Source organism: Bradyrhizobium sp. 930_D9_N1_4 (assembly GCF_052076015.1).
In the GTDB taxonomy this organism is placed as follows: Bacteria; Pseudomonadota; Alphaproteobacteria; order Rhizobiales; family Xanthobacteraceae; genus Bradyrhizobium.
The window spans coordinates 1,334,508-1,390,590 of the sequence record NZ_CP197236.1; the positions used below are offsets into that span (position 1 = coordinate 1,334,508).

Consider the following 56,083-nt stretch of genomic DNA (forward strand, 5'->3'; position numbering starts at 1 on the left):
CGGCTCGCCGGCCGGGATCCCGGCCTGATCAAAAGCGTCAAGCGGCTCAGAAGCATCGGCGATCACAATCTGCCGGTGCTGCTGCATGGCGAGACCGGCGTCGGCAAGGACGTGTTCGCCCGCGCGATTCACGCGGGGAGCAACCGCGCGCGCAACAATTACGTCGCGCTGAATTGTGCGGCGATGCCGGAGAGCCTGATCGACGCCGAGCTGTTCGGCTACGAGGCCGGCGCCTTCACCGGCGCGCGGCGCGACGGCTCGAAGGGCCTGATCGTGCAGGCGGACGGCGGCACGCTGTTCCTCGACGAGATCGGCGACATGCCGATCGCGCTCCAGACCCGTCTGCTGCGCGTGCTGGAAAACCGCGAGGTCTGGCCGCTCGGCGCGCTCAAGCCGGTGCCCGTCGACATCCGCCTGATCAGCGCCACCCATCGCGATCTCGGCCGCATGGCGGAGGAGGGCGCCTTCCGAGCCGACCTCTATTTCCGCCTGCGCGGCATGGAGGTGCGGTTGCCGGCGCTGCGCGAGCGTGCAGACCGGGACGATGTCATTCGCCAGATCGCGCGCGAGGAAGCACCGAACTGCCGCCTGTCGGATGATGCGTGGGCCCAGCTCACGGTTTATTCGTATCCCGGCAACATGCGCCAGCTTCGGCATATGTTGCGGCTCGCCGGCTGCACGGCGGAGGATGGGGTCATCACGGATGCCGATCTCGATCTGCCGCCGTTTGGGGCAAGGGCGGAGCCCGATCTCGAAGCGGCTGAGCGCGCGACCATCGTCGAGGCGTTGCGCAAGCATGGCGGCCGCGTCACCGAGGCTGCGCGTGCGCTGAAGCTGAGCCGTGCGACGCTATATCGGAAGATCAAGCAGCTGAAGATCGAGACGGCGCAGTAGCAACTTAAGAAAAATCAGTCCAGCTCAGGTGCCGCGAATCGAGGTCGCCGACTGAAACGGTCTCGCGGATTTCGTGCGGTGTGTGAAAGCTGCTGCGCAGATAGACCAGCGGCTTGGCGGTCGCCAAATGCGAAGCTCCGCGCACTTCGCCGACGAAGATCGAATGCGTCCTGGTCTCGAATTCCTGGGCCAGCACACAGTCGAACGCAGCGACCGCGTCGGTCAGCACCGGCGCGCCTGTCACCCCGCGCGTCCACTGGCCGAAGGCAAAGCGATCATCGCCGTTGACGCCCTTCTGGCCGCTGAAGGTCAGCGCCAGCAGCGCGTGATCCTCATGCAGGAAGTTGATCGCGAAGGCGCCTTCCTCGCGGATGCGCGCATGGGCGCTGGCGTTGCGATTGACGCAGACGATCAGGGACGGCGGATTGTCCGACAGCGAGCAGGCCGAGGTCACCGTCAGTCCGGTGCGCTTGCCGTGCTCGGCACCGACAGTCACCAGTGCGACCGCGCCGGCACATTGGCGCATCGCCTGCTTGAAATCCTTCGCGTCAAGAGGTTTGGCGTCGACCGTCACGCGGAAATCTCCGGGAAAAATGCGGGTGCAGCAGGTTCGCGCCGCACCCGCATCGGGTCAAGCCGCCTTCTGCGCGGAGCCGAGATGCTTCAGGCGCGGCATCACCTCGTTCTTGAGCAGCGAGAGCGAATGGTGCCAGGCTTCCGGCTTGTGCTTGTAGTCGAAGCCGAACACGCAGAGCACGCCGAAGCCGCCGACCTCGTCGTAGATCTTCTCGATCTTCTCGGCGACCGTCGCGGGCGAGCCGACGATCCAGTTCCGTTTCGCGCAATATTCGACAGTGACGTCGCTGTCGGGCACATCAGGGGCGTGCTTCAGATAGTCCTTGAAGCCGAAATGGCCGAGCAGCGGCAGGAAGTATTCGCCCATCATCCGGCCCATCATGTCGCCGGTCGAAAGCTTCCAGGCCTCCTCGTCGGTATCGGCGACGAAGACCTCGCGCACCAGCCGCCAGTCCGCGCGGTTCGGCTTGCGGCCGGTCTTGGCGGCGCCGATCTCGACCGAGTCCCAATGGCTGCCGACATAGGCCGGGTTGAGATTGAGGCTCATCGGGATGAAGCCGCGCTCGCCCGCGAGCTTCAGCGTGTCCGAGTTCTTCGACAGTCCCGCAACGCCGATCGGCGGATGCGGTGCCTGCAGCGGCTTGATGTGCGGCTTGAGGAAATCGAACATCGTGTCCGGCTTGGTCACCGTCCAGAACTTGCCCTTGTAGGTGAAGGGTGCTGGATCGGACCACAGCTTCAGGATGATCTCGAGCGCCTCACGGGTCATGTCGCGGTTCTGTCCGCTCATGCCGTCGACGTTGAACATCGCCCAGTCGCTCGGCAGGCCGCTCGCCGCAACGCCGAAATTGAGCCGGCCCTCGGAAAGATGGTCCAGCATCGCGACGCGGTTGGCGAGCTCGGCCGGGTGGTGATAGGGCAGCAGGAAGCCGCCCGGTCCGATGCGAAGCTTCTTGGTCTGCATCAGCGCCTGCGCGATCAGGAGGTCCGGCGTGGGATTGGGTTCCCAGGGCGCGGTGTGGTGCTCGCCGATCCAGGCCTCCTGATAGCCTAACTCGTCGAGCCAGCGCAGGACCTGCAGGTCCCAGTCGTGTCCTTCCTTCAAGCCGCACTCCGGCGGATGCGAAGGCATCGTGAAATAGCCGATCTCCATGGTGTGTTCCTCTGTCGTTGTTGTTCGTTTGCTGCGGCGACGCGTCTTGGTGCACGTGTTTCCGACACTTCAGCAGCAGGCTTTCAGCAATCGCCATGCCAGAGCTTTTCGGCCGGCTTTTCCAGGATAGAGGCGTTGCCGCGCGCGCATTTTGCTGAAATCGCGGGTGCAGGCCGGGGCCGTGTCTCACTTTCGCGAGACGCAATCTCATTGGTGCAACGCAATCCGCGCCGGACGGCACGCGGGATCGCCGGTGTGCTCACGTCCTGGTTGTGCAATTGCAGGGGCCGCTATTCACGCCACGGCGCAGAATTGAGCCTTTAAAGCAACACCATCGCGGCCGGTTGCGCTTTGCGACCGCACGCGCACAGGGCGCGTCTTGCCAAAGTAGAAATCGTCTGCTCTTCTATCCTTCTAATTGACGCTGCCTTTGGGGGGCGGCCTTATGTTTAGAGTTTTAGTTCTCACCCTCGCATTGTGGGTGGGCGGTTGTGGTATTGTTCGTCAGGAGTTGGATAATCGCGGCGGTTACGTCGATTATCTGGCCGATAAATATTGGTGGAAGGCTGACTCCAAGAAGACGCGCGCGCTGCGCGCTTACGCGTTGCACGCGGCGATCGCGCGCATCGCGATGATCAGCCCCAAGGGCGCGTCCGAGCGAAATCAACTCGCCTACCAGATTGGAAGCGCGGGCGCTTATGCGCAGCAGCTCGTGAAGTGCGCCTATGACAACCCGGGCGAGCCCTGCTTCTACTTCGACAGCATCATGGTCGACTATGTCAACGCGCTCTACACCGCAGCCGTTGCCGCCTTGCCGATCGAGGACGCCCAGAAGCTCATTAGCAGTATTACCGGCGGCATCGTGGGAGCGGCCGGGGCCGTCGATATCCTTCACGCGCTGATCCAGCTCGGCGCCGACGCGGTGCGCTATGGCACCGTCTCGGCGGCACTGTACCGCGATTCCCTTGAGCTCGAGGTCCAGGTCTGGATCAACTCGCCGAACGAACCCGGCAGCATGGTGAGTCCGCAGGACGTCGCGGAACTCGCGGCGATCTATGCGACCGGGCGAGATAACATCCCGGCCTGGAAGGCCCAGATCGAGGCGCTGCTGGCCAAGGGACTGGAGCCGACGCCGAACCGCCGCTATCTGGGGCGGCTGTTCCAGCTGGTGTCCTACGCCTGCATGCAAATCACGACGGACGAAACGTTCCGTAGCAAATGTATCGTCAATCCGGGCGTCAGTGCGGCGCAGTTGGCAGACCTGGGTCCGGCGCCGTCGTCGCCAGGTGGCGGCGTTGTAAGACGGAGTGGCGGCAACACGACATCGGGCGGCGGCGGGAACCAGGTTGATTCCACCAATCCAAATGCAGCGGAAATTGTTCAGACCAAGCAGACCATCCAGTCCAGGCTGAAGGAAATCATTGAGAACGAACAAAAGAAGCAAAAGATCAAGCAGACCATGGAGGTCAGCCCGGATCTGAAGGACCAACTGACCGAACAGCTTTCGGTATTCGACAACAAGATCGTCGCGCTGAAGGAAGACGTGAAGACTCTGCAGGCCAAGCTCGCGACGTTACAGAAAAAATAGTTACTCAAGATTCTTTCGACACCATTCAAGACCGTTCGGGTCTCTTGGGGCAGCATGCCCATTGATAATTAGTTGGGAGAAGCACCGTGAGCGATGCACAGAACTCGGCTAACCCGCCCCAGGACGAAGACAAGTCCACCATCAACAGGGTCGGCAAGGACAGCCCGTTCAGCGCCATCAGCCCGGCCGCGGCGGGCTGGTTCGGCGCGGGACTCGTGGCTCTTGCTCTGATCTGCTTTCTGATCGTCAACGTGAAGGCGCCGGTGAACTCGCTCGGCTCGGCGGCGCTCGCAGGGACGGCCATCCTGGCGGTCGGGCTTGTTGCGCTGATCGTGCTCTCGCGTGCCGTCGGTATCGTCGAGCCGGCGTCGGCGCTCGGCCTGCCGCCGGGATCGATCCGCGCGCTGCTGGCGCTCGGGCTCGCGATCGTGTTCGTCTCGGTCTCATCCTGGGTTCTCGGCGGACTGTTCGATCCGATGGGCCGGGTCATTACGGAAGTCCAGGTCGCCAAGTCGGCCGTCGATACCTATCGCAAGAATTATCCTGACACCGACTATATCATAGGTGAAACCTCCGTTCCCGGCGCGCCTGCCGGCTCAACCGACGTGATCGTGAAGGTCTATCTGAAGAAGGGACCACAGGACCCCGGCCTGCTCGATATGGCCAAGCAGATCCTGACCATCTCGGCGACGGTGCTGGTGACGGTGGTGGGCTTCTACTTCGGCAGCAACTCGTCGTCGGAGGCGGTGAAGACGCTGAGATCAACGCTCGCCGATCTTCAGAGCGGAGGGCCGGCGACGCCGGATGCCGTCCTGGGGATCGCGCGCGAGGTCGCAGGGGTCGCGGCCGATGTCGAAAGGAAGATCACCGGGCTCGGGCCTGATCCCATGGGACAGCTCGCGACGGCAGTAAAGGCCGCCAGCTCGGATGTTCAGGCAAAATTGGCGAGACCCCTGGTCGATGCGCAACAGAGCTACGACGGACTGAAAGCCGCGCAGACCGACCTGCTTGCCAAGGCCGACCGCGCCAAGGAGGTGTCGGCGACGGTGAAGCCGGATTCCCAGGGCGCCGATCTCTTGTCGATCCGCGATCAGATCGTCGTCTTGCGCACCGGTGTCAACGAAGCGAGCCGGAAGTTCGAGCAGAGCCTGGCGGCCTTCACGGCGGCAAGGGACGCGATCCTGCAAGGCGCGGCCAAAGGATAGGTCAAAGGAAGTCAGCGCACCCCTTCGGTTACCTCGATCAGGCATGGACGAAGCGAGATGACAACCGGCATCGTGACGACCGACAACCTCACGCTACGAAAGACACCCGATCCGAACGGTCTTCCTCTGGGCATCCTGCAAAAGGGCGCCGTGTTCGAGGCCATCGTCGACGACACCGAGAACAAGGTGCGATGGTGGCTGGTCGCGGCCAAATTCGACGCCGAGACCCGCGTCGGCTGGCTGCAGGCCGACTTCGTCCAGTTTGACGAGCCGGTCGTCGGCCGGCTCGACTGGAGCAAGACGCCGCAGCTTGGCTCATCCGGCTTTCACAGTTTCAAGGGTGGCCAGGACTGGAAGTTCGACAGTGACGGCGTCTATCTCGAGGACGATCCCGACAAGCCTTGCAGATCCAATGGAGAGCCGAAGACGTGCTCCGCCATTCTCGACATCTACGAGCAAGAGATCTTTGATGCCTCGATGAAGCACGGCATTCCGCCGGAACTGATCGTGATGACGATCGCGACCGAGAGCGGAGCCGACCGCAAGACGAAGTTCACGGGAGCTCCCACTTTCCGATGGGAAGCGGCGCATACGACCTACAGCGCCGGTCCGATGCAGACTCTCGCGACGACGGCGCAAGAGGTGATCAAGCTCCTTCAGCTCGATTACGACAGGAATGCCGTCGCGCCAGCATTCACCAGCAAGCCGATTCCGACGCCCACAGATCTCAAATTGTACGAAGGCGCCGTCAACATCGACATCGGTACCGGTGAGATCAAGCTCAACAACAAGCGCCACAGCACCGGCTTCGACCCGATCCTGGTCGCGGCCTGTTACAACGCCGGCAGTCTTCGCGAGACCAGTGCAAATCCGTGGAACCTGTTCACGTTCGGCGATCATCTCAATCGATGTGCGGAATGGATCGGCGACGCCTGCTTTCTGCTGAAGAAGCTGCGCAGCGGCGGCCGGCTCGATCCCGAGGTCGCCAGGTCCAATCCGCAAAACGTCGTCAATGACAGCGACCCGGACAAGTTCGAGGTCACCGGGCTGCTCAGTGATGATGCTGACGTCGAAGTCGCCTATTTCCGCGATGCCGGCGCACAGGCGCAGAAGCTCAAGACGCCCGACGGTTTCTTCAGCGTCCTCGTCAGTTTTCCCAAGGACCTGACCGAGCAGCCTGCGCAGCCGGAAGCCCTGCCTGCAGTCACCTTTGCGGATCCGACCGATACCAAGGGCTACGTGCTCTGCATCGACCGGATCAGGACTGAACAAAGGAAGGGCATGGGCTATGCCAGGACGGTCGGCATCTATCAGGCCTATTTCGACGGCAAGAAGATTCCGGAAATTTCGGGCATGGTCTGCGAGCGCCAGGGCCCCGGCGACAACACCAAGGTTGGTCAAAACGAGCATCAGCGTCTCAAGGCGGGTACCTACCGGCTGTTCACGCATGCCGGCGCGAGCCAGAAATACAGCACGCATAATTACACCAAATCGACCGTACCCGGCGCCACGGCGCGGCCGTGCTTGCGCGTCGCCGACACCGGCGTCCGTGAAGGGGTCCTGATCCACCCGGCCCAGGGCTATCTGTGGAGCATCGGCTGCCTCAATCTGACAGCGCCGGTGAGCAACGCCCAGGACAACATCAACTATGCCGAAAGCCGGCGACGGGTGATTGCCCTGATCGACAATATGGCGGTAACGCAGCCGGATTTTCCGAGTTCCGACAACCGTGACACCAAGGCGATACTTCTGATCCGCGACCACGATAGCTGATCGCGGCGCGGAACGCCTGGTCCTGCGTGAGCGGGCCGTTCCAGAGGGTGGTCCCATCGCCGATCGGGTGCTAATGAGCGCGCGACCGGAGCGATGTCAGGGACACCGATGGATCAGAGTGAGGCCGCCTATGTGGCGGTGGATTGGGGCACCAGCAGCTTTCGGCTTTGGCTGGTCGACCGCGCCGGTCAGGTGCTGGCCGAGCGCCGCAGCGATGAGGGCATGCTGGCTGCGGCCAAGGCCGGCTTCGCGTCCGTGCTGCAATCGCATCTTGCCGCGGTCGAGGCGCCCGCTCACCTGCCCGTTCTCGTCTGCGGCATGGCCGGTGCCAAGACTGGCTGGGTCGAGGCCGGCTATGTCGACACGCCGGCACAGCTCTCGGCCGTGCTGAAACATGCTGCGCGCGTGCCGGCCGAAGCGCGTGACATCCGCATTCTGCCGGGCATCGCGCAGCGCAACGCCAAAGCACCGGACGTGATGCGCGGCGAGGAAACGCAATTGCTCGGCGCGCTCGGTCTCGATGCCGCGGGCGAGGCGCTGGTCTGCATGCCCGGCACGCATTCGAAATGGGTGCGCGTGCAGGACGGCACGGTCCAACACTTCTCGACTTTCATGACCGGCGAACTCTTCAGCGTGATCTCGCGCGAGTCGATCTTGTCGCTGGCAGTCGCCGGGGCCGATGAGGCCGAGGATGTCGCCAGCTTCAAGGCGGCGGTGAAAGCTGCGCACGAGGCGCCGGCTTTCGCGGCCAATCTTCTATTCGGCGCGCGGTCGCGCCAATTGCTGTTCGGCGGCACGCCGGCCGCGGCCCGCGAGACGCTGTCGGGAACGTTGATCGGTGCCGAACTCGCGGCGGGCCTTTCCGGCAGCGTGCCGAAGGCCGGCATCAAGCTGATTGCGTCAGGGCGACTGGCCGCGCTGTACCGGCTCGCTTTCGAGGCACTGTCGGTCACCGTGCAGCCGATCGATGCCGATGACGCGGTCCGCCGCGGCCTGTCGATGGCCGCTGCGGCGATCTGGACGAAATAGAAGGATTTTGAGATGACCGTTCCCTTTCCGCCGATGAAGCGGCCGCTGGTGGCGATCCTGCGCGGCATCAAGCCCGAGGAGACCGAGGCTATCGTCGGCGTGCTGATCGAGGCCGGCATGACCGCGATCGAGATTCCCCTGAACTCGCCCGATCCGTTCCGCTCGATCGGCATTGCCGCGAAGCAGGCGCCGGCCGATGTGCTGATCGGCGCCGGCACGGTGCTGGCCACTGCAGATGTCGATCGCCTCAATGATGTCGGCGGCAAGCTGATGGTCTCGCCGAATGTGGATACGCAGGTGCTCACGCGTGCACATCAGTATGCGATGGTCACGTTGCCCGGCGTGTTTTCGCCGACGGAAGCGCTGCTGGCGGCGCGCTCGGGCGCATCGGGCCTGAAATTCTTTCCGGCGAGCGTGCTCGGTGCCTCCGGCATTGCCGCGATCCGCGCCGTGCTGCCGGCGGGCGTGATGATCGCCGCGGTCGGCGGCGTTTCCGACCAGAATTTTGCCGAGTACATCAAGGGCGGTGTCACTGCGTTCGGACTCGGTTCCAGCCTCTACAAGCCCGGCATGAGTGCCGCCGATGTGGCGGCGCGCGCGAAAGCGACGATTGTGGCCTACGATCGGGCGATTGCGAAAGACTGATCCGCCAATAAACAAGCCGTGATGGCGTCACGGTCGCGCGTTATCCTATCTTGCTGCACCAGCGAGATCAGGAGACCGACATGGCGATCAACAACGTGGCCGATCTGTTCGTGGCAACGCTCGAACAGGCCGGCGTCAAGCGCATCTACGGCATCGTCGGCGACAGCCTGAACGCGATCACCGAGGCGCTGCGCCGCCGCGGCACCATCGAATGGATTCATGTCCGGCACGAAGAGGTCGCGGCCTTCGCGGCCGCGGGCGAAGCCGAGATGACCGGGAGCCTTGCCGTCTGCGCAGGCTCTTGCGGGCCCGGCAATCTGCATCTGATCAACGGCCTGTTCGACGCGCATCGCAGCCGCGTTCCGGTGCTGGCGATCGCGGCGCAGATCCCGTCGGCCGAGATCGGCGGCGGCTATTTCCAGGAAACCCACCCGCAGAACCTTTTCCGCGAGTGCAGCCATTATTGCGAGATGGTCTCGGATCCGAGCCAGCTTCCCTTCGTGCTGGAGAATGCGATCCGTGCAGCGGTCGGATTGCGCGGCGTCGCTGTCGTCGCCATGCCCGGCGACGTCGCCTTCCGTAGTCCCCCAAAGCGCGAGCTGTCGACGACGCGCGGGCTTTCACTTTCGGCGCCGAAAATCGTGCCGCAGGCCGACGAGCTGAAGGCCCTTGCTGATCTCCTCAACGACGCCGAACGCATTACCCTGTTCTGCGGCCGCGGCTGCGCCGGTGCCCATGCGCCGCTGATGCAACTGGCTGAAGCGCTCAAGAGCCCGATCGTGCATGCGCTCGGCGGCAAGGAGCACGTCGAATACGACAATCCCTACGACGTCGGCATGACCGGCTTCATCGGCTTCTCCTCGGGCTATGCTGCCATGCACGCCTGCGACGTCCTGGTGATGCTCGGCACTGACTTCCCCTACAAGCAGTTCTTCCCTGTTGATGCGAAGGTCGCGCAGATCGACATCCGCCCGGAAAATCTGGGGCGGCGGTGCAGGATCGATCTCGGCCTCGTCGGCGACGTCAAACTGACCATCGAGGCGCTGCTGCCGTTGCTCAAGTCCAAGACGCAGCGCAAGCATCTCGACGACGCCATCACGCACTACAAGAAGGCGCGGGAAGGCCTGGACTCGCTCGCCAAGGGCACACCCGGCAGCAAGCCGATCCATCCGCAATATCTCGCAAAGGTCATCAGCGACCATGCGTCCGCCGATGCGGTCTTCACCGCCGATGTCGGCACGCCCACGGTGTGGGCCGCGCGCTATCTCGACATGAACGGCCGCCGCCGGTTGATCGGCTCGTTCGTGCACGGCTCGATGGCGAACGCCATGCCGCAAGCGATCGGCGCGCAGGCCTCGCAGCCCGGCCGTCAGGTGATCTCGCTGTCGGGTGACGGCGGCTTCACCATGCTGATGGGCGATCTGATCACGCTGACGCAAATGAAGCTGCCGGTGAAGGTGGTGGTCTTCAACAACGGCGTGCTCGGCTTCGTCGCGCTGGAGATGAAGGCCGCGGGCTTCGTCGACACCAATGTCGACCTGGAAAACCCCGACTTCGCGGCGATGGCACGCGCCATGGGCATCTTCGCCAAGCGCGTCGAGGACCCTGGCGAGCTCCCGGGTGCGATGAAGGAGATGCTGGCCCACAACGGCCCGGCGCTGCTCGACGTCGTCACCGCCAAGCAGGAGCTCTCGATGCCGCCGACCATCACGGCCGAACAAGTGAAGGGCTTCAGCCTGTGGGTGTTGCGCGCTGTGATGAGCGGTCGTGGCGACGAAGTCATCGATCTCGCGAAGACCAACCTGCTATCGCGCTAAAGCGCGATCAGCTCCGCTTCACCGAGGGCGCGGGCAGCCGTTCGTGGCGGCTCTGGAAGCGCTGCCAGTGCAGCACGATGCCGATCAGCAGCGCCGGCAGGAAGCCGAGGGCGATCAGGAAATGCGGCAGCTGAGTCTGCGAGATGAACGCCATCGCGATGTCGGAGATCAGCCAGAGCGCGGCGAACATCACCGCGAAGTCCAGGCGCGGGCAGCGCAGATAATAGAACACGGCGGTGATGACGATGGCGGGCCCGATCGCGATGCCGATCATCACCGCCGTCAGCGCCGGCGGCGTCAGCGCGTCGAGCACCATCGACGCCAGCAGCCAGAGCGCGGCGAACATGGCGACGATGTCGAACGGATGCCGCAACCCAATACCTCTCATGAGGGACGGGCTATCGTTGTGGCCCGGCCCCCTGTCGTCAAGGGAAAATACGCCTATTCCTCGTCACTTCCGGGCGTCGGCCGCAGCATGAAATGGCCGAAGGCGGTGGCGATCGGCTTGTCGGCATCGTCCTGCCAGGCCCGCGCCTCGAAGGCCACGATGCGCCGTCCTTGCTTCACGATCGAGACATTGGCGACGGTGTCGAGGGCACGGCCGGAGCGCAAATAGTTAACGGTGAGTCCGATCGGCTTGGGCAGCGCGGCGATGCCGAGCTCGCGCCTGACGCCGAAGATCGCGGTGGTCTCGAGGAAGGCGCCGGTCATGCCGCCATGGATCGCGGGCAGGATCGGATTGCCGATGATTTGCGGCGAGAACGGCATCGTCAGCGTGCCGTCGTCGTTGACGCGGATGCCGAGAGCGCGTGCGAACGGACTGTTGGCGAACGGGCCATCCGGATCGTCAGGTGCCTCCAGCGTCGGGATGTTGCGCGAATCCATCCTGCGGTCGGCGAGCATGTTGGTGCGGTTGGCGCCGATCATGAAGCAGGCGGTCGCGGTCGCGACCGGATCGTCCTCGGACTCCTGATACGCGGTGGAGCGCACGAAGGCGATCGAGCGCGTGGTGCGATAGCAGACCGAATGCGCTTTGATGTCGAGGCCCGGCGTCGCCGGCTTCTGGTAGTCGATACGCAGGTCGAGGGTTGCGATGGCGCTCGTGCCGTCGAGCGCAAGTTGCACCGCCATGCCGCAGCTCTCGTCCAGCATTGCGGTGACGACGCCGCCATGCAAAACGCCGGTCTCGGTGTCGCCGACGAAGACGGGACGGTAGGGCAGGCTGGACCAGGCTTCGCAAGGTGCGAAGCGGTCGAGCTGCAGCCCGCTGATATGGCCGTAATCGGAACGGCGGCCCTTGATCGCCTCGGCGAGTTCCTCGAACGGGAGCGTGGTCGGAGAGTTGGACATGGCAACGTTCTAGACCAGTGTCGAGCGTCGCGCAAAACCTCGAATACGGCCTGTTTGGCCTCGACAGGGCGAGCCGAAGCAACGATGGTGGGCGCTTCGTCTGTCGACTAGCCGTAAGGAGTGCCCATGGCCGACCCCGAAACGCCCGCCACAAATCAGGGGCCCGTCACCATTTCGAGCTCGAGCTCGGAGAGGGCGCCGATCATCTATTTCGACGGCGCATCCTGCTTCGGCCATCACAACGGCGCGATCCAGATCGAGCTCGCCGCGAACCTGCTGATGCCGGTCGGCGCCGCCGTCAGGGTCGACGTGGTCCAGACCGCGCATTTGCGTTGCAGCGTGGCCGCAGCGCTGGCCTTGCGCGAAGCGCTCGACAAGGCGCTGGCGATGTTCAGGCAGGGCCAGCAGCAGCCCGCGGAGGAAATTCCGGCGGTGAAGAACTGAGACCGACGTATTAGCGGCATCTCGGCCTCGTGGTTCGAGACGCGCCGCAGTGCGGCGCTCCTCACCATGAGGGTCTAATATCTTGCCGAGAAACAAGACCTCATCCCGAGGAGCCCGCCAACGGCGGGCGTCTCGAAGGATGGCCGCAAGCGCACCATCCTCCGAAACGAATAACTCCGCCTCAGCCCACATGCACCTTCGGCTTCCGGCCGTCGTTCCACTTGCCGTCGAGCGCGCGCTCGATCTGTGCGGCGAGTTGCAGCAGCAGGCCGTCACTGGTCTGCTTGCCGATCGCCTGGATGCCGAGCGGCAGGCCATGGTCCTGGGTTGCCATCGGCATCGAGATCGCCGGCATGCCGCAGAGATTGGCGAGCGGCGTGAAGGCGAAGAAGCGCCAGAGATTGCCGAACCAGTCGAGCACATCAGGGTTGTCGGAGATGGTGAGATACTCCTTCGTGCCGACCTTCGGTGTCGGCAGCGCCGTGATCGGCGTCAGGATCACGTCCCACTGCTCGAAGAACGCGCCGAAGCCGCGCGAGGTGGAGTTGAACACGCCCTGCATTTTCGCGCGTTCGGCGAAGCTGGTGTGGCGGCCGGCTTCCCAGATCCGGATGTTCATCGGCTCGATCAGATCTTCCGGCGGCGTTTCCAGCCCGCGCGCAGTCAGCATGTTGGAGATCACCACCGCGAAATTCGAGATGTAGCACATCGTCTGCGCTTCGAACGCGGCGCGGAAGTCGAGCTCGGGCAGCGCGTAATCGACGTGATGGCCAAGGCCTTCGAGAAAGCGGCCGGTCTTCTCCAGTTCGGCGGCGATCTCCGGCGTCGCTTTGTAGTCGCCCCATGTATGCGACAGCGCGATGCGCAGCTTTGACGGGTCGCGCTTGATCATCTCGGAATAGGGCTGCGCCGTGGTCCAGAACGGCATGAACTCGCCGGGCGCAGGTCCGCGGGCATGATCGACGAAAGCTGCCGTGTCGCGCACGCTGCGCGACTGGCAGCCCTGGATCGAGACGAGGCCGGTGAGGTCGGACATGTGCGGGGCGAGCGAGAACACGCCGCGCGAGACCTTCAGGCCGATATTGCCGTTGACGCCGGCGGGAATGCGGATCGAGCCGCCGCCGTCGGTCGCATGCGCGATCGGCACCACGCCGGCCGCGACCATCGCCGCGCTGCCTGCCGAGGAGCCGCAGGTGGTGTAGTCGGTATTCCAGGGATTGCGCGTGACATAGACGGCGGGATTGTCGGCCGAGCTGCACACGCCGAATTCGGGCGTCGTGGTGCGGCCGATCAAATTGAGGCCGGCCTGGCGGAATTTACCGGTCAGGAACGTGTCGGCTGCCGCGCGATTGTCGCGCATCAGCAGCGAGCCCATCTCCTGCAGCCGGCCCTTCATGGTCGGTCCCAGATCCTTCATCAGGAAGGGCAGCCCGGCGAACGGGCCGGCAAGATTGGCGCCGTCCTTGGCCGGATCGGCGATCACGTCCTCGAACAGTTCGACGACGCCCGACAGGGTGGGATTGACCTTGGCGACGCCCGCGGCCGCCTGGCGCGCCAGTTCCTTCGCCGTCAGCTCGCCCTTGCGGACGCGTGCCGCGAGGCCAACGCCATCGTGCTGCGCCCATTCGTTCCAGCTCATCGGCAAAGTCATGAAGTCAAATCCCCGTGGGTAGCAGCGTCACCTTTTTCGCAAGGGACCGCGTTTATCAACTGAGCCGGCGCGAAGGGCAGGGTTGCGCCGGACGGTGAGGTCGCGGCGTGCTTAGGACAGCCGCGCGATCACCGCAACCGGGCCGCCGCCGGCGGGGCCCTGGTGCTCGGCGCCGCCGGAGACGTAGACCGCACCGGTGCCGGCAAGGCCCGCGATCAGGCCGCCGACCGCGGCGCGAGCGTGGCGCGTCGAGCTGATGTCGGTGTCCTCCAGCATGGTGTGGCGGAAGCCGCGCACATTGCCATCCGGTGAGGCCTCGGCCTTGGCGAAGATGTTGACGAGCTCACGGCCTGGCTGTGACGTCGGGCCAAGCCCAACGCTGTTCAATGCCGATGTCACTGCCGCAGCATCGATGGCGTCATCCATCACGGCATGCCCGATCTCGAACGCGCTCGCAGACGACGCGGAGTTGCCGAGCACGATGACGACGTTGTGCATCAACTCGATCCCCGACGAGGTCGAGGCCACCTTCGAGAACAGGTCGTAGCGGTGCAGCACGTCCTGGTCGCGAAGCTCGGAAGCAATCTCGCCGAGCGCGACCGCAACGCCGAGCGCGGAGGCGCCGCGCGAATAGGCCATCGAGCTGTAGGCGCTGGTCGTGGCTGTCTTGTTGCCGCGTGAGCTTGCCGCCTCGACGCGATCGCTGGTGAGCAGCGGGCATTTGATCTGTACGAAATGAACGTCGACGGGATCGGTGATGCCGGCATCCGCCATCGCGGCCTTCACGGCCGTTGCCGTTTCCATGATCTGTGCGGAGCGGCCGAGCTCTTCGGGCAGGAAATCGCGCGTGTGCGCCATGCCGATGCTCAGGCGCTTGCCGGTCATGCCCGCCGGACGCTCGGCCTGGCGCCGCGTGAACACGGTGATATGCGGGCTGAGCACGCCCTCGGTACCGCCGGACATCACGAAGGCAATGCGCTGCTCGACCTCGTGCGCCGACAGACCCAGCTTTGGCGCCAGCGCCGTGCACAGCGCCGCGACGGCATATTCCCGGGTAAAGTCGTTGACGCCACCATTGCCTTCGGTCTTGCCGAGAATGGCGAGAATCGATGTGGGATCGATCGCGCCGGAGCCGATCATCGCCATCAGGCCGGAGACGTCGCCGGGGCCCCTGGTGGCGACCTTGAAGACGCCGACCGATGCTGTCCGCATGAATGGTCCTCATATGCAGTTTGGTGGTCCGGCAGGCCAACCAGCCGTGGAACGGCAGTACGTGTCAAGGTGCAAGCACCTATCTCCCACCGTCACCCTGAGGTGCGAGCAAAGCGAGCCTCGAAGGGCAACGGCCCGGCTGGATCCGGGCCGTTCATCCTTCGAGGCCTCCGCTGCGCTCCGGCGCCTCAGGATGACGGGATGAATATCGCGTTCGAAGCAAGAGGAAGTCGCCGCGCCATCCCCACGATTGTGGCGAGATCGCATCGCATCAATAAAAAAATCCTCTGTCGACGGTTGCGCGCCGCACCTTGATGAATCAACCTCGGTTGGTCCATAAGCGGCGTCCCGCAGCCGGTGGTTCGCCCCCGCGTTGCGTCCTTGGAGGGAATTCTCGCGTGGCCAATATCAACCAGAAAATTGCGCAGGAGCTTGGGGTACGGGCGGAGCAGGTCGAGGCGACGGTGACGCTGCTCGACGGCGGTGCCACGGTTCCCTTCATCGCGCGCTACCGCAAGGAAGCGACCGGTGCGCTCGACGACGCGCAATTGCGCACCCTGGAGGAGCGCCTGGGTTACCTGCGCGAGCTTGAAGACCGCCGCAAGGCCATCCTCGAATCGGTCCGCGAGCAGGGCAATCTCGATGCCGCGCTGGAAGCCTCCATTCTCGCCGCCGACAGCAAGGCGCGCCTGGAAGACATCTATCTGCCGTTCAAGCCGAAGCGCCGCACCAAGGCCGAGATCGCCAAGGAAGCCGGCCTCGAGCCGCTCGCCAATCAGCTCATGACAGAGTCCGGCAACGATCCGAAGGTCGTCGCCGAAACCTATGTCAACGCCGAGAAGGGCGTCGCCGACGCCGCCGCCGCGCTCGATGGTGCCCGCGCCATCCTGGTCGAACGCTTCGACGAAGACGCCGACCTGATCGGCAGCCTGCGCGAGGACGTGTGGACCAATGCGCGCATGGCGTCCAAGGTGCGCGACGGCAAGAAGACCGAGGGCGAAAAGTTCGCCGATTATTTTGAATTCTCCGAGCCGCTGACGAAACTCCCGTCGCACCGCATCCTCGCGATGTTCCGCGGCGAGAAGGAGGAGATCCTCGACCTGCAGATTCAGGCGGAGGCCGAAGCGCCACCGCCCGGCGTGCCGGGCGTCTACGAACTCAAGATCATGAAGCGCTTCGGCATCGCCGACCTCAAGCGCGCCGGCGACCGCTGGCTGATCGATACCGTGCGCTGGGCCTGGCGCACCAAGATTCAGGTGCATCTCAACATCGATTTGCGCATGCGGCTGTGGAATGCGGCCGAGACCGAGGCCGTGCGCGTGTTCGCCTCCAATCTGCGTGACCTCCTGCTGGCCGCGCCCGCCGGCACCCGCGTCACGATGGGGCTCGATCCCGGCTTCCGCACCGGCGTCAAGGTCGCCGTCACCGATGCGACCGGCAAGGTGGTCGATACCGCCGTGATCTACCCGCACGAGCCGCAGCGGCAGTGGAACGAGTCGCTGGCAACGCTCGGCCGGCTCGCGATGAAGCATCGCGTCGAGCTGATCGCGATCGGTAACGGCACCGCCTCCCGCGAGACCGACAAGCTCGCGGGCGATCTCGTCAAAGGCCTGGCTGAGCTGAAGATGACCAAGATCGTGGTGTCGGAAGCCGGCGCGTCGGTCTATTCGGCCTCGGCTTTCGCCTCGGAGGAATTGCCCGGTCTCGACGTCACCCTGCGCGGCGCGGTCTCGATCGGCCGCCGCCTCCAGGATCCACTCGCCGAACTGGTCAAGATTGAACCCAAGGCGATCGGCGTCGGCCAGTATCAGCACGATCTCGGCCAGGCCAAGCTCGCCAAGTCGCTGGATGCCGTGGTCGAGGATTGCGTGAACGCCGTCGGCGTCGACGTCAACACCGCCTCGGCCCCGCTGCTCGCACGCGTGTCGGGCGTCGGCTCCGGCCTCGCACAGAGCATCGTCGCGCACCGCGACGCCAACGGGCCGTTCAAGTCGCGCAAGGCGCTCAAGGAGGTGCCGCGGCTCGGGCCGAAGGCGTTCGAGCAGTGCGCCGGCTTCCTGCGCATCCTCGGCGGCGAAGACCCGCTCGATGCTTCCGGCGTGCATCCGGAAGCCTATCCCGTGGTGCGCCGGATCCTCGCGGCCACCAAGAGCGACATCAAGGCGCTGATCGGCAGCAGCGAGATCGTGCGCACGCTGAAGCCGAAGGATTTCGTCGACGAGACTTTCGGTTTGCCGACTGTCACCGACATTCTGCGCGAGCTCGAGAAGCCCGGCCGCGATCCGCGCCCTGCGTTCAAGGCCGCGGTATTCATGGAGGGCGTCGAGGAGATCAAGCATCTCAAGAAAGGCATGATCCTCGAGGGCACCGTGACCAACGTCGCCGCCTTCGGTGCCTTCGTCGACATCGGCGTGCACCAGGACGGCCTCGTTCACATCTCCGCGATGTCCCGGACCTACATCAAGGATCCGCGCGAGGTGGTGAAGCCGGGCGACATCGTCAAGGTCAAGGTGCTGGACTTCGAGGTCGCCCGCAAGCGCATCTCGCTGACCCTGCGCCTCGATGACGAGGTCGGCGACAAGAAGGACGCACCCGGCATGCAGCGCGACAACAGCTCGCGCAATCCCGCCCGCATGACCTCGTCGGCCCCGCGCAAGCAGGAGTCTTCAGGCGGCGGCGGTGCCCTTGCCGAAGCCTTGCGTCGCGCAGCCGAAAAGAACGGCGGCAAGCGCGCGTGACTCTCAAACCTCTCCCCCTTCTGCGGGGAGAGGTGAACGGCTCGACGCATGGAAAGCTCTCCCCACGTCGTCACTGCGAGCATAGCGAAGCAATCCAGAAATCTCTCTGCGGAGACGGTCTGGATTGCTTTGTCGCAAGGGCTCCTCGCAATGACGTGAAGTGAGCGCACCACGCCTCCCTGACTTCCGCGTCAGAATCTGGCGCGTTTGTAAGTTGAAGGCGGTCGTCCCTTCCCACATCTAATCCTCCTGGTGCGGCAGAATTAGCGCTGCGCCGTACGGAGGATGCTTCGATGAACAACAGGATTCTCAAAGGCCTCACAGCGGTGACGATCGCCGCTGCGATGGCGTTCGCTTCACCTGTCCTTGCCCGTGGTGGCGGCGGTGGTGGTGGTGGCCATGGAGGTGGCGGCTTCGGCGGTGGCGGGCATTTCGGTGGCGGCGGGATGCATGCGGGCGGCTTCGGCGGCGGGATGCGCGGAGGCGGCATGCATGTGGGCGGGATGGGCGGCGCACGCTTCGGCGGCCCTGCTTTCGGCGGATCGCGTTTCGCGCATGCCGCGATCGGGCCGCGCTTTGCCGGCGCCGGCTGGCACGGCCATCACGGCGTCTTCCGTCACAATCACTTCCGCCGTTTCGCCGTCTTCGGCGCGCCTTATTACTACGCCGGCTACAATGATGGCTGCTGGCGCAGGAGCCTGACGCCCTATGGATGGCAATGGGTCAATGTGTGCGGAGACTATTGGTAGTCGCATCGCCGTACCGCACCATTGTCGCGATCGCCATCGGGCTGTTCCGCCTTGCCCCGGAACGGGATAGTCTGGTGGCGATCGTTGCGCGGAGAATTGCATGACCGGAGGTCACCGCCGCATCCTGGTCGTCGAGGACGATCCGGAAACCGCAGGCCAGCTCGTCGAGGAATTGACCACCTCGGGCTACGAGGTCGATCTCGCGGCCACGGGGCGCGAAGCCCTGAGCCAGGGAGCGGCGCGCGACTATGCCGTGATCACCATCGACCGTATGCTGCCTGACATCGACGGCATCGCCGTGATGCGGCAGTTGCGTGACGACGGCATCGCCGCGCCGTTCCTGATCATCTCCGCGCTCGGCGAGGTCGACGACCGCGTCCGGGGCCTGCGCGCCGGCGGCGACGATTATCTCGTCAAGCCATTTTCCTTCACTGAATTGCTGGCGCGCCTTGAAGCACTCGGCCGCCGCAGCGAGACCGTCGCCAAGGAAACCATCCTGCGGGTCGGCGATCTCGCCATCGACCTGATCGCGCGCAATGCCAGCCGCCGTGGCCGCAAAATTCCGCTGCTGCCGCGCGAGTTTCAGCTGCTCGAATATCTCGCGCGCAACGAGGGGCGGGTCATCTCCCGCGCGATGCTGCTCCAGCATGTCTGGGACCTGCACTTCGATCCCTCCACCAACATCATCGACGTCTATGTCGGGCGCGTCCGCCGCAAGGTCGACGACGCCCAGGCCTATCCGCTGATCCATACCATCCGCGGCATCGGATATTGTCTCCGTGCTCCTGGCTAAGACGCTCCGCTCGTCGACCTTCCGCCTGGCGCTGATCGCGATCGCTGCGTTCGGGCTGATCGTCGCGGCGATCATGGCCTATGTCTATTACGGCACGATCGCCTATGTGGAGAGCCGGGTCGGTGACGCCGGCGATCACGGCGGCTTCACCGCGATGATCGAGCTTGCGATTGCCGCGGTTGCGGTGCTGATGCTCGTGCTTGCGGGGCTTGCCGCCGTGCTGGTGACGCGCCGCACGGTCGGCCGGATCGAGGAGATCAACGCCACCAGCCGCGCCATCATGCTGTCCGGCCTCGACCGGCGCATCCCCCTGCGCGGCAGCCATGACGAATGGGACCGCGTCGCCGAAAATCTCAACCAGATGCTCGACCGTATCGAAACCTTGATGGGCGAGGTTAAGCAGGTCAGCGACAACGTCGCCCATGATCTGCGCACACCACTGACGCGCATGCGCGGCCGGCTCGAAAAGGCCTATCATCACGAGCGCAATGGCGAGGCTGACGCGGCTCTGATCGGCGATACCATCGCCGATCTCGACGCCGTGCTCGGCATGTTTGCCTCCATCACCCGGATATCGGAGATCGAGACCCGCGCCCGTCGCAGCGCGTTTCGCGCGCTGAATCTGACTGAAATTGCCGGTGAGGTCGTCGAGCTCTATGACGCAGCGGCGGAGCAGGTCGCGACCCGTCTCAGTCTCGGCGGCGACCACAGGGTGCCGATGACAGGAGATCGTGATCTGCTGTTCGATGCCATCGCCAACCTCGTCGACAACGCGATCAAGCACGGCCGGCCGGGCGGGCACGTGACGGTGACCTGTCGTCGTGCGGATGGCGGTCCGGTTATCGAGATCACCGACGATGGCCCGGGTATCCCCACTGCGGAGCGCGATCACGTGTTCAAGCGCTTTTACCGGCTCGAGCAGAGCCGCTACACGCCGGGCAACGGCCTCGGCCTGAGTCTGGTCGCGGCCGTGGCCGGCCTCCATGGCGCCGAGATCGCGTTGTATGACCATGCGCCGGGCCTCACGGTCCGGCTCAGCTTCCCAACCACATCATAGCTCGATCACGCCGCGGCGCGCGGCATGCGCGACCGCGTCGGTGCGCCCGGTGGCATCCAGCTTGTCGAGCAGCGAACCGACATGGAATTTGACGGTGTGCACGGAGATGCCGAGCTGGCGCGCGATCATCTTGTTGGAGGCGCCTTCGGCCATCAGCGCCAGCACGTCGAGCTCGCGCTGCGTCAGCGCGATGTCGTCGGGCATGCCGCGCGGATCGCGGGCGACGATCGTCGCCGCAGCCCGCTCGCCGGGCGCGGCGAGACGAAGCCCCGTGACACGGCCGAGCAGGGTTGCGAGGCGGTCGGCCAGCGCGGGATCGTCGATCTCCAGCGACAGCACGATCTCGGGTGTGGTGTCTGCGCTCACGCCTCCGGCCTCTCGCCGATCGTCACCTTGAAGTTGACCGGCTCGTCGCCGCGGTGAACACCGACATCGACCACCGTGCCGACACTCGCGGGTCCCAGCGTCCGCAACAGCGCCCGTACGCCCGAGAGCTTCTGGTCGTTGACGGCGACGATGACGTCGCCCTGGCGGATGCCGGCCGTAGCGGATGGGCCGGTCTTGTCGACACTCATGACCATTGCGCCGATGCCGTCATCGAGCCGCACCGGTTGAAGCCCGAGCCCGAGATAGCCGCGGGCGATGCGGCCGCGCGTCTCGAGCTGTGCCGCGACGCGCTCGATCGTCGCCGTCGGGATCACCAGCACCCGCCGCGGCCCGAGCACGGCCATGCCGAAGGCGTCGCCTGATGCGTCGAGCGCAAGCCCGCCTTGCTGACCGAAGCGCAGGCGAACGTCGAGCTCGATCCGCGCATCGATGTCGCCGCCGCGCAAGGAGCGCCAACTCTTGCCGGATACCGACACCATGCCGAGCGCCGCACTCGGCGCATCGCGATCGGTGGCGACGACGACCGACAAGGTGCCGAGAGCGGGGACGGTCGCGGCCAGCTTGACCGGCGCGATGCCGATGTCCGCGCGCAGCAGCGCGATGTCGGTCGTATGGTCCCGGCCGGCGATCGTGGCCGCGACGCTGCTGCCGTCGGGTAGGCCGATCCGGACCTCGCCTTCGTCGGCCAGCGCCTCGTCGGCGGTGACGATCAGGCCGGGTTTCCAGACGAAGCCGGTGGCGCGGGAGCGATGCGAATGCACGGTGACGACGGACGGCGTGACGCGCGCCGCGACATCCGCGAGTGCGCAAGATAGCGAGGAAAGGGGACCGGTCATGCGGGGCTCCTGCAAGGTCTCAAGGCTCCTGTAAGCTGTCCCCAATCTGGGATGTCAGGGGCGTTTGCGAAACTGGCCGGGTGGCCAGGACGGACAGGGCCTCCGGTGGACCACGGCCGACGAACATGTGATTGGGAGCCGCTCACGGGAACGTGTAGCAATCCGGAAATTGCACCATATGGCCTTGAACGTTTCCAGCGAGCCCTGACTGATGACCATCGATCTCACCCGTCGCACCCTGCTTCAACTCGCCGGCGCCACCTCGCTTGCCATGGCCGCAGCGGCGGCTGCGCGCGCCGAGGGCATTCCGCAAGGCGGCGGGCCGACCTATGCCAGCCGCACGCCGATGCGGGTCGGCATGGTGACGCTACGGGTGAAGAACCTCGACAAGGTTTCCGACTACTACCGCGATGTGCTCGGGCTGACGGTCATGGAGCGCTCGGCGACCGCCGCGAAGCTCGGCACGGCCGGGATCATGCTGCTCGTGCTCGAGGCTCGTCCCGAGGCTGCGATCGAGCAGCGCACTGCTGCCGGTCTCTACCACACCGCCTTCCTGATGCCGACGCGCAAGGATCTCGCGCGCTGGCTGGTGCATGCTGCTTCGCAGCGCGTGAAGCTGTCGGGCTTCGCCGATCATCTCGTCAGCGAATCCGTCTATCTCGACGATCCCGAAGGCAACGGCATCGAGGTCTATGCCGACCGCGATCCTTCGCAATGGCAGTGGAGCGAGGGCAGTGTGAAGATGGCGAGCGACGAGCTCAACATCCCCGACCTGCTGTCGCTGACCAACACGCGCGTGCCCGACTATGCCAAGGCGCCGGACGGACTACGCGTCGGCCACATGCATCTGCGCGTCGGCGATCTCGCGCAGGCGCAGATTTTCTATCACGGCACGATTGGCCTCGACCCGACCCGCAGCCGCAACGGTGCAGCGTTCCTGTCGTCGGGCCGCTATCACCATCATCTCGGAATCAATGTCTGGCAGAGCCAGGGCGCCGGCCAGCGCGACGAACAGACGACGGGCCTTGCCTGGTTTTCGCTGGTGATGGCGAAGCAGGACATTCTCGCCGCCCAGGAGGAACGCCTGCGCAAGGGCGGCGTGCAGGTGACGGCAATTGCGAATGGCGTGGAGGCGATCGATCCCTGGGGGACGCGGGTCCGGCTGCTCAAGGCGTGATCGCGCCGGGCTGCTTCAGCCTGCCGCGCGTTCGAGCCCGACGTCCTCATCCGACCACGCACAACGGCCGCCGCCGGCGCGTTTCGCCGCGTAGAGCGCCCGGTCGACCCGCTCGAGAAGCTGCGACGTCGAGCTTGCAGTGTCGGCATCGCTGCCGACGAGAATGCCGGCGCTCGCGCCGATGTGGACCGGTATGTCCGTGAGCAAGAACGGCATCGAGAGATCGCGAATGGCCTGGCGTGCCAGCGCGAGCGCTTCCGCGCGACCCGCTTCGCCTGTGGCGATCGGCTTGAGCATCATGAACTCGTCGCCGCCGAACCGCGCGGCGATGCCGGTATTGCCGATGCAGAACGACAGCCGTTCGGCGACCTGGCGCAGCAGATCGTCGCCGGCGTGGTGGCCGTGACGGTCGTTGACCGGCTTGAAGCCGTCGAGGTCGATGGCGATGATGGCGAAGTCCCCGCGCGTCTCCGCCAGCGCCTGGAAGAACGCGGCGCGGTTCGGCAGGCCCGTCAGGAAGTCGTGAGTGGCCTGCCGCGCCAGCCGATGCTTGGCTTCGAGACGTTCGACGAAGGCGGCGCTGAGATGTTTGGAGGCCTCCCGCAAGGTCAGCCAGAAGAACACCAGCATGACCGCGCCGAGCTTGTAGGCGAGTTCGGGACGGAGCAGGCCGGCCGTGATGGTCGGCGTCAACAGGATTGCTGCGGTGGTCAGGATGATCCAGGGGCGGATCGCCGCGCGCGAGACCATGCCGACGCAAAACGACATCGAGAGCCCGAACGCGATCCAGGCACCGGGATCGTCGTCGATCTGAAGTGCACGATAGGACAGCAAGCCGAGCGCGAGACCGAAAGCGGATGCGCCGGCACCGTAAAGCCGTTCCCAGCGGATCACGTCGGCATCGGAGAATTGCGCGGCGCGCGACTTGTAGCGAAACAGGGAATAGACGCGGGCTGCGGCCGTGATGAGGATGAAGACCGAGATCACGGCATAGCCGGTATCGCCGCTCATGACCGCCAGCGTCACGGCACCCGTGACCGACATGACGCCGATGGCGGAGACTTGCGGCAGCGAGGTGTACAGGAGACCCACGAGCTCGCGCCTGATACGCGGATCGGGATGCAGATACCTGGACAACATCGTGAGAGGCATGCCGGCACCATCGCCGCCACTCCCTAACAACAGGTAGGAGAGGGGCGCGACATGGTGGCCGGTGCGCAACGTCCTTAAGCAGTGGTCAACGCACGCGCTTGCTGGCGATTTTTCCGCGTGTTAGCAGCGATCAAGGCGGCGCGCAGCGCCCGACGGGAGGGAACATTGCCTGACATGACCGACTTCCGCGGTGTCTTTCCCTATCTCGTCTCGCCCGTCGACGCCGATGGTGCGGTCCGCACCAACGTGCTCGCAAAGCTCTGCGACGATCTGATCGGCGCCGGCGTGCACGGGCTGACGCCGCTCGGCTCGACCGGCGAGTTCGCCTATCTCAATGCCGCGCAGCGCATGGCGATCGTGCAGACCACAATCGAGGCCGCGAAGGGTCGCGTGCCGGTTGTGGCCGGCGTCGCCTCCACCTCGACCGCAGACGCTGTGGCGCAGGCGAAGGCCTATCAGAAGTGTGGTGCCAACGGCATTTTAGCGATCCTGGAGGCTTACTTCCCGATCGCCGATGCCCAGATCGAATCCTATTTCCGCGCCATTGCGGACGCGGTGGACATCCCCGTCGTCATCTACACCAATCCGCAATTCCAGCGCTCCGATCTCACCCTCGACGTCATTGCGCGCCTCGCCGGGCATCCGCGCATCGGCTACATCAAGGACGCCTCGACCAACACCGGCCGGCTGCTCTCGATCATGAACCGTTGCGGCGATTCCTTGCGGGTGTTTTCGGCCTCCGCCCATATTCCGGCCGCGGTGATGCTGATCGGCGGCCTCGGCTGGATGGCGGGCCCGGCCTGCATCGTTCCGCGCCAGAGCGTCGCACTGTACGATCTCTGCAAGGCCCGCCGTTGGGACGAGGCCATGGCGCTCCAGCGCAGGCTTTGGCGCATCAACGAGGCCTTTGCCCGCTTCAACCTCGCCGCCTGCATCAAGGCGGGCCTGGCCATCCAGGGTTACGACGTCGGCGATCCCGTCCCGCCGCAGGCCCCGCTGGCGGCCGATGCGCGCAAGGTCGTGGAGGCCGCGCTGAGGGAGCTTTCTCCTTCTCCGTAGCCGGTGCCGTAGGGTGGGCAAAGCGAAGCGTGCCCACGACTTTTCCCGACGTCCAAAAGATCGTGGGCACGGCGCAAGCGCGCCTTTGCCCACCATGCGGAATCGCAGATTTGCGGGACCGCATGCCAAATCCGTGGATATCCCGCCCAAAACCGCGGCTGGTACGCCCCCGATCGATCCGCTAAAAGGCTGCCCGCAGTTTCGAAAAGACCCTGAGGACCCACGGAATGAACATTCTTCCCGGCAATTTGCGTTTCGGAGCGGGCCAGCCCGTCAAGCGTTTGGAAGACCAGCGGCTGCTCACCGGGAAGGGGCAGTTCATCGACGACAAGCCGGAGGAGGGCGCGCTGTGGTTGCATGTGCTGCGCTCGCCGCACGCCCACGCGAAGATCGTCTCGATCGATACCAGTGCAGCGGCGTCGATGCCGGGTGTTACCGCGATCTACACCGGCGCCGACCTCGTCAAGGACGACATCGGCACCATCCCGACCCTGAGCATCTTCAAGCGTCCCGACGGCAAGCCGATGACGGTGCCGCCCCGCCGTCTGCTCGCGCATGAGATCGTGCGTTATGCCGGCGAGGCGATTGCGGCTGTGGTCGCGGCCTCCCGCGCGGAAGCGCAGAGCGCGGCCGAAGCGATCGTGATCGAGTACGACGTGCAGCCTGCGGTGGTCGATCCGGTCGAGGCCGTGAAGCCCGGCGCGCCCGTGGTGTGGCCGGAGGCACCCGACAACATCGTTGGTGCGATGAGCTATGGCGATGCCGCCAAGGCGGATGAAGCCTTCGCCCAAGCCGCGCACACGGTCGAGCTCGACATCGTCAGCCAGCGTCTCGTGCCCTCGGCGATGGAGCCGCGCTCGACCATTGCCGAGATCGACAAGAAGACCGGCCGTCTCCTGCTGCATGTGCAGTCGCAGACCCCGGCCTCGACCCGCGACGTGCTGGCAGAGGCGGTGCTGAAGCGCCCGAAGGACAGCGTCCGCGTGCTGGTCGGCGACATCGGCGGCGGCTTTGGCCAGAAGACCAACCTCTATCCCGAGGACGGCATTGTCGCTTACGCCGCGACCAAGCTGAACAGGAAGATCCGCTGGCGCGGCGACCGCACCGACGAATTCGTCGGTGGCACCCATGGCCGCGATCTCACCTCGACGGCGTCCTTCGCGCTGGACGAGAAGGGCAAGGTGCTGGCTTATCGCGTCAAGTCGATCGGTTGCACCGGCGCGTATTCCTCGGGCGCTGCGAACATCATCCCGCTGGTGCTCGGGCCGTTCGTGCAGACCGGCGTCTATGATCTGCCGCTGGTGCATTTCGAGGTGCAGTCGGTGATGACCAACACCGCGCCCGTCGGTGCCTATCGCGGCGCAGGCCGGCCTGAGGCGGTGTTCATCGTCGAGCGCCTGTTCGACGCTGCCGCGCGAAAGATCGGCATGGACCCGCGGGCGATCCGGAAAGCGAACTACATCAAGCCGGGGCAGCTGCCCTACACCAATGCGGCGGGTCAGGTTTACGATTCCGGCGCCTTCGCGCACATGCTCGATCGCGCCGTGAAGCTTGCCGATTGGGACGGTTTTGCCGCGCGCAAGAAGGCGGCCAAGAAGAAGGGCCTGCTCTACGGCCGCGGTCTCACCTCCTACATCGAGTGGACCGGCGGCCGCGCCCACACCGAGAAGGTCAGCCTGCACGCGACCTCGCAGGGTCGCGTCGTCCTGCATTCCGGCACCATGGCGATGGGGCAGGGCTTGCAGACCACCTACACCCAGATGATCTCCGACACGCTCGGCATCGCCATGGACAAGATCGACGTGGTCCAGGGCGACACCGATCTGGCGATGGGTTTCGGCAGCGTCGGCTCGCGCTCGCTGTTCGTCGGCGGCACCGCGGTGGCGGTGTCGTCCAACGATTTGATCCAGAAGGCGCGCGAGAAGGCGGCGAACGTGCTGGAGACCTCGATCGAGGACATCGAATATCAGGGCGGCATGCTCACCGTGGTCGGCACCGATCGCCGCATCAGCCTGTTCGATATTGCCGAGAAGGAAGGCGGCGCCAGGCTCAGCGTCGATTCCGAGGGCGAGGTCGATGGTCCGAGCTGGCCGAACGGCACGCATATCTGCGAGGTCGAGATCGACCCTGAGACCGGCGTGTCCAAGGTCGTGCGATACACCACCGTCGACGACGTCGGCGTGGCCGTGAACCCGATGCTGGTCACGGGGCAAATCCATGGCGGCGTCGCGCAGGGCATCGGCCAGGCGCTGTACGAAGGCGTCTCCTATGACGCCGATGGCCAGCTCCTCACCGCGAGTTATCAGGATTACTGCATCCCGCGCGCCGACGACGTGCCGCCGATCGTGGTGACGCTGGACGATTCCGCGCCCTGTCGCACCAATCCGCTCGGCGCCAAGGGCTGCGGCGAATCCGGCGCCATCGGCGGCCCGCCCTGCGTCACCAACGGCGTGATGGACGCGCTGAGTGAACTCGGCATTACCCAGCTGAATACGCCCCTGACGCCGCAGAAGATCTGGAAGGCGATCAGGGACGCGAAGGTGAGTGCCTAATACTCCGCTGTCGTCCCGGGGCGCGCGAAGCGCGAGCCCGGGACCCATAGCCGCAGGAAGTGCTTTGGTGAAGACTTGCGGTGACCAGCTCGCGCCATAACCTCTCCCTGGGGTTATGGGTCCCCGCTTTCGCGGGGACGACACCGAGTGTGTGGTGCCGGCGAAGGCAACGCGCTACATGCCCTCAGATCCCCAGCATCATCTTCGCGATGATATCGCGCTGGATCTCCGAGGTGCCGCCGAAGATCGTGTACGCCCGGCCGTTGAGATATTCCGGCACCATGGTCAGCATGTCCTCCGGCGTCGCCGGCGCGTGGTTGAGCTTGTAGAGCGGACGCATCGGCTCGACGGCGAGCGCGTCGTGGCCGATCACATCGACACCCAACCGCGTCACGGCCTGGCGGATTTCGCTGTTGCGCAGTTTCAGGATCGACGACACCGCGCCGGGATTTTGCCCGGTCTGCAGCGCCGAGAGCACGCGCAGCTCGGTCATCTCCAGCGCATCGATGTCGACCTCGACCTCCGAGATGCGCGCCGCGATATCGGGGCTGTCGATTGCGCGTCCCGTGAGATCGGACTCCGCCAGCTCCGCGATCGCCTTCAATCCCTCGCGTAGCTTTGCTGACGCAATGCCCGAGCCGCGTTCGAACTCGAGCAGATATTTGCCGTAGGTCCAGCCCTTGCCTTCCTCGCCGACGCGGTTGGCGACCGGCACGCGCACGTCGTCGAAGAACACCTGGTTGACCTCATGGTCGCCGCCGATGGTGAGAATCGGGCGCGTGGTAATGCCCGGCGTCGTCATGTCGATCAGGATGAAGCTGATACCGTCCTGCTGCCGGGGGCCGTCGCTGGTGCGCACCAGCGCGAACATGCGGTTGGCGTGGTGGGCGTGCGTAGTCCAGATTTTTGTGCCGTTGATGATGTAGTCGTCACCGTCGCGCACCGCGCGCGTCTTCAGCGAGGACAGGTCGGAGCCGGAGCCCGGCTCGGAATAGCCCTGGCACCAATAATCCTCGCCGGAGAGAATCCGCGGCAGGTAGAAGTTCTTCTGTTCGGGCGAGCCGAAGCCGATGATGACGGGGCCGACCATCTTCACGCCCATCACGTTGACATTGGGCACGCCCGCGCGCGCGCTTTCGGTCTCGAAGATCCAGCGCTGCGCCGGGGTCCAGCCCGGGCCGCCATGGTCGACCGGCCAGCCCGGCGCGCCCCAGCCCTGCTTGTGCAGCACGCGCTGCCAGGCCATGCCGATGTCGGGGTCGGAGAACACCGACGGCGTCAGCGCGGTCGCGCGCTTCATCTCCTCGGTGAGGTTTTTCGCGATGAAGCCGCGTACCTCGTCCTGGAAGGCGCGCTCTTCAGTGTTGAACGACAGATCCATGATGCGCTCCCGGTGTCAGGTGGTGCGGCCAAGCGTGGCATGGCGGGCATAATGATGTGCGCTGCCGCCGAACAGCGTGTCGAACGCGACCAGCCGCTTGAAATAGGCGCCGACCTCGAGCTCCTCGGTGACACCCATACCGCCGTGGAGCTGGATCGACTGCTCGCCGACGAAGCGCGCGCTTTTGCCGATTCTGGCCTTGGCGCCCGACGCAGCCCGGGCGCGCTCGACCGGAGGGCTATCCGCCTTCAATGCCGCCCGCAGCGCCATCGAGCGCGACTCGTCGACCTGCATCGCCATGTCGGCGAGGCGGTGGCGGATCACCTGGTTGGCGGAGAGCGGCCGGCCGAACTGCTTTCGGATCTTGGTGTATTCGAGCGTGGTGTCGAGCAGCGTCTGCATGATGCCGACAGCCTCAGCACCGAGCGCGGCCATGGCGCGGTCGACGGCCCATTCGATCGCGGGCAGCACGTCGCTGCCGTCACCGAGCAGGGCATCATCGGGCAGCTCCGCGCCCGATAGTTCGATATTGCAGGCCCGTCCGCCGCCGAGGCGCTCGTAGTCGTTGATGGCAACGCTCGGCGTCTTCGCAGCGACCGCAAACAGGCCGATGCGGCCGGACGGACCCTGATGATCATGGATATGCGCGGAGACGATGATCTCATCCGCCGCATGACCGTCGAGCACCGCGATCTTGCTGCCCGAGAGACGCCAGCCTTGCGCGGTCTTGTGCGCGGTGGTTGCGACCTTGGCGAGATCGAACCGGGCCGCGCGCTCGGAATGCGCAAGCGCGAGCTTCAGCGATCCGTCCGCGACCTTCGGCAGCCTCGCCTGCTTCTGCGCCGTGCTGCCGCATTTCTCGATCAGCCCAGCCCCGAGCACGACCGTCGCGATATAGGGCTCCGACACCAGCCCGCGTCCGAACGCTTCCATCAAGATGCCGATCTCGACGGCGCTGCCGCCGAGCCCGTCGAACTCCTCCGGGATCGGCAGCGCCAGCCAGCCGAGCTCGGCGAACTGCTTCCACACCGCGGGGCTGAAGCCGAGCGGATCGTTCGCCATCTTGCGGCGATGATCGGCGTCGTAGCTTTCGGCCACGAAGCGGTCCGCGCTCTCGCGCAGCAGCCGTTGCTCGTCACTGAGATTGAGATCCATGGTCTACTCCGCGGCCGCCGGCGGCTTGCGCACGGAGGGATGAAGGCCTGATGGATCGACCACCATGCCGAACTCCTGAAGGTTGTGGGCGTGACAGAGTTGATGCAGCGCAAAGGCCTGGTCGATCGCGGCGGGCTGGCCCATCACGTCGACCGAGCGGTTCACGGCTTCCTTGGTCATTTTCAGCGCGAAGGACGGCTTCGATGCGATCCGGCGTGCCAGCTCGATCACGGACGTCGAGAGCTCAGCGCGCGGCACGACCTGATTGACCATGCCGAGCTGATGCGCCTCCTGCGCGCTCCAGCTGTCGGCGGTGAACAGAAATTCCTTGGCCTTGCGTGGCCCCAGTTCCCAGGGATGCACGAACCATTCGACGCCGCAGACGCCCATAGTCACCACGGGGTCGCAGAACTGCGCGTCGTCGCTGGCGACGATGAGGTCGCAGGCCCAGGCCAGCATCAACCCGCCGGCGATGCACTTGCCGTGCACCTCGGCGATGACGGGCTTGGCGAGGTTGCGCCAGCGCCGGGTGATCTGGAGATAGATTTCCTGTTCCCGCGCGAAGCGGCCGTGCGCGTTGGGTTCGGCAAAGCCGCCCCAATTTCCGACCGGCGGAAAATCGACGCCTGCGGCATTCTTGCCGCCCGGGCGCAGGTCATGGCCGGAGGAGAAATGCTGCCCGTTGCCGGCGAGGATGATCACCTTGACCGCATCGTCCTGCACCGCTGCGTCGAAAGCGGCGTTGAGATCGTAGGTCATTTGCAGGTTCTGCGCGTTGCGCGCCTCGGGCCGGTTCATCACGACCCGGGTGATCGCCGGCTCCGGCCTCTCCACGAGGATGGTCTCGAACGAGGGCATCGCGCTCCCCTTGGTGCTTCCAGTTTGATCTTATTGTTCCGTCAAGTTGACTATGTCGGCCAGAGATAGGCAAGAGGATAGGCATGAGGCTTGCGTAAATCGGCTGCTTTTCGCGCCCGATCTGCTAGTTTGCGCGCGATTCCACCGGGAGAAATTTGATGCGCAAGATCCTCACCGTGCTGGCGGCACTGGCCTCGCTCAGCCTGACCAATTGCGGCTACAACGCGATCCAGAGCGAGGACGAGCAGATCAAGGCCAACTGGTCCGAGGTCGTGAACCAGTACCAGCGCCGCGCCGATCTCGTGCCCAACCTCGTCAACTCGGTGAAGGGTTTTGCGCAGCAGGAGAAGGACGTGCTGCTCGGCGTCACCAATGCCCGCGCCAAGGTCGGCAGCATCCAGGCGACGCCGGAAGTGCTGAACGATCCCGCCGCCTTCCAGAAGTTCCAGGCGGCCCAGGGCGAGCTCTCCAGCGCGCTGTCCCGGCTCCTTGTGGTCACGGAAAACTATCCGCAGCTCAAGTCGGACGCGCTGTTCAAGGATTTGATGTCGCAGCTCGAAGGCACCGAGAACCGCATCACGGTGGCGCGCAACCGCTACATCAAGGCGGTGCAGGACTATAACGTCACCATTCGCTCGTTCCCGAGCAATCTCACGGCGATGGTGTTCGGCTACAAGGAGAAGCCGAATTTCTCGGTCGCGAACGAGAAGGAGATATCGACCGCGCCGAAGGTCGATTTCAACCCGGCCCCGGCGCCGTCGAAGTAAGCGCGTCGTTTTGCGAATGCGCTTCGCCCCACCGACCGCCGTCATTCCCCGCGAAAGCGGGGAATCCAGTACGCCGCGGCTTCACGGTTCTAGCACTGCGGGCTCTGGAATACTGGATCGCCCGCCTTCGCGGGCGATGACAGCGATGTTGTGGCAAGCGATAGCAATACTCGCGTTTATCCTTGCCTTCGCGACTACGGCCTCAGCCGATGTCGCCATCCCCCAACTCACCGGCCGCGTCATCGATCAGACCGGCACACTCTCCAGCAGCGACATTGCCACCCTGTCGCAAAAGCTGCGCGACTTCGAGACGCGCAAGGGCAGCCAAATCGCCGTCCTGATCGTGCCGACCACGCAGCCGGAGACGATCGAGCAGTTCTCGATCCGCGTCGCGGACGCCTGGAAGATCGGCCGCAAGAAGGTCGACGACGGCGCGATCCTAGTCGTTGCGAAGAACGACCGGCATTTGCGCATCGAGGTCGGCTACGGCCTCGAAGGCGCGCTCACCGACGTCACGTCACGGCGGATCATCGACGAAATCATCACGCCGAAATTCCGGACAGGCGAATTCAGCGGCGGCATCTCGGACGGTGTCGACCGCATGATCCGCGTCATCGACGGCGAGCCGCTGCCGGTGCCTTCGCCGACCGTGAATTTCGGCAATCTGGATGATATTGCGCCGCTGTTCATCGTGACGCTGTTCGCCTCGATCGGGGTCGGTGGCTTCTTCCGGGCCATGCTGGGGCGGCTGGTCGGATCATTGGCGACCGGTGGCATCATTGCGGTGCTGAGCTGGCTCATCCTCGGGTCCGCCGCAATCGCGCTCGCTCTCGGCGCGCTCGGCTTCGTCATCGGCTTCATCGCCGACCTGTTTTCCGCGATGGCTCCCAGCTCGGGGAGGTCGCGCGGCGGCTCCTGGTCGAGTGGTTCCTCGGCCGGCGGCTGGAGCAGCGGCTCGTCGAGCGACAGCGGCAGCTTCAGCGGCGGCGGTGGCAGTTTCGGTGGCGGCGGCGCCTCGGGGAGCTGGTAGCGGTCATGAGCATCAAGCGCATTGCCAGACATCTCGTGCAGCATCATTGGCGCGCGAAGCAGATCTTTCCGCCGGCCGTGCTCGCGCGTATCGAGCAGGCGATCAGGCAGGGCGAGACCACGCATTCCGGCCAGGTCCGCTTCGTCGTCGAAGGCGCGCTCGACGGCGGGCCGCTGTTCCGCAATCAGCCGGCCCGCGAGCGCGCGCTCGACGTGTTCTCGCATCTGCGCATCTGGGACACCGCGCACAACAACGGCGTTCTGATCTATCTCCTGCTCGCCGATCGCGACGTCGAGATCGTCGCCGATCGCGGCATCCATGCGAAGGTCGGCGGCGAAGGTTGGGAGAGCATCTGCCGCGCCATGGAGGCCGAGTTCAGGTCGGGCCGGTTCGAGGGCGGGGTGATCGCGGGGATCGAAGCGGTGTCGCGGGAGTTGGCAAAGCATTTTCCCCCGCAAGGTCCGCACGCAAACGAGCTGCCGGATGCGCCGGTGGTGATGTAAGCGACGGCTCTAACCGTCGTCATTGCGAGCGCAGCGAAGCAATCCAGACTGTTTCCGCGGTGGGATTCTGGATTGCTTCGCTGCGCTCGCAGCGACGAATCAATCATCCAGCTTGTTCAAATCCCGCACCGATTGCATGATCGGATCGAAGTTCGAGCGCGCATCGAGCGCGTCGAACAATTGCGCGGTGTCCTCCAGCAAACCATGCGACCGCGCGATCGCCGTGCGGACATCCTCCTGCGGCGTGTCGGTCAGCCGCCCGTGGCCGGACAGCAAAAGCTTCGAATTCAGCCCCTTCAGCCGCTCGAGCGACTGGATGTAATCGGAGATGCTGCCCGATCCGAACACGCCGCCCATCACGCCGCCCGGCATCAAGGTGTCTGCGGCAAACAGCAGGCCCTTGTCCTGCTCGAACAGCGTGATGCAAGCCGAGGTGTGGCCCGGTGTGTACATCACGTTGAGGCGGAAATTGCCGAGGTCGATCAGATTGCCTTCCTCGAGCCAGATGTCGACATTGATGGGCACGTTGGGCTCGTTGAACATTTTTCGCAGCATCGAGAAATCGTCGCGCAGCATGATCTTGTTGGCGGCGAGCCGATGGGCGGCGACGAAGATGCGGCGCTCGTTGAAGTGCCAGGCGGCGCCGATATGGTCGAGATGCTCGTGGCTCAGCACCACCATGTCGATCTTCTCCGGCGGACAGCCGGCGAAGGTGAGGCACTCCACCATGGCAGGATAGTTCGACGACAGCCCGACATCGATCAGGATCGTTCGCGCCGAGCCGCGCAGGAGATAGGCGTTGGCGGCGCGGTTGGAGAAGCGGATCTGATAGACGTCGTCCGCCGCCTGAATCAGCGAGCAGATATCGTTCTTCATCAGGACCGGAAAGGCCGTCGGCTTGCGGTCGCTCATGACTGTGCTGCCCGGTAGGTGACTTCGTTGGAGGCGCGCAGGCGTTTCGAGAGCGCGTCCATCACCATCAGCGCGAACGCGGGCTGCTGGCTGACGAGATAGACGAAGCGCGCATGGTTGATCCGCATCACCTTTGTGTTCGGTGCAGACGCGATCGCGGTCGCCGAGCGCGCGGAGCCGTCGATCACGGCCATCTCGCCGAAGAACTCGCCCTTGCCGAGCTTGATGATGCTGGTCTTGCTGGTGCCGCTGAACTTGGCGATCTCGACCTCGCCGTCGAGCACGACGAACAGCTCGCGCCCCGTCGACCCCTCCTCGAAAATGACGTCATCGACACCAAACGCGTTGATGCACTTCTCGATCGTCATGACACCCCCAATTGCCTTCTGGCTGACGGGATGGGGCATGTTAGCCGGGGAACGGTAACGGGCAAACAGCCGGTTTGCCCGGGCCATTCCGCGGCCGTTCATCTTCGGGCGATTACAAATTGTTTCACGCCCGCCACACCGGTTCCACTTTCCCGGCCCAATTCGGCCCCGGATGACTTCCTAAAATTTAGGTAAGCGGGTCCCGAAGTAAGGATTTCGCAAGCAATGAAAGTTACCAAAAGGTCAATCCAGTGTGGAGTATTTGAGCCGTGAGCGAACCAATGGCTGAGCAGGCTGCCCAGGACAACAGCGTCGTCGAAGCCGCCGCGAGCGCGCCGGCTGTCGAGGTCGCCGGGATCGAGGCCCCCTCGATCGCCCCTGACCACGAGACGCTGCCCAAGCCGGATCCGGTGAAGGCAGATGCCCCCAAGGTCGAGCCGCCCCCGATTGCGGTGCCGAAGTTCGAACCCAAAGCCGAGACCAAGCCCGAGCCGAAGCCCGGCAAGCTCATCGTCATGGCCCCGCCCGAACGCTCCTGGGACCGCGAAGAATTTGCCCCGCATGTGAAGGCGGACGAGCCGCGCGAGACCGGCAGCAAGCGCCGCCTGTCGGCAATGGCCGCGGTGGTGGCAATTGCGGCTGGTGTCGGCGCCATCAGCGGCGCGCTTGCGACCGCGGGCATGATGCACTTTGCGGCGCCTGCGCCGGCACAGGTCGCCGACACCAGTGCGCTGGATACGTCGGTCGCCCGGATTGACGCCGATGTCGTCGCGCTGAAGGCGAATGTCGAGCACAGCTCCAAGACCGGCCTCGGTCAGTTCAACCGGACCAACGACCGCCTCGACAAGCTCGAGAAGGCGCAGGCCGAGCCCATGGCCAGGATCGCAAAGCTGTCCGAGACCGTCGACAAGCTCCGCGCCACGCCGCCTGCCGCCCCCGCACAGGCCGCGGCTGCCGCGCCCGCGAAGGAAACCACCGGCTCGATCGCGCCGGCCCAGGTTGCGACCGCTGCGGCCGCTCCGGCTCCCGCGCCTGCCGCACCCAAGACCGATGTCGGCCGCCTGCCGACGATCGAGGGCTGGAGGCTGCGCAACGCCGCCAATGGCGGTGCGCTGATCGAGGGCCGTGACGGCCTCTACGAGGTCTATCCCGGCGATCCCATTCCCGGCATCGGCCGCGTCGATGCGATCCGCCGGCAGGACGGCCGCTGGGTGGTCGTCACCAGCAAGGGCCTGATCGTCTCGCGCTGAACCTCCAATATTCGACTTTCGAAGAGGCGCTTCACCTCCATGTGAAGCGCCTTTTTGCTTGAATAGGCTCGTGCGAGCGGTGTTACTGGAGACATGAGCCGCGCGTTGCGAATTCTCGTTGCTGCCGCCGTCTTGCTGGGCGGCACCGTTTCGCTTTTCGCAGCGGAGAACGCGCCGCTGACACGGGGCACGGCGATCACCGATCCCGATCTCCTGCGCAAGCTCGACCGGAACGACACGCTCACGATCTCGCGCCTGCTGTGGCCGGAGCGGAACGCAAATTTTCCGCTGACGACCGATCTGCTGTTCTCATCCCTGTCGCAGCTCAAGGACATTCCGCCCGCGATCGATGCAGAGCTCGACCGCTATGTCGCGAAGCAGAAGGCGGCCTGGCCGAGCGAGACCATCGGCGTCGGCGAAGGCTTTGACGTGCAGCTGTTCGACCGCGCCAACCTGAAATCCCCCGACACGCGCTTCGTGCTCGCCGGCATCGTCAACCGCATGGACCGCGCTTACGTCTCGGAAGAGTCCTGCGGCGAGATCCGGCTGATCTACCGTCTTGTGCGTTTCGAGGCCGGGTCGGACGGCGGCAAGTCGGCCACGCGTCTGCCGATGACGTTCAATCTCGTGCTGAAGGCGAGAGATGCGCGCCAGACGGATGCGACCGGCAAGCCGGTCACTTGCGCCGATATCGCGCGGCGCTGGCTCGACAATGGTGACTGGCAGAGCCTGATCGGCGGCGGGTTCTCACCTTACGATGCGATGCTCGATCGCATCGAGACCAATATCCAGCTCTCCGTCGCCCCGAAATCGACGCTGCACGATTTCCGCTCCGACTATCTGCTCAAGGTGTTCAAGTACAATTCCGCGACGAAGATTTTCGAGGAGTCGACGCTGGAGAACCAGATCGACCGCGACCGGATTGTCGCGGACGACGCGCTTCGGCGCGAGTTCAGGGCGTGGCTGCTCGCGCCGGAAAATCTTCGCGATTTCGATCGCGGCACGGTGCTGATCCCGGAGAAGTTTCTGGCCAAGGCTGCGGTCGTACCGACGCCCGCAGGCCTCGATGCCTCCGCACTGCAGCCCGAGTTCGGCATGATGCAGGGCGAAGGAAAAGGCGAGCCGGTGTTCACCGACAACGACGTGGTCGGGGCGTTGAAACAGGCTGTTGCGCGTGGCGACTTGCAGAACATCCGCTCGGTCGCGGGCTTCCAGCGCCGTCTCAACGACGTCACCTGTGCCGGCTGTCACCAGACCCGCGGCATCGGCGGCTTCCATTTCCCGGGCGTGGACTGGTTGGCGGACACGCCATCGAATTCAACCATCGTGCCCGCCTCGCCGCATTTCATCGGCGACCAGCTCCGCCGTCGCGACATCCTGACCGCGTTCGCCGCCGGCAAACGTCCTGATTTCTCACGCGGATTTGCCAGCCGCCCGCAGGTCCGCGGCAGCGCTGAGCTCGCGGGCACCGAATATCAGGACGGCTGGGGCGCACATTGTTCCCTGCAAAATGCGGGGTCGGGAACGCCGGACAGGAGCTTTACGTCATGGAGCTGTGCTAAAGGTTTGACCTGTCAGGCCGCCGCGGCCTCGAGCCGCATCGGCATGTGCTTCATCAAGACTCGCTAGCGCGTGATCCGGAAAAGTGTGTAGCGGTTTTCCGAAAAGATCACGCGCAAGCCAACAGACCGATTTGGATCACCCATGACGGACTCCAGCGAAGCCAACAAGGAGCGCAATCGCGAGATCGCGCGCAATGAGGAAGCCAAGCAGGTCACCGGCAGCATCCGCGTCAGCTCCTGGGCGGTCGCGGTGGTCGTCATCGTCGGCGGGATTTTGTTCACGCTCGGCTGGCTGGCGCTGCGGTAGCAGCACTTTCTTTCGTCATGCCCGGGCTTGTCCCGGGCATCCACGTTCTCGTCTCCGCGCTGAAGGCCGTGGATGGCCGGGACAAGCCCGGCCATGACGGAGCTGCGGCTTTGGCACGAGCCCCCTCACTTCGCGTAGTTCGTCATCCGCTTGCCCGGCAACAGCTCATAGGCCGGTTTCCAGCCGGGCAGCGCGGCCATGCGGCCGAGCCAGGCGTGAATGGCGGGATAGCTCGCCGCGAAATCAAAGCCATGCTCATCGCCCGGATAGTGCAGATAGGCCATCATCGAGATATCGGCGACCGTCGGCCGCGCCCCGATCGCGAAATCGTTGTGCTGGAGATGGCGATCGAGAATGCCGAGAAAATCCTCGAGCCTGCGGCGGAAATGCTTCAGCACCTGCGGATCGTTCTTCTCGGTGAAGGCCCGCATGAAGCGATAGGTCGCCATGTAGCCGGTGAGCTTGTGGTTGTCCCAGAACAACCAGCGCAGCAGCTCGAATTTCTCATCCTCACTCTCGGCGCCGAAATGGCCGTACTGCTCGGCAAGCCTGAGCAGAAGCGGCGCGGTCTGCGTCATCTTCACGCCGTCGACCTCGAGCACGGGAATCTCGCCCATCTCGTTGACGGCCTTGCGCCATTCCGCCGTGCGCGTGACGCCGCCGCCGAAATCGGTCCAGACCGGCTCGAACGTCTCGCCGCAAAGCGTCAGCATCAGCGCCAGCTTGTAGCTGTTGCCGGATTCGGGGAAGTAGTACAGGCGGTAGCTGGGCATGGGACCTCGGGCAATGGTGTTGTGCCGATTGTTATAGCGAGATCGCCCCACATCGTCATTGCGAGCGCAGCGAAGCAATCCAGCAATGCATCCGCGGTGGGATTCTGGATTGCTTCGCTGCGCTCGCAATGACGGGGTGAGGGCGGAGCGCTCCTAACCGACCGCCCCCGATCCCCTTAGCTGCTTGATCGCCGCCTCGTCGTATCCCGCCCCGCGCAAAATCTCGTCACTGTGTTCGCCCACGCCCGGCGGCTTGCGTGGCTGGACCTTCTTGGCGCCGTCGATCCAGATCGGGCTGGAGATGGTGAGCATGGTGTCGTTCTCGAACGGCACCAGCACCTCGTTGTCGAGCATCTGCTTGTCGTTGGGGATGTCATCGAGAATGCCGACGATGCCGAACACGAGGCCGTTGCCGTCGAGCAGCTTGCGCCATTCGGCGAGATCCTTGGTGGCGAAGGTCTCGTCAAAAATCTTGATCAGCTCGACCGAGCGGGCATGGCGGTCGGCCTTGGTGGCAAAACGGGGGTCGGTGATCAGATCCTCGCGTCCCAGGCACTTGGCCAGCGTCGGAAACTGCTTCTCCTCGCTGAGCAGCGACAGGATCAGCCAGCGGCCGTCCTTGCACTGATAGTGGTTGGCGACTGCATTGAGCGCGCGCTCGCGCGGCCGTCGCTCGGCGAACTTGGCGCCGCAGAGCTTTGCCTGTGCCAGCACGCTCGCGGCCCAGACGCCGTTGGCCATCAGATTGGAGGCGACATGCGAGCCCTTGCCGGTCTTCTCGCGCTGATAGAGCGCGGTGACGATGGCGCCGTAGAACGCCATGGCGCAGGGATGGTCGCCCATGCCGGCGACGGAGCGGGCCGGCGTGGTGTCGGTGTCGGCGCGGACGAGGTCCATCAGGCCGGAGCGAGCCCAATAGGCGTTGCTGTCGAAGCCGGGCTTGTTGGCTTCCTCGCCCTTTTCGCCATAGCCGGTGAAAGAGGCGTAGATCAGCCGGTCGTTGAGATGGGCGAGATGATCATAGGTGATGCCGAGCTTGGCGCGCACCGGCGGCGGCATGTTGGTGATGAAGACGTCGGCCTCTTCCACCAGTCTGTAGAGCACGGCCTGTGCCTCGGGCTTTGCGAGGTCGAGCGCGATGCTCTTCTTGTTGCGGGCCTCCAGCAGCCACGCATAATTGTGCTCGCTGCCGGGATAGCCGGGAATGTTGGGCAGGTTGCGGTAGGGATCGCCGGCACCGGGCGGCTCGATCTTGATGACATCTGCGCCGAAATCCGACAGCACGGTCGCAGCCGCGGGCGCTGCGATGAAGCTCGCGCAGTCCAGAACCTTCAGGCCTGCAAAAATGCCTTTTTCCATCGCGGCGTAGCTCCCTCACTCGTCTTGTTTCCCGCGCGCTGGAATTGGCGCGGGCCAAGTCATGGCAGCATTAGACCGATGTTTTGCCGGGATGCAACGGCGGCGGGCGCAGGGCTCATTGCGCGATTCAGCCCGCGCCCGCTGCACACCCAAATCTATCTCCCGTCACCCTGAGGTGGCCGCTTCTTCAGCGGCCCTCGAAGGGCGACAGCCCGGCTTGCATCCCGGCCGTGCATCCTTCGAGGCTCCCGGCGCGATGCCTGGCATCGCGCCACTCGCACCTCAGGATGACGGAACTGGTGTCGCGCATTGTTGTGAGAGTGCGACTCCAGGAGCCAGCTTACTCCTCCCCCGCGAGCAGGGCCGCATTGCCGCCGGCTGCCGCGGTGTTGATCGTGACCGTCTGCTCGGTCGCAAAGCGCGCGAGGTAATGCGGGCCGCCGGCCTTGGGGCCGGTGCCGGACAGGCCGTTGCCGCCGAACGGCTGCACACCGACCACGGCGCCGATCATGTTGCGGTTGACGTAAATGTTGCCGACCTGAACACGGTCGATGATGCCCTCGATGGTGTCGTCGATGCGGGAGTGGACGCCGAGCGTGAGACCGTAGCCGGTGCGCTCGATGGCTTGCAGGACGCGTTCGAGGTTTTCCGCGCGATAACGCACGACGTGGAGAATCGGGCCGAACACCTCTTCGGTCAGCTGGCCGGCGTCCCTGAGTTCGAAGATATGCGGCGCGACGAAGCAGCCGTCGGGTGCCGTGCCGGCAAAGTGCAGCCGGGCCTCCGTCTTCATCCGCGCGATGTGCGAATCGAGGCGCTGCTTCGCCTCGGCATCGATCACCGGACCGACATGGGTCGCGACATCGCCGGGATCTCCAATCCTGAGTTCGCGCGCCGCGCCCGCGATCATCTCGATCATGCGGTCGGCGACGTCCTCCTGCACGAATAGCAGCCGCAGCGCGGAGCAGCGCTGGCCGGCGGAGCGGAAAGCCGACATCACGACGTCGTCGGCGACCTGCTCGGGCAGGGCGGTCGCGTCCGCGATCATGGCGTTGATGCCGCCGGTCTCCGCGATCAGCGGCACGATCGGTCCGTCTTTGGCGGCGAGCGTCCGGTTGATCAAACGCGCGACCTCGGTCGAGCCAGTGAAGACGACGCCCGCGATATCAGCGTGCGCGGTCAGCACGCCGCCGATGCGTCCGTCGCCGGTGACGAGATGCAGCGCGCTTTTGGGGATGCCGGCCTCGTGCAGCAGGGCCACGGCCTCGCGCGCGATGCGCGGCGTCTGCTCGGCGGGTTTTGCGATCACGCTGTTGCCGGCCATCAGCGCCGCCGTGACCTGGCCGAGGAAGATCGCGAGCGGAAAATTCCACGGCGAGATCGCCACGAAAACGCCGCGGCCGCGCATCGCGAGCACGTTACTCTCACCGGTCGGGCCCGGCATCGCCGCATCAACGCCGAACTGCTTGCGACCCTGCGCGGCGTAATAGCGGCAGAAGTCGGCGGCCTCGCGCAATTCCGACAGCGCATCGTCGAGCGTCTTGCCGCCCTCGGCTTGCAGCAGCGCGAGGAAATGCGCGCTGCGTGTCTCCAGCAGATGCGCGGCTTGCTCCATCGCTGCCGCGCGTGCGCCCGCCGGCGTCCGGCTCCAGGCGGCAAATCCGGCGCGTGCCGCAGCCACCGCCGCGTTGGCCTGCTCCGGAGCGGCATCCGTGACGGGCTTGAGAGCGGCCGTCTCGGCCTTGACCTCCGTCAGCAAGCGGTCGAGCGCGGCACGCGCGCCAAATTCGACGCCGCGCGAATTGCGCCGCTCCGGCGCGAACAGATCGCCCGGCAGCGGAATCTTCGAATGCGCCGCCGCTTGCGGCCGCACGATCGCATCCGCCGGACGCTGCAACAGCGCCGTAACAGGCACGCGATAATCGGAAGCCTGCGCCACGAAGGAGGAGTTGGCGCCGTTTTCCAAAAGCCGCCGCACGAGATAGGCGAGCAGGTCGCGATGGCTGCCGACCGGCGCATAGGTGCGGTAGGCGATATCCGGGTGATCCTTGGCGAGCTGCTCGTAGAGCGCCTCGCCCATGCCGTGCAGGCGCTGGAATTCGAAGCCGCCGCCGTCTTGTGCAAGCTCCAGCACGGTCGCGACCGTCAGCGCGTTGTGGGTGGCGAATTGCGGAAAGATGCGCGGCCGCAGACTCAGAAGCTTCGCCGCGCAGGCGACGTAGTTCATATCGGTCATCGCCTTGCGCGTGAACACGGGATAGCCGTCGAGCCCGCGCTCCTGCGCGCGCTTGATCTCGGTGTCCCAATAGGCGCCCTTGACCAGCCGCACCATCAGCTTGCGGTCATGCGCACGCGCGAGCGCATCGACATAATCGATCACCGCGCTGGCGCGCTTCTGGTAGGCCTGGATCGCGAGGCCAAATCCGTCCCAGCCTCTGAGCGAGGGATCGGCGAGCGTCGCTGCGATGACGTCGAGCGACAGCTCCAGCCGGTCGGCTTCCTCGGCATCGACAGTGAAATTCAGATCATACGTCTTGGCGCGTTGCGCGAGGTCCAGCAGCAAGGGCACCAGTTCGGCCATCACGCGGTCGCGGCTGGTCGCCTCGAAGCGGGGATGCAGCGCCGAGAGTTTGACGGAGATGCCGGGCCGGTCGGGCAGGGGGTGGTTGCCCGCCGCCTTGCCGATGGTCAGAATCGCGCTGGCATAGGCGTCGAAATAGCGCTTCGCGTCGGCGGCCGTGCGCGCGCCCTCGCCCAGCATGTCGAATGAGTAGCGCGGCTTTTGCCCGGAGCGCGGCTTACCCCGGTCCAGCGCCTGCGCGATGGTCTCGCCGAGGACAAAGTGATTGCCCATCAGCCGCATCGCCTGGCGCGTCGCTGTTCGCACCGCCGGCGCGCCGAGCCGCTTCACCAGCCGGCCGATGGTGCCGTCGGGCGTCTCGCCGGGCTGGATCACCCGCGCCGACAGGCCGAGCGCCCAGGCCGAGGCGTTGACCAGGAAGGCGGTGGACTTGGTTTCGTGATGGATGAAATCGCCCTCGCCAAGCTTGTCCTCGATGAACTGGTCGGCGGTGCGCGCGTCCGGCACGCGCAGCAGCGCCTCGGCCAGCACCATCAGGGCGAGCCCCTCCTTGGTTGAGAGCGCGAACTCCCGCAACATGTCCTCGACCCCGCCGAACCGGTCGTCGCGCTTGCGGATCGCCTCGATCAGCCGCGTCGCGGTGCGGTCGATCCGCGCCTCCTGCGGCGGACTGAGATGCGACGTCGGCAACAGCCGCGCGGCGATCTCGGCATCATCGGGCGCGTAGGGGGCGGTGAAGGGCGGCGGGATGTCTGGCATGGCGTGTCCTGTGGCTGAAATCCAGGATAAGGCCCGCGTGACCGTAGTTCGATAGACAAAATAGCAATTTTGCCTTAGAAAATGAAGCCTGGTTAGAGATTAGCCGCACAAAATATGGAACTTGATCGAATCGACCGGAAAATCCTCTCGATTCTGCAGCAGGACGGGCGCATCGCCAATGTCGAGCTCGCCGAGCGCATCGGGCTGTCTCCGACCTCGATTGGCGAGCGGCTGAAGCGGTTGCAGCGCGAGGGTTTTGTCGAAGGCTATGGCGCGCGGCTCAATCCGCACCGGCTGGGCCTGCGGCTTTTGGTGTTCGTCGAGGTGCTGCTCGACAAGACCACGCCCGACAATTTCGAGCGCTTCGCGCGCGCGGTGAAGCTCGCGCCTGAAGTTCTGGAGTGTCACATGGTTGCAGGCGGCTTCGACTATCTTGTGAAGGCGCGGCTTGCGGACATGACCGCCTATCGACGCTTCCTCGGCGAAACCCTGCTGTCGATGCCGGGCGTGCGCGAGACGCGGACCTATGCGGTGATGGAGGAGATCAAGCGCGACGCACCGTTGCCGGTGGAGTAACGAAATGCCGTCGCGATTGTCATTGCTGTGGCGTTGAACAAGCGGTCTTCGCAGGAAAAATAGTTCTCCGTGTGCAGTCGCAACGCCCGTCGTCGAATGCACTGGCCGTCTTTTGAAATTTTCTTGGCCCGGCTCCCGGATCGATCCGGGAGGCAGCAAAAGCTGGCGGGCTTATACTTTGAGGTTCTCTGCGGAGCTCTTACCCCGGTTTGCGATCTCTTCGTATTCCACCGTCTGTCCTTCGTTCAGGGACGACAGACCGGCCTTCTGAACTGCCGAGATATGCACGAACACATCCTTGCCGCCCGACGCAGGCTGGATAAATCCATAACCCTTCGTCGGGTTGAACCACTTGACCGTACCTTTGGGCATCACGTCTTCTCCGCGGGTCTTCCTCCGAGATCTCGAACCGCCAGTCCCCGCCAACCGGCCGGTTCGGTCCTAACAGGATACGCGGAATGTGACCGGCTTGGTAGCTCAAACCACATCAGCCTTTCGCCGAATTCCGCTCAACTTCGCGGCGTTTTTACCGGTTTTGCCCGTTTCGCGGTCAATTGCTCCGCACGCCGTCAATAAGTCGCGGCCAGATAATCGACGATCTTGCCGACATCGGCATCGTCGATCGGTGCGCCATAGACCTTGATCATCTTGGTCACCTCGGCTTGCCAGAAACCCTTCTTGTCCTTCATCGGCGGCTGCGTGTTGATGTAATCGGACGAGTGGCAGGCGGTGCAATTGCCCTGAACCACCTCGAGATTGGGCCCGGGCTTGAACGCTGCGACCTCATCGGGGGTCTTGTAATTGACCGGTGCTGCGAGTGCCGAACCCACCAATGCGGCGAGGGTGAGTGAGGCTGCGAGGAGAACGGTGCGCTGCATGATCATTCTCCCTCAGGCCACGCTGACGCGGACGGTTTCGACGACGTTGCGCAGATAACCCGCCGGGTTCCAGCGCGGAATGTCCGGCTGAGTCTCGCCGCCGTTGCCGGTGGCACGCACCTTCAGCTCGACCTGGCCGGAAGCGAGCTTCACCGGCAGCATCCATTCGCGGAACGAGTATTTGCCGAGATCCTTGCCGAGCTTGGCGCTGGCCCAGGTCTTGCCGCCGTCGGTGGAGATTGCGACCTCCTTGATGCCCTTGCCGCCGTCGAAGGCGATGCCCCGCAGCGTCGTGCGTCCCGCCTTCAGCTTGGCGCCATCGGGCACGTTGGTGATGAACGAGCGGATGGTGAAGCGGTTGATCGGGATCGTCGCCTTCGGCGCGGTGCCGGGCTCGATCGCATTGTTGGGGGTATCGGGAATGCGATAGGCCGACTTCATCCAGAAGCCGTCATAGACGTTGTCGACGACGGTGATCTCGTTGAGATGCTTGACCCAGTAGGTGCCGTAATAGCCGGGCACGATCAGGCGCAGCGGGAAGCCGTTGAGGAACGGCAGCTCCTCGCCGTTCATGCCATAGGCCAGCATCACCTCGCCGTCGCTGGCGTGATCGATATCGAGCGCCTTGACGAAATCGGGCGTCTTGTCGCTGACCGGACCGTCCATGCCGTTGAACGTGACCTGCTTCGCACCGCTTTGCACGCCCGCCATGTCGAGCACGGCCTTCAGCGGCACGCCTCGCCAGCGCGCATTGCCCATGGCGCCATTGGCGAGCTGGCCGCCGGCGACGCGCGGCTCGACGAAGCCGCGGCTGTTGCCGGAGCACTGGTTGACGGCGACGATCTCGGTCGCCTTCATCTTTTTGATGTCCTTCAGCGACAGCTTCAGCGGCTTGTCGACCTTGCCCTTGACTTGAAGCGTGAACTTGTCGGGGTCGAGATTGTAGGGTAGGTCGGAGAGGTGATAGCGCACGAAGAACGCGTTGTTCGGCGTGATCGGGCCGTCGTTGAAGATCGCGAACGGCGTCTCGAGCTGCGGCGGCCGGCTGGTCAAGCCGATCAACGGCCGCTTCTGCGGATATTTCACCAGCGGCCGTTCGCCATTGGCAAACGGGAGCGTGACGGTGTCGAGGGCCAGCGCCTTGGTGGAATTCAGTGTGGCCGCCATAGCGGCAAGTCCCGCTCCTTTGAGCAGGTCGCGTCGATCGAACATGTGGTCTCCTCCCGGAGCTTTTCGTTGGACCAGCGGTCATCACCGCGATCCTGTGTCCATCTGTCGCAACGACTCAGACGAAGTCAATTCGTGCTTTCGCAGCAAGCCCATGCCGCTGCGTTGCAGCAAGCCGGTGTTACGGTCGTAACGACATTGAGCTGTAGCGGCGGCGGTGGTGCACCTCTCCCGCGTGCGGGAGAGGTCGGCACGAAGTGCCGGGTGAGGGTTCTTTCCTCTGGGGGATTGTCCCAATGCGGAGACACCCTCTCCCCAACCCTCTCCCGCGAGCGGGAGAGGGGGCGCACTGTTCGTGTGGCTTACGCCGCGACGCGCGCACCGCCATCGACCAGCGCGGTCAGCGTCCTCGCATCCGCAACCGCACGCACGGCCATCGGCTCGTCACGGCCGCGGATCGCGACCTCCTGCTGCGGCAGTGCGTCGTCGGCAAGGCCCGCGGTGCGGCGAACCTCCTCCGAGACGACGGCCTCGCAAGCCAGTGTCTTGGTCATGTCCTGGAGCCGGGCGGCGACATTGACGGCGTCACCAAGCGCCGTGAAGACGATGTGATCGCGATAGCCGATGTCGCCGATGATGACCTCGCCGCCATGGATTCCGATGCCGAAGCGGATCGGCTGGCGCAGATCGTGGCTCAGGAGCTCGTTGAGCTCGTCGATACGCGTGGCGATGCCTGCCGCGGCCTTCAGCGCCTTGCGGCAGGCCTCTTGCGGATCCGCTGCGAGCCCGAACAGCGCCAGCATGCCGTCGCCGACGAACTGGTTCGGCTGGCCACCGTTCTCGATCACGGCCTGCGACACCGCACCGAGGAAGCGGTTGACGATGAAGACGGTGTCGAACGGCAGCCGCTTTTCGGCGAGCTGTGTCGAGCCGCGCATGTCCACGAACAGGCTGACGAGATAGCGCTCCTGGCCGATCCGCGCCGGCGTCGAAGCTTGTCCGTCTGCCGCATGCGTGTGCGGCATGAAGAGCTGGAAGAAGGAGAGGTCGGAGTCCGGCCGCAACTGGCAGGCCAGCCGGATCGAGGGATCGGCGGTGCCGACGCGGGCGAGCACGAAGGCCTCGCGCTGCGACGGCACGGGCAGGGCGCCATGATCGCCGATGATACGGATGCGGCAGGTCGAGCAGCGGGCACGGCCGCCGCAGACGCTGGCATGCGGCACATTGTGGCGCAGGCTCGCCTCCAGCACGGAGAGGCCCTTGGGCACGCGCACCGTCTTGCCGTTGCCGTAGGACAGCGCGATCATGCCGCCGCGCCGTTCGCGCAAGGTGCGCACGCCTCTTGCGAGCAGCACCGCGCCGAGCAGGCCGAAATAGCCCATGACGAGGCCGCCGCTGATGCGGTCGAGCACCTTGTTTTCCGCGACCGTGCCGACCTGTTGCCGCGTATAATTCGTCTTGCGCCAGTCCGTGTCGTCGCTGTCGGCGACAACGCTGCGTCCGCCCTGGTAGATGCCGAGCATCGCCAGCGTCGGGATCAGGACGGCGGCTGCGAGCAGATAGGGTGCGGCGCGCGGGAAGAAGCTCTTCATGCGCAGCCAGAAATAGATGCCGACGCAGCCGTGCACCCAGGCGACCACGAGCAGGATCGTCATCTGCCAGAGCCGGGCGGGCGCCAGGACGAAGAACAGATAGAGCTCCTGCGGGTAGAGCTTCTCGTGCCCGTAGATCGTCAGGCCGAGCCGTATCCCGATCACATGCGCCATGACCAGCAGGGGGATGCTCAGGCCCAGCACGAGCTGAAGCGGCTCGACGGTCTTCCAGCGAAACTCGCGACGCTGGTACAGCGCGAACACACCGAGCCCGGCGTGGATCAGCGCGGCCGCGTAGAACACGATCGTCACGGGCAGGAACTGCCAGAACAGGACGTGGTAATAGACCCCGGCCTCCATGGCATCGACCGAGATGTTGCCGAGCGCGTGGTTGAGGAAATGGCTGACCACGTAAGCGAACAGGATGATGCCGCAGACCAGACGCACCTGCCGCGCGGAGGTGGCGCGGACGAGTTCGGGCATGTGTACGGACGCGGTGGCCATGATTCGACTGTATCAGTTCATCAAGGAGAACAGCCAGCCCAGCGTTTAATTCCGGGAGTGGTCAGGTTCGGGGATCACATGCGCGGCAAGGTTACAGAACCGTAGGGTGGGCAAAGGCGCGCCCTTGCGCGCCGTGCCCACGATCTCTCTCTATCGTCGTCCCGGACAAGCGGAGCGCAGATCCGGGACCCATAACCCCAGGGAGACGTTTGACGAAGACCCGGAGTGACCAGCTCGCGCCACATTCCTTCCTGTGGTTATGGATCCCGGGTCGCGCTTCGCTTGCCCGGGACGACAGCGGTGTATGTGGCCCCCAGCTTCGGTACCCCCGCATTGACTCCCCCTCCCAGGTTGGCGAAAAGCGCGGCCGTGACGACAGCTCCTGACATCGCCATGCCCTCCGGCGGCGGCGCGCGCCGGCCGCTCCTGATCGCCGTGCTGATCATCGCCGCGATGACGCTGCTGCGCATCGTCTATGCCTGCGCCATCGAGCTGCGTACCGACGAGGCTTACTACTGGACCTGGTCCAGCGAGACCGCGCTCAGCTTCCTCGATCATCCCCCCATGATCGCCTGGTTCGTCCACCTCGGCACCGCGATCTTCGGCGACACCGTGCTCGGCGTCCGCTTCGGCGGCATCGTCGCGATGTTGATCACACAGCTGCTGCTCGCCGACATCGTCTACCGCCTCACAAAAGATGCGCGCGCGGTCATGTTCGCGGTGCTGATGCCGGAGGCCGCGCTTTATTACGGCCTGCTGATGGCCAAGGTCGCGCCCGATGTCGCCATGATCCCGTTCGCGGTGGCGATGATGTGGTCGCTGATGCGGCTGGCACAAAGCGGCGACGGACGCTGGTGGCTCGCGGCCGGGCTGTTCGCCGGCCTGTCGATGCTGTCGAAATTCACGGCGATCATGTTCGCGCCCGCGGTTGCCGCGTTCCTGCTGGTGCCTGATTGGCGCTGGCGGTGGCTGCGCAGCCCATATCCTTATCTCGCGGTTCTCATTGCGATCGCAATATTCTCGCCGGTGCTGATCTGGAACGCGCAGCACGACTGGGCCTCGTTCCGCTTCCAGGGCGTGCGCGCCACCGCCAATTACGGCATCTCGCTGCGGACCATCGGCGATTACATCGGTCTGCAATTCGGTCTGGTCGGCTTCGTCATGCTGCCGGTGGTGCTGACGGGCCTGGTCATGACCGCGTGGCGCGGCTATCGCACGCGCGATCCGGTCGCGATCCTGCTCTCGACCGCGGTGCTGGTGCCGTTTCTCTATTTCTTCTTCAAGTCGTTGACGCTCAGGGTCGGCGACACCTGGCCGATGTTCATGTGGCCGGTCGGTTTTGCCGCTGCGGCTGTCAACCTCGTGATGCTGTCACGCGAGAACCGGTCGGCGCGGCTGATCCGGTCGAGCCTGTTCTGGGTGAGAACTGCCATCGTCTCGGGCATCGCCTTCGTCGTCATCGTGTTCCTCTATTACGTCGCCGCCCCCTGGAATCTCCTCGGCAAGATCGACCCGATCGGCGCCGAGGCCGGCTACGAGCAGGTCGCCGCGCGCGCGCAGGCCGCGCTGGATGAGACCGGCGCGACCTGGATTGCGACCACGGACTACCGCACCTACGCCATGATGCGCTGGCTGTTCCGCGGCCGCGTGCCCGTCATCGAGATCAACGAACGCGGCCGCTTCCAGGAATTTGCCGATCCCGGCATGGACAAGATCAAGGGCCACGCGGGCATCTATGTCGGGCGCGAGCCGGACAATCGCTCATCGCTGTGGGAGAATGTCCCGGCGAAGCGCGAGCAACTCGGCCAGGTCGAGCGTCGCTGGCGTGGCCTCGTCATCGATACGTACGCGATCGAAAAGCTCACCGGCTGGACACCGGAGCTTTCACCGCCGAAGGATTCGCCGCTGTTCCAGTGGAAGGTGCTGGCGGGGGAATTTGAAAAGCGAGCGCTCGCAGCACGAGCGGGGTGGAGTGATCTCTCCACACGAGCACTATCGTAGGGTGGGTAAAGCGAAGCGTGCCCACCGCTTCTATTACAGTGTTGAATCTGAGCGCGCGCCTCGTCCTTCGAGACGACCGCTTCGCGGCCTCCTCAGGATGAGGCTAAGCGGCATCGGTGCTCGTAAAATGAGGGCCGCACACTCGGTCCTCATCCTGAGGGCCCGCCAACGGCGGGCGTCTCGAAGGATGGCCACAGGGGAAGCGTTCCCATATGCGGTCACCCTGCCGCAAGCGGGAGAGGCGAAAGAACGCTACGCCTCGTCGTCCTTCTTCCGCAGCAGATCCGTCGCAAGATCCGACAGCTTCGGCGGCGGCAGCGCCGCGAACGGTAGCGGCCTCGTGACATCGATTGCCGCCAATCCCAGCCGCGCGGTCAGCAGCCCGTTGAGCACGCCCTCTCCGAGTCGCTGCGACAGCTTGGCTGCGATCCCATGGCCGAGCATCTGCTGCACTAGGCTGTCGCTGGCGGCCATGCCGCCGGTGATGGCGAGATGGGCGATGACGTGGCGGAGCAGGCGGATCATGCCGAGTGCGCCGGGGCGGCCGCCGTAGAGGTAGGCGAGCTGGCGGATCAGGCGCAACGCGGCGACGAACACGAACATCACGTCGATCGCGGCGCGCGGGGAGACCGCGGTCACGATCGAGACTTTTTGCGCGGCCGACGACACCAGCCGGCGCGCCTCCGCATCGAGCGGCGACATCAGTTCGCGCTCGGCGAGCTTGATCATGTCGGCGCCGTCGATGATCTCGCCGGTGTGGCTCTCCAGCGTGGCGCGGGCGCGCGCGAGCTGCGGGTTCTGGTGCGCGATCTTGAGCAGGTCCTGCACGATGATGCGGCTCTCCTTGCGATCGTCGCTGGCAAGCACGGCGGCCGCGCGGGCATGCAGCTTTTCGATCGTCGCAAGGCGCGCCAGGCCAAACGCCTCGCGGCCGATCACGACTGCAAGCGCAAGCGCAGTGACGAACGCGAACGCAAGACCAATGTAACCGAACGTTTCGCTACGCGCGAACAGATCCTCGATCAGATGGACCACGCCGAGCCCGGTGCCGAGCAGCGTCAGCCCGGCAAGCCCGGACCAGAACAGCGTGCCCCAGGGAAAGCCGCGTCGCGCAGGCATCGCGGCTTCGATCGGCACCGGCAGCGCCTGCGGATCGTGCTCCGGCGTGATCTGGATCGTGGCGCGGCCAAGCCGGCTGATCTCGTCGGCTTCGGTGACGACGACGCCGGGATCGTCGAGCCGGAACGTCGCCGGCCGCCGCGGCTGGGATCGGTCGTTCATGCGAGCTTGTCTCCGATCAGGAACTGCAAGGCACGGTCGAGGCGGATGTGTGGCAGCGCGGGCTCTTCCGTTCCCTCACGCTCGAGCTTGGGCGGGCGGAAGCGCAGGAAGCGAAAGTCGCTCTTCTCGGCGGCCTCCGTCGAGAGGCCGCGGAACGCGTTCGTGCCGTTGAACAGCGGCTCCGGATCTACAGGCAAATCGCCCGGAAAGGTTGCGACCTCCGTGTTGCCATCGAAGAACTCGCCGCCGGCGCTTTCGCCTGCGGCAGGGGTTCCCAGGATCGACGGCAATTTGTTGCGGCCATGCGCGACCTGCGCTTCGCGTGTCGCGCGCACCGCGGCGAGCGCGACGACGTCGATCTCTGCGCCGGTCGTTTCCGCACGCGCAGCCGCCCGGGACACCGCGCGGCGCAGCACTGCCTCAAGCCGGTCGTGGCTGGAATGATGCAGATGGTCCGCCTTCGTCGCCGCGAACAGGATGCGGTCGATGCGCGGTCGGAACAGGCTGGTGAGGATCGTGCTGCGGCCGATGTTGAAGCAATCCAGAATGCCGGCGAGCGCGGCTTCGAGATCGTGCAGCGCCTCGGGCCCGGCGTTGAATGCGGCGAGCGCATCGGCCAGCACGATCTGGCGATCGAGCCGCGCAAAATGGTCACGGAAGAACGGCCGCACCACCACGTCCTTGTAGGCCTCGAACCGGCGAACCATCATCGCCCACAGCGATCCCTCCGGCGCCTGGCCGCCGACGGGGACGTCGAGCGGCGCGAAGGTCAGGGCCGGCGTGTCGGCGAGATTGCCGGGCATCAGGAAGCGGCCGGGCGGCAGCAGGCTCATCGCAAAGCGTTCGTCGCGACAGGCTTGCAAATAGCCCCTGAAGAGTTTTGCGGCCGTGAGCGTTGCTTGCTCGTCCTGGCTCGCCTCGGGCTTGAGCGTTGCGAGATGCGCGTGCCAGTCGGCAGCCAGATGCGCACGCGGCGCCTCGCGGGATAAGGCAAGGCTCTCCGCCGACCATTGCTCATAGCTCTTTTGCAGCAGCGGCAGATCGAGCAGCCATTCGCCGGGATAATCGACGATGTCGAGCGTCAGCGTACGGTCGGCGCCGTTCGGGCGCTGATAGTCGATGACGAGGCGCAGCTCGCTGATGTCGACCGTCGAATTCGGCCAAAGCCGTTCCTCGACCAGCGCGCGCAGATGGGTCTCATAGGCAAAGCGCGGCACGGCATCGTCGGGCTGCGGCGCCAGATGCGCCCGCGCGATCCGGCCCGAGGCATAGGCCTCGAACACCGGAAACCGGCCGCCCCGGGTGAGGCCATGGATCAGCGCAGTGATGAATACGGTCTTACCGGCCCGCGACAGGCCGGTGACGCCGAGCCGCACCGTCGGGTTGAAGAAGTGCTCGCCATAGTCGATCAGCGCCCGGGCCGACAGGCGCGCCTCCTCGACCATATCCTGAAAACTGAATGCCATCTGAACGTGATTGATCCCGGGCGGGCGGAACAGTGAAGCCGTTCACAAAAGTGGCAATTGCGCGAGAAAAATCAAGCTTCATACTTCCACCGCCATTGTCTGCAAATCAGCCGATTGAACGACGCGGCGGTCTCTTGAGACCCATAAAAGAGTGGCCTTGTATTTGCCTTGCGGATTGCCATGACCGTCTTCAGATTGAAACAACTCGCATCCGATTCCGTCCATGCTGGCGCCGACGCGATCGGCTGGTACTACGATCGCGCCGAACTGATCGCCGACGGAATCATCCATGCTATCGGCGTTCTCTTCGGCATCATTGCCGCGACGGTGCTCGTGGTGCTGGCAGTGGTCTACGCCGACGCCACCGACATCGTCGGTGTCTCGATCTATGTCGCGGGCCTGCTCTCGATGCTGGTGCTGTCGGCGACCTATAATCTCTGGCCGGTCTCGCCGGTCAAATGGCTGCTGCGCCGCTTCGACCATTCCGCGATCTATCTGCTGATCGCGGCGACCTACACGCCGTTCATCCTGGAGCTGAAGGACAGCGTGTTCGCGCTGGCGCTGCTCGTCTGCGTCTGGTGCGTCGCGATCCTGGGCATCGTGCTGAAGCTTCGCTATCCCGGTCGGTTCGACCGCGTCGCGATCGGCATTTATCTGGCGATGGGCTGGAGCGGCGTGATGCTCTACGGACCCGTGGTCAAGGCGCTGCCCGGGTTGGTGCTGGGCTTCATCCTTGCCGGCGGGCTGCTCTACAGCTTCGGCGTGATCTTTCACGCCTGGCGGCGGCTGCGCTTCCAGAATGCGATCTGGCACGGCTTTGTCTTGGCCGGCGCGGCATGCCATTATACCGCGGTGCTCGACCTCGTGTTGAGCTGAGCAGGAACCGCGGCGCGGAATAAGCGCAGCGGTCTAAAAGCGGTCCAAGAGCGGTCCAAGACAAGAGGAGACGTCGCATGCAGGTGACCGGCAAGGTCGTGGTCGTCACGGGCGGCGCAAACGGCATCGGCAAGGCGCTGTGCGAGGCCTTCCACAAGGCGGGTGCCGCCAAGGTCGTCGTCGCGGATATGGACGCTGCCAACGCAAGGGCCGTGGCTGCTACGGTTGATGGCGCCGCCTTCAAATGCGACGTCGCGCAAGAGAAAGATATCTTGCACGTCATCGAGGAGACCGAGAAGCAGTTCGGCCCCATCGCCCTGTTCTGCTCCAATGCCGGCATCGGCGGCGGTTTCGATCCGATGTCGGTCAATGCCGGCGGCGCCTCCGACGAGCCGTGGCAGCGCAGCTGGGCGATCCATGTCATGGCGCATGTCTATGCCGCGCGGCATCTCATCCCCCGCATGAAGACGCGCGGCGGCGGCTATTTCCTCAACACCATCTCGGCCGCGGGCCTGCTGTCGCAGGTCGGCAGCCCGGCCTATTCGACCACCAAGCACGCCGCGGTCGGCTTTGCCGAGAACCTCGCGATCTCGCACAAGGCTGATAACATCAAGGTCTCGATCCTCTGCCCGCAGGGCGTCGACACCAACATGCTGCGCTCGATCCCCAAGGGCCCGCAATCCGGCGACGGCGATCTCACGCCGGAGCAGGTCGCGAAAGACGTGCTCGCCGGCCTCGATCAGGAAACCTTCCTGATCCTGCCGCATGCGCAGGTGCTCGGCTACATGCGCAAGAAGACCGAGAATTACGACCGCTGGATCGGCGGCATGGCCAAGATCCAGGCGAAGATGCGTGAGGATTTCGGGAAGTGACCGACGCTGTCGCTACAAATGATCCTGTCATGCCCCGCGAAGGCGGGGCATCCAGTACGCCGCAGCCCGTCGATTCAAACACTGCTGTCTCGGCGTACTGGATCGCCCGCCTTCGCGGGCGATGACACCGAGAGTGTGGCTACGCAGCCGTCTCCCCCTCATCCTCACCCCGGCTCTCCCGCAGCGCCCGCGCATACAGCATCATCCCCTCGCGCACGGTGCGCTGCTCCGCCGCCGTCAACGCCGCCAGCGCGCCGCTCACCTGCTGCCGCCCGAACGCATGCAGCGCCTCCATGGTGCGCCGGCCCTTCGCCGTCAGTGACAGCCTCTTGCTGCGCGCATCCGCCTCGTCCGGCGTTTCCCGGAGCTCGCCGCAATCGATCAGCTTGCGCACCAGGCGGCTGACGCTGGATTTTTCCAGCCGCAGGAAGTTGCCGAGCTCGCCTGAACTCATGGGCCCGCGGATGCCGATCTCCAGGATCGTGTGCACGGCCGACGGCGGATAGTCGGATGCGGCCACCGTCGAATCCATGAAGCCGAGCTCCCGCACCATCAGGCGCGAGGCAGCCCGGATGTCGTCGATCAGCGAAAGCGCGGCCATCTTGACTCCCGGCATATAGTTGTACCATACAACTATATGTGCGCAGCGACGCGCGCAAGCGTTTTGGAGTGAGCCATGAGCGGGACCGAGCCGGCCGGGATGCGGATGAGAGGCAAGGTCTGCCTCGTCACGGGCGGCGGCAGTGGCATCGGCCGTGCCACGGTTCTGCGGATGGCGGCCGAGGGCGCGGACGCGATCATCGTCGCGGGCCGGCGCGAAGCCGAGATCGAGGCTGCCGCCGCTTCATGCCGAGAGCTCGGCGTGGAGGCCATCCCGCTCAAGACCGACATCACGCGCGAGGACGACGTCGCGCGCCTCGTTCGCACCGCCGTCGCGCATTGCGGCCGGCTCGACGTCGCCTTCAACAATGCCGGCTTCCAGGAGCGCCGCGCGCCGCTCGAAGAGCAGGGCATGGACATCTACGACAGCGTGTTCGACACCAATGTCCGCGCGCTGTTCCTGTGCCTGCGCCATCAATTGCCGGCGATGCTCGCACAGGGGCGCGGCAGTATCGTCGTCAACGCCTCCGTCAGCGGCGTGCGCAATCCCAATCCCGGCTTCTCGCTCTACTCGGCCTCCAAGGCGGCCGCGATCTCGCTGACCCGCTCGGCAGCGATGGAGAACGCCCCGCGCGGCATCCGCATCAACGCCGTCGCGCCCGGCCGCGTCATCACCGACATGATGCTGCGCGCCGGCGTCGGCGATATCGCGACCGTCAGCGCAGGCCTGCCGCTGCGGCGGATGGGGAGCCCGGAGGAGGTGGCGGAAGCCGTGGTGTGGCTGTCGTCGGATGCGTCATCCTATATCGTCGGGCATGTGCTCGCGGCGGATGGGGGATTTCTGGCTTCGTGATGTGTGGAGCGGTCG

At 65.0% G+C, this 56,083-nt stretch carries 50 protein-coding genes (1 of these 50 running past the window's edge); 26 read left to right on the forward strand and 24 right to left on the reverse strand.

What is annotated here, in order from left to right; genetic code table 11:
* Positions 1-894, forward strand: partial view of a sigma-54-dependent Fis family transcriptional regulator gene (locus tag AB7532_RS06210; RefSeq protein ID WP_441233931.1) — the 3' portion only. The gene continues 954 nt to the left of window position 1, outside the view; the window shows 894 of its 1,848 coding nt (coding positions 955-1,848); the start codon falls outside the window, past its left edge; its stop codon occupies positions 892-894.
* A 4-nt stretch (positions 895-898) separates the two neighbouring features.
* Here AB7532_RS06210 and AB7532_RS06215 read toward each other — a convergent pair whose 3' ends face one another.
* Together AB7532_RS06215 and AB7532_RS06220 are read right to left on the reverse strand one after the other, a co-directional pair.
* The gene (locus AB7532_RS06215; protein ID WP_441233932.1) at positions 899-1,468 is read right to left on the reverse strand and encodes a flavin reductase family protein; all 570 of its coding nucleotides are present in this window, start codon (positions 1,466-1,468) and stop codon (positions 899-901) included.
* Positions 1,469-1,525: 57 nt separating this feature from the next.
* The gene (locus AB7532_RS06220) at positions 1,526-2,623 is read right to left on the reverse strand and encodes an LLM class flavin-dependent oxidoreductase (RefSeq protein ID WP_441233933.1); all 1,098 of its coding nucleotides are present in this window, start codon (positions 2,621-2,623) and stop codon (positions 1,526-1,528) included.
* 445 nt (positions 2,624-3,068) lie between these two features.
* On the opposite strand from AB7532_RS06220, the gene AB7532_RS06225 reads away from it, so the two are divergent.
* From AB7532_RS06225 to poxB, 6 genes are all read left to right on the forward strand, one after another.
* Positions 3,069-4,211 (forward strand): hypothetical protein, encoded by a 1,143-nt coding sequence (locus AB7532_RS06225; protein ID WP_441233934.1) that lies wholly within the window; start codon positions 3,069-3,071, stop codon positions 4,209-4,211.
* 86 nt (positions 4,212-4,297) lie between these two features.
* Positions 4,298-5,416, forward strand: a complete 1,119-nt coding sequence (locus tag AB7532_RS06230; protein ID WP_441233935.1) for a hypothetical protein — start codon at positions 4,298-4,300, stop codon at positions 5,414-5,416.
* Positions 5,417-5,473: 57 nt separating this feature from the next.
* Entirely contained in the window at positions 5,474-7,189 is a 1,716-nt protein-coding gene (locus AB7532_RS06235) for a hypothetical protein (RefSeq protein WP_441233936.1), read from the forward strand.
* 108 nt (positions 7,190-7,297) lie between these two features.
* Positions 7,298-8,218, forward strand: a complete 921-nt coding sequence (locus AB7532_RS06240; protein ID WP_441233937.1) for a 2-dehydro-3-deoxygalactonokinase — start codon at positions 7,298-7,300, stop codon at positions 8,216-8,218.
* A gap of 12 nt (positions 8,219-8,230) precedes the next feature.
* Positions 8,231-8,863 (forward strand): 2-dehydro-3-deoxy-6-phosphogalactonate aldolase, encoded by a 633-nt coding sequence (locus AB7532_RS06245; RefSeq protein ID WP_441233938.1) that lies wholly within the window; start codon positions 8,231-8,233, stop codon positions 8,861-8,863.
* A gap of 80 nt (positions 8,864-8,943) precedes the next feature.
* On the forward strand, positions 8,944-10,680 hold the full coding sequence (gene poxB / locus AB7532_RS06250) for a ubiquinone-dependent pyruvate dehydrogenase (protein WP_441233939.1): 1,737 nt from the start codon (positions 8,944-8,946) through the stop codon (positions 10,678-10,680).
* A gap of 7 nt (positions 10,681-10,687) precedes the next feature.
* Here the strand turns inward: poxB and AB7532_RS06255 are convergent, their stop codons facing one another.
* Complete coding sequence (locus AB7532_RS06255; protein ID WP_441239197.1) at positions 10,688-11,053, reverse strand: hypothetical protein; 366 nt, start codon at positions 11,051-11,053, stop codon at positions 10,688-10,690.
* 68 nt (positions 11,054-11,121) lie between these two features.
* Positions 11,122-12,030 carry a PaaI family thioesterase gene (locus AB7532_RS06260; RefSeq protein ID WP_441233940.1) on the reverse strand — a complete coding sequence of 303 codons (909 nt, stop codon included), beginning with the start codon at positions 12,028-12,030 and terminating at the stop codon, positions 11,122-11,124.
* A gap of 126 nt (positions 12,031-12,156) precedes the next feature.
* On the opposite strand from AB7532_RS06260, the gene AB7532_RS06265 reads away from it, so the two are divergent.
* A complete protein-coding gene (locus tag AB7532_RS06265) occupies positions 12,157-12,474 on the forward strand; it encodes a hypothetical protein (RefSeq protein WP_441233941.1) in 318 nt (105 codons plus the stop codon).
* Positions 12,475-12,655: 181 nt separating this feature from the next.
* On the opposite strand, the gene AB7532_RS06270 is transcribed toward AB7532_RS06265, so the two are convergent.
* A complete protein-coding gene (locus AB7532_RS06270) occupies positions 12,656-14,125 on the reverse strand; it encodes an amidase (RefSeq protein ID WP_441233942.1) in 1,470 nt (489 codons plus the stop codon).
* A gap of 111 nt (positions 14,126-14,236) precedes the next feature.
* Positions 14,237-15,337, reverse strand: a complete 1,101-nt coding sequence (locus AB7532_RS06275) for a ring-opening amidohydrolase (RefSeq protein ID WP_441233943.1) — start codon at positions 15,335-15,337, stop codon at positions 14,237-14,239.
* A gap of 398 nt (positions 15,338-15,735) precedes the next feature.
* Between AB7532_RS06275 and AB7532_RS06280 the strand changes: the two genes are divergently transcribed.
* The 4 genes from AB7532_RS06280 to AB7532_RS06295 all read left to right on the forward strand — a co-directional run bounded on the left by AB7532_RS06280 (position 15,736) and on the right by AB7532_RS06295 (position 20,674).
* Complete coding sequence (locus AB7532_RS06280; RefSeq protein WP_441233944.1) at positions 15,736-18,075, forward strand: Tex family protein; 2,340 nt, start codon at positions 15,736-15,738, stop codon at positions 18,073-18,075.
* A gap of 293 nt (positions 18,076-18,368) precedes the next feature.
* Entirely contained in the window at positions 18,369-18,824 is a 456-nt protein-coding gene (locus AB7532_RS06285; protein ID WP_441233945.1) for a hypothetical protein, read from the forward strand.
* A gap of 100 nt (positions 18,825-18,924) precedes the next feature.
* Positions 18,925-19,617 (forward strand): response regulator transcription factor, encoded by a 693-nt coding sequence (locus tag AB7532_RS06290; RefSeq protein ID WP_441233946.1) that lies wholly within the window; start codon positions 18,925-18,927, stop codon positions 19,615-19,617.
* Positions 19,604-20,674 (forward strand): sensor histidine kinase, encoded by a 1,071-nt coding sequence (locus tag AB7532_RS06295; RefSeq protein ID WP_441233947.1) that lies wholly within the window; start codon positions 19,604-19,606, stop codon positions 20,672-20,674. Before AB7532_RS06290 ends, AB7532_RS06295 begins: the two co-directional genes overlap by 14 nt.
* Here the strand turns inward: AB7532_RS06295 and AB7532_RS06300 are convergent.
* Both AB7532_RS06300 and AB7532_RS06305 read right to left on the reverse strand, forming a co-directional pair.
* Entirely contained in the window at positions 20,669-21,040 is a 372-nt protein-coding gene (locus AB7532_RS06300; protein WP_441233948.1) for a response regulator transcription factor, read from the reverse strand. The two genes, AB7532_RS06295 and AB7532_RS06300, sit on opposite strands and share 6 nt — an antisense overlap.
* The gene (locus tag AB7532_RS06305; protein WP_441233949.1) at positions 21,037-21,897 is read right to left on the reverse strand and encodes a S1C family serine protease; all 861 of its coding nucleotides are present in this window, start codon (positions 21,895-21,897) and stop codon (positions 21,037-21,039) included. Before AB7532_RS06305 ends, AB7532_RS06300 begins: the two co-directional genes overlap by 4 nt.
* A 211-nt stretch (positions 21,898-22,108) precedes the next feature.
* On the opposite strand from AB7532_RS06305, the gene AB7532_RS06310 reads away from it, so the two are divergent.
* Positions 22,109-23,074 (forward strand): VOC family protein, encoded by a 966-nt coding sequence (locus AB7532_RS06310; protein ID WP_441233950.1) that lies wholly within the window; start codon positions 22,109-22,111, stop codon positions 23,072-23,074.
* Between the two features lie 15 nt (positions 23,075-23,089).
* Here the strand turns inward: AB7532_RS06310 and AB7532_RS06315 are convergent, their stop codons facing one another.
* Positions 23,090-24,226, reverse strand: a complete 1,137-nt coding sequence (locus AB7532_RS06315; protein WP_441233951.1) for a diguanylate cyclase domain-containing protein — start codon at positions 24,224-24,226, stop codon at positions 23,090-23,092.
* Between the two features lie 174 nt (positions 24,227-24,400).
* On the opposite strand from AB7532_RS06315, the gene AB7532_RS06320 reads away from it, so the two are divergent.
* Positions 24,401-25,285 (forward strand): dihydrodipicolinate synthase family protein, encoded by an 885-nt coding sequence (locus tag AB7532_RS06320; RefSeq protein ID WP_441239198.1) that lies wholly within the window; start codon positions 24,401-24,403, stop codon positions 25,283-25,285.
* A 227-nt stretch (positions 25,286-25,512) separates the two neighbouring features.
* Positions 25,513-27,837 carry a xanthine dehydrogenase family protein molybdopterin-binding subunit gene (locus AB7532_RS06325; protein WP_441233952.1) on the forward strand — a complete coding sequence of 775 codons (2,325 nt, stop codon included), beginning with the start codon at positions 25,513-25,515 and terminating at the stop codon, positions 27,835-27,837.
* A gap of 184 nt (positions 27,838-28,021) precedes the next feature.
* Here the strand turns inward: AB7532_RS06325 and AB7532_RS06330 are convergent, their stop codons facing one another.
* The 3 genes from AB7532_RS06330 to AB7532_RS06340 are packed head-to-tail and all read right to left on the reverse strand — an operon-like array spanning position 28,022 to position 31,231.
* On the reverse strand, positions 28,022-29,218 hold the full coding sequence (locus AB7532_RS06330) for an acyl-CoA dehydrogenase family protein (protein WP_441233953.1): 1,197 nt from the start codon (positions 29,216-29,218) through the stop codon (positions 28,022-28,024).
* A 15-nt stretch (positions 29,219-29,233) separates the two neighbouring features.
* Entirely contained in the window at positions 29,234-30,373 is a 1,140-nt protein-coding gene (locus tag AB7532_RS06335) for an acyl-CoA dehydrogenase family protein (RefSeq protein ID WP_441233954.1), read from the reverse strand.
* A gap of 3 nt (positions 30,374-30,376) precedes the next feature.
* Positions 30,377-31,231, reverse strand: coding sequence for an enoyl-CoA hydratase (locus tag AB7532_RS06340; protein ID WP_441233955.1), 855 nt, complete (start codon positions 31,229-31,231; stop codon positions 30,377-30,379).
* Between the two features lie 158 nt (positions 31,232-31,389).
* On the opposite strand from AB7532_RS06340, the gene AB7532_RS06345 reads away from it, so the two are divergent.
* The 3 genes from AB7532_RS06345 (at position 31,390) to AB7532_RS06355 (ending at position 33,531) form a co-directional block, all read left to right on the forward strand.
* Entirely contained in the window at positions 31,390-31,998 is a 609-nt protein-coding gene (locus AB7532_RS06345; protein WP_441233956.1) for a LemA family protein, read from the forward strand.
* 136 nt (positions 31,999-32,134) lie between these two features.
* On the forward strand, positions 32,135-33,028 hold the full coding sequence (locus tag AB7532_RS06350) for a TPM domain-containing protein (RefSeq protein WP_441233957.1): 894 nt from the start codon (positions 32,135-32,137) through the stop codon (positions 33,026-33,028).
* 5 nt (positions 33,029-33,033) lie between these two features.
* A complete protein-coding gene (locus AB7532_RS06355; RefSeq protein WP_441233958.1) occupies positions 33,034-33,531 on the forward strand; it encodes a TPM domain-containing protein in 498 nt (165 codons plus the stop codon).
* A gap of 99 nt (positions 33,532-33,630) precedes the next feature.
* Here AB7532_RS06355 and AB7532_RS06360 read toward each other — a convergent pair whose 3' ends face one another.
* Positions 33,631-34,443: an MBL fold metallo-hydrolase gene (locus tag AB7532_RS06360; RefSeq protein WP_441233959.1), complete on the reverse strand. Its 813-nt coding sequence runs from the start codon at positions 34,441-34,443 to the stop codon at positions 33,631-33,633.
* A complete protein-coding gene (locus tag AB7532_RS06365) occupies positions 34,440-34,811 on the reverse strand; it encodes a Crp/Fnr family transcriptional regulator (RefSeq protein ID WP_441233960.1) in 372 nt (123 codons plus the stop codon). Before AB7532_RS06365 ends, AB7532_RS06360 begins: the two co-directional genes overlap by 4 nt.
* A 281-nt stretch (positions 34,812-35,092) precedes the next feature.
* Between AB7532_RS06365 and AB7532_RS06370 the strand changes: the two genes are divergently transcribed.
* From AB7532_RS06370 to AB7532_RS06380, 3 genes are all read left to right on the forward strand, one after another.
* Positions 35,093-36,061, forward strand: coding sequence for a hypothetical protein (locus AB7532_RS06370; RefSeq protein ID WP_441233961.1), 969 nt, complete (start codon positions 35,093-35,095; stop codon positions 36,059-36,061).
* A 93-nt stretch (positions 36,062-36,154) separates the two neighbouring features.
* Positions 36,155-37,690: a hypothetical protein gene (locus tag AB7532_RS06375; protein ID WP_441233962.1), complete on the forward strand. Its 1,536-nt coding sequence runs from the start codon at positions 36,155-36,157 to the stop codon at positions 37,688-37,690.
* A gap of 75 nt (positions 37,691-37,765) precedes the next feature.
* Complete coding sequence (locus tag AB7532_RS06380) at positions 37,766-37,930, forward strand: hypothetical protein (RefSeq protein WP_441233963.1); 165 nt, start codon at positions 37,766-37,768, stop codon at positions 37,928-37,930.
* A gap of 125 nt (positions 37,931-38,055) precedes the next feature.
* On the opposite strand, the gene AB7532_RS06385 is transcribed toward AB7532_RS06380, so the two are convergent.
* The 3 genes from AB7532_RS06385 to putA form a co-directional block, all read right to left on the reverse strand.
* Positions 38,056-38,703 carry a glutathione S-transferase family protein gene (locus tag AB7532_RS06385; RefSeq protein WP_441233964.1) on the reverse strand — a complete coding sequence of 216 codons (648 nt, stop codon included), beginning with the start codon at positions 38,701-38,703 and terminating at the stop codon, positions 38,056-38,058.
* A gap of 153 nt (positions 38,704-38,856) precedes the next feature.
* On the reverse strand, positions 38,857-40,062 hold the full coding sequence (locus tag AB7532_RS06390; RefSeq protein ID WP_441233965.1) for a CaiB/BaiF CoA transferase family protein: 1,206 nt from the start codon (positions 40,060-40,062) through the stop codon (positions 38,857-38,859).
* A gap of 340 nt (positions 40,063-40,402) precedes the next feature.
* Complete coding sequence (putA, locus tag AB7532_RS06395; protein ID WP_441233966.1) at positions 40,403-43,402, reverse strand: bifunctional proline dehydrogenase/L-glutamate gamma-semialdehyde dehydrogenase PutA; 3,000 nt, start codon at positions 43,400-43,402, stop codon at positions 40,403-40,405.
* Positions 43,403-43,516: 114 nt separating this feature from the next.
* Between putA and AB7532_RS06400 the strand changes: the two genes are divergently transcribed.
* Positions 43,517-43,978, forward strand: a complete 462-nt coding sequence (locus tag AB7532_RS06400; RefSeq protein ID WP_441233967.1) for an Lrp/AsnC ligand binding domain-containing protein — start codon at positions 43,517-43,519, stop codon at positions 43,976-43,978.
* 171 nt (positions 43,979-44,149) lie between these two features.
* Here AB7532_RS06400 and AB7532_RS06405 read toward each other — a convergent pair whose 3' ends face one another.
* The 4 genes from AB7532_RS06405 to AB7532_RS06420 form a co-directional block, all read right to left on the reverse strand.
* Positions 44,150-44,350: a cold-shock protein gene (locus AB7532_RS06405; RefSeq protein ID WP_247503692.1), complete on the reverse strand. Its 201-nt coding sequence runs from the start codon at positions 44,348-44,350 to the stop codon at positions 44,150-44,152.
* A 197-nt stretch (positions 44,351-44,547) separates the two neighbouring features.
* Positions 44,548-44,856 carry a SorB family sulfite dehydrogenase c-type cytochrome subunit gene (gene sorB, locus AB7532_RS06410; protein WP_441233968.1) on the reverse strand — a complete coding sequence of 103 codons (309 nt, stop codon included), beginning with the start codon at positions 44,854-44,856 and terminating at the stop codon, positions 44,548-44,550.
* 12 nt (positions 44,857-44,868) lie between these two features.
* On the reverse strand, positions 44,869-46,068 hold the full coding sequence (gene sorA, locus AB7532_RS06415; RefSeq protein WP_441233969.1) for a SorA family sulfite dehydrogenase catalytic subunit: 1,200 nt from the start codon (positions 46,066-46,068) through the stop codon (positions 44,869-44,871).
* Positions 46,069-46,385: 317 nt separating this feature from the next.
* On the reverse strand, positions 46,386-48,119 hold the full coding sequence (locus AB7532_RS06420) for an adenylate/guanylate cyclase domain-containing protein (protein ID WP_441233970.1): 1,734 nt from the start codon (positions 48,117-48,119) through the stop codon (positions 46,386-46,388).
* A gap of 393 nt (positions 48,120-48,512) precedes the next feature.
* Between AB7532_RS06420 and AB7532_RS06425 the strand changes: the two genes are divergently transcribed.
* Entirely contained in the window at positions 48,513-50,120 is a 1,608-nt protein-coding gene (locus AB7532_RS06425) for a glycosyltransferase family 39 protein (protein WP_441239199.1), read from the forward strand.
* A 252-nt stretch (positions 50,121-50,372) separates the two neighbouring features.
* On the opposite strand, the gene AB7532_RS06430 is transcribed toward AB7532_RS06425, so the two are convergent.
* Positions 50,373-51,401, reverse strand: a complete 1,029-nt coding sequence (locus AB7532_RS06430) for a YcjF family protein (RefSeq protein ID WP_441233971.1) — start codon at positions 51,399-51,401, stop codon at positions 50,373-50,375.
* Positions 51,398-52,867 carry a YcjX family protein gene (locus AB7532_RS06435; RefSeq protein WP_441233972.1) on the reverse strand — a complete coding sequence of 490 codons (1,470 nt, stop codon included), beginning with the start codon at positions 52,865-52,867 and terminating at the stop codon, positions 51,398-51,400. Before AB7532_RS06435 ends, AB7532_RS06430 begins: the two co-directional genes overlap by 4 nt.
* Positions 52,868-53,047: 180 nt before the next feature.
* On the opposite strand from AB7532_RS06435, the gene trhA reads away from it, so the two are divergent.
* Together trhA and AB7532_RS06445 are read left to right on the forward strand one after the other, a co-directional pair.
* Positions 53,048-53,743 (forward strand): PAQR family membrane homeostasis protein TrhA, encoded by a 696-nt coding sequence (gene trhA, locus AB7532_RS06440; protein WP_441233973.1) that lies wholly within the window; start codon positions 53,048-53,050, stop codon positions 53,741-53,743.
* Positions 53,744-53,820: 77 nt separating this feature from the next.
* Positions 53,821-54,615 (forward strand): SDR family oxidoreductase, encoded by a 795-nt coding sequence (locus tag AB7532_RS06445; protein ID WP_441233974.1) that lies wholly within the window; start codon positions 53,821-53,823, stop codon positions 54,613-54,615.
* Between the two features lie 139 nt (positions 54,616-54,754).
* Here AB7532_RS06445 and AB7532_RS06450 read toward each other — a convergent pair whose 3' ends face one another.
* Positions 54,755-55,216: a MarR family winged helix-turn-helix transcriptional regulator gene (locus AB7532_RS06450; protein WP_441233975.1), complete on the reverse strand. Its 462-nt coding sequence runs from the start codon at positions 55,214-55,216 to the stop codon at positions 54,755-54,757.
* 75 nt (positions 55,217-55,291) lie between these two features.
* Between AB7532_RS06450 and AB7532_RS06455 the strand changes: the two genes are divergently transcribed.
* Complete coding sequence (locus tag AB7532_RS06455; RefSeq protein ID WP_441233976.1) at positions 55,292-56,068, forward strand: SDR family NAD(P)-dependent oxidoreductase; 777 nt, start codon at positions 55,292-55,294, stop codon at positions 56,066-56,068.
* The last annotated feature ends 15 nt before the right edge of the window (positions 56,069-56,083 follow it).

What these genes read in the sequence shown, in the direction of transcription:
- AB7532_RS06235 (WP_441233936.1), top strand. Translation starts at nt 5,474, where the DNA reads ATGACAACCGGCATCGTGACGACCGACAACCTCACGCTACGAAAGACA.
- AB7532_RS06345 (WP_441233956.1), top strand. Translation starts at nt 31,390, where the DNA reads ATGCGCAAGATCCTCACCGTGCTGGCGGCACTGGCCTCGCTCAGCCTG.
- poxB (WP_441233939.1), top strand. Translation starts at nt 8,944, where the DNA reads ATGGCGATCAACAACGTGGCCGATCTGTTCGTGGCAACGCTCGAACAG.
- AB7532_RS06270 (WP_441233942.1), bottom strand. Translation starts at nt 14,125, where the DNA reads ATGACTTTGCCGATGAGCTGGAACGAATGGGCGCAGCACGATGGCGTT.
- AB7532_RS06370 (WP_441233961.1), top strand. Translation starts at nt 35,093, where the DNA reads ATGGCTGAGCAGGCTGCCCAGGACAACAGCGTCGTCGAAGCCGCCGCG.
- AB7532_RS06240 (WP_441233937.1), top strand. Translation starts at nt 7,298, where the DNA reads ATGGATCAGAGTGAGGCCGCCTATGTGGCGGTGGATTGGGGCACCAGC.
- AB7532_RS06335 (WP_441233954.1), bottom strand. Translation starts at nt 30,373, where the DNA reads ATGGATCTCAATCTCAGTGACGAGCAACGGCTGCTGCGCGAGAGCGCG.
- AB7532_RS06420 (WP_441233970.1), bottom strand. Translation starts at nt 48,119, where the DNA reads ATGGCCACCGCGTCCGTACACATGCCCGAACTCGTCCGCGCCACCTCC.
- AB7532_RS06340 (WP_441233955.1), bottom strand. Translation starts at nt 31,231, where the DNA reads ATGCCCTCGTTCGAGACCATCCTCGTGGAGAGGCCGGAGCCGGCGATC.
- AB7532_RS06310 (WP_441233950.1), top strand. Translation starts at nt 22,109, where the DNA reads ATGACCATCGATCTCACCCGTCGCACCCTGCTTCAACTCGCCGGCGCC.
- sorB (WP_441233968.1), bottom strand. Translation starts at nt 44,856, where the DNA reads ATGCAGCGCACCGTTCTCCTCGCAGCCTCACTCACCCTCGCCGCATTG.
- AB7532_RS06405 (WP_247503692.1), bottom strand. Translation starts at nt 44,350, where the DNA reads ATGCCCAAAGGTACGGTCAAGTGGTTCAACCCGACGAAGGGTTATGGA.
- AB7532_RS06390 (WP_441233965.1), bottom strand. Translation starts at nt 40,062, where the DNA reads ATGGAAAAAGGCATTTTTGCAGGCCTGAAGGTTCTGGACTGCGCGAGC.
- AB7532_RS06220 (WP_441233933.1), bottom strand. Translation starts at nt 2,623, where the DNA reads ATGGAGATCGGCTATTTCACGATGCCTTCGCATCCGCCGGAGTGCGGC.
- AB7532_RS06285 (WP_441233945.1), top strand. Translation starts at nt 18,369, where the DNA reads ATGAACAACAGGATTCTCAAAGGCCTCACAGCGGTGACGATCGCCGCT.
- AB7532_RS06225 (WP_441233934.1), top strand. Translation starts at nt 3,069, where the DNA reads ATGTTTAGAGTTTTAGTTCTCACCCTCGCATTGTGGGTGGGCGGTTGT.
- AB7532_RS06375 (WP_441233962.1), top strand. Translation starts at nt 36,155, where the DNA reads ATGAGCCGCGCGTTGCGAATTCTCGTTGCTGCCGCCGTCTTGCTGGGC.
- AB7532_RS06330 (WP_441233953.1), bottom strand. Translation starts at nt 29,218, where the DNA reads ATGGATCTGTCGTTCAACACTGAAGAGCGCGCCTTCCAGGACGAGGTA.
- sorA (WP_441233969.1), bottom strand. Translation starts at nt 46,068, where the DNA reads ATGTTCGATCGACGCGACCTGCTCAAAGGAGCGGGACTTGCCGCTATG.
- AB7532_RS06320 (WP_441239198.1), top strand. Translation starts at nt 24,401, where the DNA reads ATGACCGACTTCCGCGGTGTCTTTCCCTATCTCGTCTCGCCCGTCGAC.
- AB7532_RS06365 (WP_441233960.1), bottom strand. Translation starts at nt 34,811, where the DNA reads ATGACGATCGAGAAGTGCATCAACGCGTTTGGTGTCGATGACGTCATT.
- AB7532_RS06425 (WP_441239199.1), top strand. Translation starts at nt 48,513, where the DNA reads ATGCCCTCCGGCGGCGGCGCGCGCCGGCCGCTCCTGATCGCCGTGCTG.
- AB7532_RS06275 (WP_441233943.1), bottom strand. Translation starts at nt 15,337, where the DNA reads ATGCGGACAGCATCGGTCGGCGTCTTCAAGGTCGCCACCAGGGGCCCC.
- trhA (WP_441233973.1), top strand. Translation starts at nt 53,048, where the DNA reads ATGACCGTCTTCAGATTGAAACAACTCGCATCCGATTCCGTCCATGCT.
- AB7532_RS06430 (WP_441233971.1), bottom strand. Translation starts at nt 51,401, where the DNA reads ATGAACGACCGATCCCAGCCGCGGCGGCCGGCGACGTTCCGGCTCGAC.
- AB7532_RS06315 (WP_441233951.1), bottom strand. Translation starts at nt 24,226, where the DNA reads ATGCCTCTCACGATGTTGTCCAGGTATCTGCATCCCGATCCGCGTATC.
- AB7532_RS06455 (WP_441233976.1), top strand. Translation starts at nt 55,292, where the DNA reads ATGAGCGGGACCGAGCCGGCCGGGATGCGGATGAGAGGCAAGGTCTGC.
- AB7532_RS06445 (WP_441233974.1), top strand. Translation starts at nt 53,821, where the DNA reads ATGCAGGTGACCGGCAAGGTCGTGGTCGTCACGGGCGGCGCAAACGGC.
- AB7532_RS06380 (WP_441233963.1), top strand. Translation starts at nt 37,766, where the DNA reads ATGACGGACTCCAGCGAAGCCAACAAGGAGCGCAATCGCGAGATCGCG.
- AB7532_RS06265 (WP_441233941.1), top strand. Translation starts at nt 12,157, where the DNA reads ATGGCCGACCCCGAAACGCCCGCCACAAATCAGGGGCCCGTCACCATT.
- AB7532_RS06355 (WP_441233958.1), top strand. Translation starts at nt 33,034, where the DNA reads ATGAGCATCAAGCGCATTGCCAGACATCTCGTGCAGCATCATTGGCGC.
- putA (WP_441233966.1), bottom strand. Translation starts at nt 43,402, where the DNA reads ATGCCAGACATCCCGCCGCCCTTCACCGCCCCCTACGCGCCCGATGAT.
- AB7532_RS06260 (WP_441233940.1), bottom strand. Translation starts at nt 12,030, where the DNA reads ATGTCCAACTCTCCGACCACGCTCCCGTTCGAGGAACTCGCCGAGGCG.
- AB7532_RS06385 (WP_441233964.1), bottom strand. Translation starts at nt 38,703, where the DNA reads ATGCCCAGCTACCGCCTGTACTACTTCCCCGAATCCGGCAACAGCTAC.
- AB7532_RS06290 (WP_441233946.1), top strand. Translation starts at nt 18,925, where the DNA reads ATGACCGGAGGTCACCGCCGCATCCTGGTCGTCGAGGACGATCCGGAA.
- AB7532_RS06450 (WP_441233975.1), bottom strand. Translation starts at nt 55,216, where the DNA reads ATGGCCGCGCTTTCGCTGATCGACGACATCCGGGCTGCCTCGCGCCTG.
- AB7532_RS06305 (WP_441233949.1), bottom strand. Translation starts at nt 21,897, where the DNA reads ATGACCGGTCCCCTTTCCTCGCTATCTTGCGCACTCGCGGATGTCGCG.
- AB7532_RS06350 (WP_441233957.1), top strand. Translation starts at nt 32,135, where the DNA reads ATGACAGCGATGTTGTGGCAAGCGATAGCAATACTCGCGTTTATCCTT.
- AB7532_RS06325 (WP_441233952.1), top strand. Translation starts at nt 25,513, where the DNA reads ATGAACATTCTTCCCGGCAATTTGCGTTTCGGAGCGGGCCAGCCCGTC.
- AB7532_RS06435 (WP_441233972.1), bottom strand. Translation starts at nt 52,867, where the DNA reads ATGGCATTCAGTTTTCAGGATATGGTCGAGGAGGCGCGCCTGTCGGCC.
- AB7532_RS06400 (WP_441233967.1), top strand. Translation starts at nt 43,517, where the DNA reads ATGGAACTTGATCGAATCGACCGGAAAATCCTCTCGATTCTGCAGCAG.
- AB7532_RS06360 (WP_441233959.1), bottom strand. Translation starts at nt 34,443, where the DNA reads ATGAGCGACCGCAAGCCGACGGCCTTTCCGGTCCTGATGAAGAACGAT.
- AB7532_RS06245 (WP_441233938.1), top strand. Translation starts at nt 8,231, where the DNA reads ATGACCGTTCCCTTTCCGCCGATGAAGCGGCCGCTGGTGGCGATCCTG.